The organism is Pseudomonas entomophila, from assembly GCF_018417595.1.
In the GTDB taxonomy this organism is placed as follows: domain Bacteria; phylum Pseudomonadota; class Gammaproteobacteria; order Pseudomonadales; family Pseudomonadaceae; genus Aquipseudomonas; species Aquipseudomonas entomophila_C.
On sequence record NZ_CP070982.1, the window covers coordinates 822844 to 880514 of the forward strand.

Consider the following 57671-nt stretch of genomic DNA (forward strand, 5'->3'; position numbering starts at 1 on the left):
GCAAGGCGCCGGCACCGGCGCAACCTTCTATCGATGAGAAGGCTTGAAATCCGTCGGGGCATCCCCATCTAGGTGTCAAGCATTCAAGTATTACCGCAGTTGGCCAATGTAGCCGCTGCCACCTAATTCAAGTTTCGGGAGAGTAAACATGGGTAAAATCATCGGTATCGACCTGGGGACCACCAACTCCTGCGTCTCCGTGCTGGAAAACGGCACCGCCAAAGTTATCGAGAACGCCGAAGGCGCGCGTACCACCCCTTCGATCATCGCCTACGCCAACGACGGCGAGATCCTGGTCGGCCAGTCGGCCAAGCGCCAGGCGGTCACCAACCCGCACAACACCCTGTTCGCGGTGAAGCGCCTGATCGGCCGCCGCTTCGACGAAGAAGTCGTGCAGAAAGACATCAAGCTGGTGCCTTACAAGATCGTCAAGGCCAGCAACGGTGACGCCTGGGTACAAGCCAGCGGCAAGGACATGGCGCCGCCGCAGATCAGCGCCGAAGTGCTGAAAAAGATGAAGAAGACCGCCGAAGACTACCTCGGTGAGCCCGTCACCGAAGCGGTCATCACCGTGCCGGCCTACTTCAACGACAGCCAGCGCCAGGCGACCAAAGACGCCGGCCGCATCGCTGGACTGGACGTGAAACGCATCATCAACGAACCGACCGCCGCCGCGCTGGCCTACGGCATGGACAAGGCCAAGGGCGACCACACCGTCATCGTCTATGACCTGGGTGGTGGTACCTTCGACGTGTCGGTCATCGAAATCGCCGAAGTCGACGGTGAGCACCAGTTCGAAGTACTGGCCACCAACGGCGACACCTTCCTGGGTGGCGAAGACTTCGACATGCGCCTGATCGACTACCTCGTCGACGAGTTCAAGAAAGAGTCCGGCATGGACCTGAAGAACGATCCTCTGGCTCTGCAGCGCCTGAAAGAAGCCGCTGAAAAAGCCAAGATCGAGCTGTCCTCGGCTCAGTCGACCGACGTCAACCTGCCGTACATCACTGCAGACGCGACCGGCCCCAAGCACCTGAACGTGAAGATCTCCCGCGCCAAGCTGGAAGCGCTGGTCGAAGACCTGGTCACCCGTACCATCGAGCCTTGCCGCATCGCCCTGAAAGACGCCGGCATCGACGCCAGCAAGATCGACGACGTGATCCTGGTCGGTGGCCAGACCCGTATGCCGATGGTGCAGAAAGCCGTTGCCGACTTCTTCGGTAAAGAAGCGCGCAAGGACGTCAACCCGGACGAAGCCGTCGCCATGGGTGCCGCCATCCAGGGCGCCGTTCTGGCCGGTGACGTGAAGGACGTGCTGCTGCTGGACGTCAGCCCGCTCACTCTCGGTATCGAAACCATGGGTGGCGTGATGACCGCGCTGATCGAGAAGAACACCACCATCCCGACCAAGAAGTCGCAGGTGTTCTCGACCGCCGACGACAACCAGGGCGCCGTGACCATCCACGTGCTGCAGGGTGAGCGCAAGCAAGCTTCGCAGAACAAGTCGCTGGGCAAGTTCGACCTGGCCGATATTCCGCCAGCGCCACGCGGCGTACCGCAAATCGAAGTGACCTTCGACATCGACGCCAACGGCATCCTGCACGTCGGCGCGAAAGACAAGGCCACCGGCAAGGCTCAGTCGATCGTGATCAAGGCCAACTCCGGCCTGTCCGACGAAGAAGTCGAGCGCATGGTGCGTGACGCCGAGGCCAACGCCGAGGAAGACCGCAAGTTCGAAGAACTGGCCGCTGCCCGCAACCAGGGTGACGCGCTGGTGCACTCGACTCGCAAGATGGTCGCTGACGCCGGTGACAAGGTCACCGCTGAAGAGAAAACCGCCATCGAGGCGGCCGTGGTCGCCCTGGAAGCCGCCGTCAAGGGCGACGACAAGGCTGCCATCGACGCCAAGGTCGAGGAGCTGTCCAAGGTCTCGGCTCCTGTCGCTCAGAAGATGTACGCCGAGCAGCAGGCCGAGCAGCCACAGGGCGGCGCCCAGCAGGCCGAGCCGGAAGCCAAGCACGATGACGTGGTTGACGCCGAGTTCGAAGAAGTGAAAGACAACAACAAGCAGTAATTCCTGCATGTTGTCGGCCGGTTCACCGCCGTTTGGCGGTGAGCTGGTAGGATGTCGCCGCGCGGGGGCTTGCTCCCGCGTTGGCGTGTCTGGAACACGAGAATTATTTACAGCATCTGCCTGGGCGCATTCGCGTATGGCGGCAGGTGCTGGCGGCATGGCGCACAGATGCGCAGAGGTATGCCGAACGCCCCCAAGAGTGCATATGACCTATGGCAAAGCGTGATTTTTATGAGGTCCTGGGTGTCGAACGCGGCGCCAGCGAAGGCGATCTCAAGAAGGCCTACCGCCGTCTGGCGATGAAATACCACCCGGACCGCAACCCGGGTGACAAGGAGTCGGAAGACAAGTTCAAGGAGGCCAACGAGGCCTACGAAGTGCTGTCCGACACCAGCAAGCGCGCGGCCTACGACCAGTACGGCCATGCCGGCGTCGACCCGAGCATGGGTGGCGGCGGTGCCGGTTTCGGCGGCGCCAATTTCTCCGACATCTTCGGTGATGTCTTCAGTGATTTCTTCGGTGGCGGCCGTGGCGGTTCGCGCAGCGGTGGCGCCCAGCGTGGCAGCGACCTGCGCTACACCCTCGAGCTGAACCTCGAAGAAGCGGTGCGTGGCACGACTGTCAGCATCCGCGTCCCCACACTGGTCAACTGCAAACCATGCGACGGCTCCGGCGCGAAGAAGGGCTCGACCCCGTCGACCTGCCCGACCTGCGGCGGTATCGGCCAGGTGCGCATGCAGCAAGGCTTCTTCGCCGTGCAGCAGACCTGCCCGCGCTGCCATGGCCAGGGCAAGATCATCACCGACCCGTGCACTTCGTGCCATGGCGAAGGCCGTGTCGAAGAGTACAAGACCCTGTCGGTCAAGGTGCCGGCCGGTGTCGACACCGGTGATCGCATCCGCCTGTCCGGCGAGGGCGAGGCGGGCACCCACGGTGGCCCTACCGGCGACCTCTATGTGGTCATCAACGTGCGCGAGCACGACATCTTCCAGCGCGACGGCAAGCACCTGTACTGCGAAGTGCCGATCAGCTACACCGACGCCGCCCTGGGTGGCGAGCTGGAAGTGCCGACCCTCGACGGCCGCGTGAAGCTGAAGATCCCCGAAGGCACCCAGACCGGCAAGCAGTTCCGTCTGCGTGGCAAGGGCGTGGCGCCGGTGCGCGGTGGCGCGGCGGGCGACCTGCTGTGCCGCGTGGCGGTGGAAACCCCGGTCAACCTCAGCCGTCGCCAGCGTGAGCTGCTCGAAGAGCTGCGTGACTCGCTCGAGGGCGACAGCTCCCATTCGCCCAAGGCCAGTGGCTGGTTCGAGGGTGTGAAGCGCTTCTTCGGCGATCTCTGAGAAGGAACAGGCTATGCGACGTATTGCGGTAATGGGCGCGGCTGGGCGGATGGGCAAGACCCTGATCGAAGCCGTGCAGCAAACCCCGGGTGCCGGGCTGACCGCGGCGATCGATCGCCCGGACAGCTCCCTGGTCGGGGCGGATGCCGGTGAGCTGGCGGCGCTGGGGCGGATCGGCGTGCTGCTGTGCGACGACCTGCACAAGGTTGTCGACGAGTTCGACGTGCTGATCGACTTCACCCACCCGTCGGTGACGTTGAAGAACCTGGCGTTCTGCCGCAAGGCGGGCAAGGCGATGATCATCGGCACCACCGGTTTCAGCGTCGAGGAGAAGCAGTTGCTGGCCGAGGCGGGCAAGGAGATCCCGATCGTCTTCGCCGCCAACTTCAGCGTGGGCGTCAACCTCAGCCTCAAGCTGCTGGACATGGCGGCCCGCGTGCTGGGTGACGACGTGGATATCGAGATCATCGAGGCCCACCACCGGCACAAGGTCGACGCGCCGTCGGGTACCGCGCTGCGCATGGGCGAAGTGGTCGCCAATGCGCTGGGGCGTGACCTGCAGGAAGTGGCCGTTTACGGTCGCGAGGGTCAGACCGGCGCCCGTGATCGCAAGACCATCGGCTTCGCCACTGTGCGTGCGGGTGATGTGGTCGGTGATCATACCGTGTTGTTCGCCGCCGAAGGCGAGCGCCTGGAGATCACTCACAAGGCCTCGAGCCGCATGACCTTCGCCAAGGGCGCGGTGCGTGCCGCGTTGTGGCTGGACGGGCGCGAGCCTGGCCTGTACGACATGCAGGACGTGCTCGAGCTGCGCTGATGGCTCGGGCCCTCGCGTAGGGGTAATGGTAGGAGCGGCTTCAGCCGCGATGCAGGCGACGCAGTGCCTGGCACCCGCTTCGCGGGTGATCGCGGCTGAAGCCGCTCCTACAACGGATTGCGCAATTTCCCTCTGTCGCAATCCTGTGTTTCAGAGACACATTCCAGGTAGACCCAAAACGCATTTTTCTGTAAGCTACAGCTTTAGTGTGTCCACTAAAAGCGCGCAGACTAATTCAGCATAAAAGCGGGGTGACGTGTCCATACGTCATTCCGCTTTTTTGCAACCTGCGATCGCCCTTTCAGGCTTGATTTACGGGAGGTCTTCTTGACTAAGCCAGCCATACTCGCCCTTGCCGATGGCAGCATTTTTCGCGGTGAAGCCATTGGAGCCGACGGTCAGACCGTTGGTGAGGTCGTGTTCAATACTGCAATGACCGGCTACCAGGAAATCCTCACAGACCCTTCCTACGCCCAGCAAATCGTTACCCTGACCTACCCGCACATCGGCAACACCGGCACCACCCCGGAAGACGCCGAATCCAACCGCGTCTGGTCCGCCGGCCTGGTCATTCGCGACCTGCCGCTGCTGGCAAGCAACTGGCGTAACACCCAGTCCCTGCCCGACTACCTGAAAGAACACAACGTCGTCGCCATCGCCGGCATCGACACCCGCCGCCTGACCCGCATCCTGCGTGAGAAGGGCGCCCAGAACGGCTGCATCCTGGCCGGCGACAACATCAGCGAAGAAGCCGCCATCGCCGCCGCCCGCGCTTTCCCGGGCCTGAAGGGCATGGACCTGGCCAAGGTCGTCTCCACCAAGGAGCGCTACGAGTGGCGCTCCAGCGTGTGGGAACTGAAGACCGACAGCCATCCGACCATCGAAGCCGCCGACCTGCCGTACCACGTCGTGGCCTTCGACTACGGCGTCAAGCTGAACATCCTGCGCATGCTGGTCGCCCGTGGCTGCCGCGTTACCGTGGTGCCCGCGCAGACCCCGGCCAGCGAAGTGCTGGCGCTCAACCCTGACGGCGTGTTCCTGTCCAACGGCCCAGGCGATCCCGAGCCGTGCGACTACGCGATCCAGGCGATCAAAGAGATTCTCGACACCGAGATCCCGGTATTCGGCATCTGCCTCGGCCACCAACTGCTGGCCCTGGCCTCCGGCGCCAAGACCGTGAAGATGGGCCATGGCCACCACGGTGCCAACCACCCGGTCCAGGACCTGGACACCGGCGTGGTCATGATCACCAGCCAGAACCACGGTTTCGCCGTCGACGAAGCCACCCTGCCGGGCAACGTGCGCGCCATCCACAAGTCGCTGTTCGACGGCACCCTGCAGGGCATCGAGCGCACCGACAAGAGCGCGTTCAGCTTCCAGGGCCACCCTGAAGCGAGCCCAGGCCCGACCGACGTCGCGCCACTGTTCGATCGTTTCATCGATGCCATGGCCAAGCGCCGCTGAGCATCCTGCAGCAAGGCCCCGGGCCGGCGATTGCCGCGCCCGGAAGCGCCTGACCCAGATTGTTCAAGACGGCTTGCCGACTGACCCGCGGATTTGAGTGACAACCATGCCAAAACGTACAGACATCAAAAGCATCCTGATTCTCGGCGCCGGCCCGATCGTGATCGGCCAGGCCTGCGAATTCGACTATTCCGGCGCCCAGGCCTGTAAAGCCCTGCGCGAGGAAGGTTTCCGCGTCATCCTGGTGAACTCCAACCCAGCCACCATCATGACCGACCCGGCCATGGCCGACGCCACCTACATCGAGCCGATCAAGTGGCAGTCGGTGGCCAAGATCATCGAGAAAGAGCGCCCTGACGCCGTCCTGCCGACCATGGGTGGCCAGACCGCGCTGAACTGCGCCCTGGACCTGGAGCGCCACGGCGTTCTGGAGAAGTTCGGCGTGGAGATGATCGGTGCCAACGCCGACACCATCGACAAGGCCGAAGACCGTTCGCGCTTCGACAAGGCGATGAAAGACATCGGCCTGGAGTGCCCGCGCTCCGGTATCGCCCACAGCATGGAAGAGGCCAACGCAGTCCTCGAGAAGCTCGGCTTCCCATGCATCATCCGCCCGTCGTTCACCATGGGCGGCACCGGTGGCGGTATCGCCTACAACCGTGAAGAATTCGAAGAAATCTGCACCCGTGGCCTGGACCTGTCGCCGACCAAGGAACTGCTGATCGACGAATCGCTGATCGGCTGGAAGGAATACGAGATGGAGGTGGTCCGCGACAAGAAGGACAACTGCATCATCGTCTGCTCGATCGAGAACTTCGACCCGATGGGCGTGCACACCGGCGACTCGATCACCGTCGCTCCGGCACAGACGCTCACCGACAAGGAATACCAGATCATGCGCAACGCCTCGCTGGCGGTGCTGCGTGAAATCGGTGTCGAGACCGGCGGCTCCAACGTGCAGTTCGGTATCTGCCCGAACACTGGCCGCATGGTCGTGATCGAGATGAACCCGCGCGTATCGCGTTCGTCGGCCCTGGCCTCGAAGGCCACCGGCTTCCCGATCGCCAAGATCGCCGCCAAGCTGGCCATCGGCTACACCCTCGACGAACTGCAGAACGACATCACCGGCGGCCGCACCCCGGCGTCCTTCGAACCGTCGATCGACTACGTCGTCACCAAGCTGCCACGCTTCGCCTTCGAGAAATTCCCGAAAGCCGACGCCCGCCTGACCACCCAGATGAAATCCGTGGGTGAAGTCATGGCCATCGGCCGTACCTTCCAGGAGTCCCTGCAGAAAGCCCTGCGCGGCCTGGAAGTCGGCGCCTGCGGCCTCGACCCGAAAGTCGACCTGGCCAGCCCTGAAGCCGCCGGCATCCTCAAGCGCGAACTGACCGTGCCGGGCGCCGAGCGCATCTGGTACGTCGCCGACGCCATGCGTTCGGGCATGACCTGCGAAGAAATCTTCGCCCTGACCGGCATCGACATGTGGTTCCTGGTTCAGATGGAAGATCTGATCAAGGAAGAAGAGAAGGTCAAGACCCTGGCCCTGTCGGCGATCGACAAGGACTACATGCTGCGCCTCAAGCGCAAGGGCTTCTCGGACCAGCGCCTGGCCAAGCTGCTGGGTATCACCGACAAGAACCTGCGTCGCCACCGCCACAAGCTGGAAGTGTTCCCGGTGTACAAGCGCGTCGACACCTGCGCCGCCGAGTTCGCCACCGACACCGCCTACCTGTACTCCACCTACGAGGAAGAGTGCGAGGCCAACCCGTCGACCCGCGACAAGATCATGATCCTGGGTGGCGGCCCGAACCGTATCGGCCAAGGCATCGAGTTCGACTACTGCTGTGTGCACGCCGCCCTGGCGCTGCGTGAAGACGGTTACGAGACCATCATGGTCAACTGCAACCCGGAAACCGTCTCCACCGACTACGACACCTCCGACCGCCTGTACTTCGAGCCGCTGACCCTGGAAGACGTGCTGGAAGTCTGCCGCGTCGAGAAGCCGAAAGGCGTCATCGTCCACTACGGCGGCCAGACCCCGCTGAAGCTGGCCCGCGCCCTGGAAGAAGCCGGCGTGCCGATCATCGGTACCAGCCCGGACGCCATCGACCGCGCTGAAGACCGCGAGCGTTTCCAGCAGATGGTTCAGCGCCTGAACCTGCTGCAGCCGCCAAACGCCACCGTACGCAGCGAAGAAGAAGCCATCAGCGCCGCTGGCGGTATCGGCTACCCGCTGGTGGTGCGCCCTTCCTACGTACTGGGCGGCCGTGCCATGGAGATCGTCTACGAACTGGACGAACTCAAGCGCTACCTGCGTGAGGCCGTACAGGTCTCGAACGACAGCCCGGTGCTGCTCGACCACTTCCTCAACTGCGCCATCGAGATGGACGTGGATGCGGTCTGCGACGGCACCGACGTGGTGATCGGCGCGATCATGCAGCACATCGAGCAGGCCGGTGTTCACTCCGGTGACTCCGCGTGCTCGCTGCCACCTTACTCGCTGAGCCAGGAAGTGCAGGACGAAGTCCGCGTCCAGGTCAAGAAAATGGCCCTGGAGCTGGGCGTGGTCGGCCTGATGAACGTGCAGCTGGCGCTGCAGGGCGACAAGATCTACGTGATCGAAGTCAACCCGCGCGCCTCGCGTACCGTGCCGTTCGTCTCCAAGTGCATCGGCACTTCGCTGGCGATGATCGCGGCCCGCGTCATGGCCGGCAAGTCGCTGAAAGAGCTGGGCTTCACCCAGGAAATCATCCCGAACTTCTACAGCGTCAAGGAAGCCGTCTTCCCGTTCGCCAAGTTCCCAGGGGTTGACCCGATCCTCGGCCCTGAGATGAAATCCACCGGTGAAGTCATGGGTGTCGGTGACAGCTTCGGTGAAGCCTTCGCCAAGGCCCAGATGGGTGCCAGCGAAGTGCTGCCGACCGGCGGTACCGCGTTCATCAGCGTGCGCGACGACGACAAGCCGCAAGTGGCTGGCGTTGCCCGCGACCTGATCGCCCTGGGCTTCGAAGTGGTCGCCACTGCCGGTACCGCCAAGGTTATCGAAGCGGCTGGCCTGAAAGTGCGCCGTGTGAACAAGGTGACCGAAGGTCGTCCGCACGTGGTCGACATGATCAAGAACGACGAAGTGTCGCTGATCATCAACACCACCGAAGGCCGCCAGTCGATCGCCGACTCCTACTCGATTCGTCGCAATGCGCTGCAGCACAAGATCTACTGCACGACCACCATTGCGGCTGGTGAAGCCATCTGCGAGGCGTTGAAATTCGGTCCGGAAAAGACCGTTCGTCGCCTGCAGGATCTGCATGCAGGACTCAAAGCATGAGCATTACCAAGTACCCGATGACCGTCCAGGGCGCTCGCGCCCTGGAAGAAGAGCATCTGTTCCTGAGCAAGACCGAGCGCCCGCGCCTGAGCCAGGCGATCGGTGAGGCTCGCGAGCTGGGTGACCTCAAGGAAAACGCCGAGTACCACGCCGCCCGCGAAGAGCAGGGCATGGTCGAGGCGCGTATCCGCGATATCGAAGGCCGTCTGCAGAACTCGGTGGTGATCGACGTCACCACCATCGCTCACACCGGCAAGGTGATTTTCGGCACCACCGTGGTGCTGGCCAACACCGAAACCGATGAAGAGGTGACCTACCAGATCGTTGGTGAAGACGAAGCCGACGTGAAGCAGGGCAAACTCTCGAGCGGTGCGCCGATTGCCCGTGCCATCATCGGCAAGGAAGAAGGTGATACGGTCGTCGTCAAGACGCCAAGCGGCACGGTCGAGTACGAGATTGTCGAAGTCAAGCACATCTGACCGGCGTCTGCGGGCGCCATCCCTCGAGGGGATCCTCTGGCAGCTGGCCCAGGTGTTCTGGGTCGGTGGCCTTTGGGTGTTCCACGTGGGGCTGGTGCCGGCGCTCAAGGTGAGCGGCCTTGCGCCGCTGCTGGTGCATGATGTGGCCGCGCAGATCGACCGTTGGTTGATCGGCGTGGCAATGCTCGGGTTGTTGACCCAGCTGGCGGTGCTGGCGAGGGTGGACGGCCTGGCGGCCTGGTGGCGGCAATTCCGCGGCCAGATGCTGCTGCTCGGCTTTGGTGCCTGCGTCAGCTACTACACGCTGCGCTACGGGATTTCCGTGGGCGAGCGTTGGCAGATGTTCTGTTTCCTGGTGCTGGGCTTTTCCGGCATCGTGCTGGTGGCCCAGCCGGTCCCAGTCAGGGCGCGGCGGTAGGCGACTCAAGATCGCTGGGGCCGCTTTGCGGCCCTTTCGCGACACAAGGCCGCTCCCACATGGATCGCGCTGCGCCGTAGGTCGGTGCAATCCCTGTGGGAGCGGCCTTGTGTCGCGATGGGCTGCGCAGCAGCCCTGCTACCGTTACTTGTAACGGTGGATGTTGGACAGCTGCTTGTTCGGCTGCGGGTTCTTGCGGTAGATCAGCGCTTTCTTGCCGATGGTCTGCACCAGCTCGGCGCGGCCGGCCTTGCACAGTTCGGCGATGGTCTCGGCGCGTTCTTCGCGATCTTCCGAACGAATCTCGACCTTGATCAGCTCGTGGTCGACCAGGGCGCGTTCCAGCTCGGCGATCACGCCTTCATTCAAACCGTTGCCAGCAACGATCAGGACCGGCTTCAGGTCATGACCAATGGACTTGTATTGCTTCTTCTGCTCGTTATTGAGCGGCATAATCTGACCCTTTTCGTCTGATTCTGTAAAATTGACGGGCATTTTACCCGAGGGCCTGTGGCTCCGCCCAGTCAAACACGACGCATATCATCGAGGTGCCCCGTGGTACAACGTTCCAAAAGCAGCGCAAACTGGCTGCGAGAACATTTCAACGATCCTTTCGTCAAGCAGGCGCAGAAGGATGGCTACCGCTCGCGCGCGAGCTACAAGCTGCTGGAGATCCAGGAAAAAGACCGCCTGATCCGTCCCGGCATGAGCGTGATCGACCTCGGTGCGGCCCCTGGTGGCTGGTCGCAGGTGACCAGTCGTCTGATTGGTGGCCAGGGGCGGCTGATCGCCTCGGACATCCTGGAGATGGACTCGATTCCGGATGTTACCTTCATCCAGGGCGACTTCACCCAGGACGAAGTGCTCCAGCAGATCCTGCAGGCGGTCGGCGATTCACATGTAGACCTTGTGATTTCCGACATGGCCCCCAATATGAGTGGTACGCCCGCGGTGGACATGCCGCGTGCCATGTTCCTCTGTGAGCTGGCCCTGGATCTGGCGACCCGCGTGCTCAAGCCTGGCGGGGATTTCCTGATCAAGATTTTCCAGGGCGAAGGTTTCGACATGTACCTGAAGGACGTGCGCAGCAAGTTCGACAAGGTGCAGATGCGCAAGCCCTCGTCCTCGCGGGACCGTTCCCGTGAACAGTACCTGTTGGGCAAGGGTTTCAAAGGCGCGTGAGCGGCGTTATGCGGGGGCTCCGATAGTTAAAACCAATCGGTCACCCCGTCTGGATCGTCCGAACTTCGTGTAGTCTAGCTTTCACAAAGGGTTACAGACGGTGCCTGCGGATGCGTGGGTAATGTAGTAAGTTAGGGCGATGAATATCATGCGAGGCACGGCTGCGTCGTGCGCCGGCCTCAGAGGGTAGCGAATTGAACGACATGGCAAAGAATCTGATCCTCTGGTTGATCATCGCCGCCGTCCTGGTGACGGTGATGAACAACTTCTCCAGCCCTAACGAGCCGCAGACCCTCAACTATTCCGACTTCATCCAGCAGGTCAAGGATGGCAAGGTCGAGCGCGTGACCGTCGACGGCTACATCATTACCGGCAAGCGCACCGACGGCGACAACTTCAAGACCGTCCGTCCTGCCATCACCGACAATGGCCTGATCGGCGACCTGGTCGACAACCACGTTACCGTCGAGGGCAAGCAGCCTGAGCAGCAGAGCATCTGGACTCAACTGCTGGTGGCCAGCTTCCCGATCCTCGTGATCATCGCCGTGTTCATGTTCTTCATGCGCCAGATGCAGGGCGGTGCCGGCGGCAAGGGCGGCCCGATGAGCTTTGGCAAAAGCAAGGCGCGCCTGCTCTCCGAAGACCAGGTCAAGACCACCCTGGCCGACGTCGCGGGTTGCGACGAAGCCAAGGAAGAAGTTGGCGAGCTGGTCGAATTCCTGCGCGACCCAGGCAAGTTCCAGCGCCTGGGTGGCCGTATCCCGCGTGGCGTGTTGATGGTCGGCCCGCCCGGTACCGGTAAAACCTTGTTGGCCAAAGCCATCGCTGGTGAAGCCAAGGTGCCGTTCTTCACCATTTCCGGTTCGGACTTCGTCGAGATGTTCGTCGGCGTGGGTGCCAGCCGTGTCCGTGACATGTTCGAGCAGGCCAAGAAACACGCCCCCTGCATCATCTTCATCGACGAGATCGACGCCGTGGGTCGCCACCGCGGTGCCGGCATGGGCGGTGGTCACGATGAGCGCGAGCAGACGCTGAACCAATTGCTGGTCGAGATGGATGGTTTCGAGATGAATGACGGCATCATCGTCATCGCCGCCACCAACCGTCCCGACGTGCTCGACCCGGCGCTGCTGCGTCCTGGTCGCTTCGACCGCCAGGTGGTGGTCGGCCTGCCGGACATTCGCGGTCGCGAGCAGATTCTCAAGGTACACATGCGCAAGGTGCCAGTTGGCGAGAACGTCAATGCGGCGGTCATTGCCCGTGGTACGCCGGGCTTCTCCGGTGCCGACCTGGCCAACCTGGTCAACGAGGCCTCGCTGTTCGCTGCCCGCGCCAGCAAGCGCCTGGTCGAGATGAAGGAGTTCGAGCTGGCCAAGGACAAGATCATGATGGGCGCCGAGCGCAAGACCATGGTCATGTCCGAGAAAGAGAAGCAGAACACCGCTTATCATGAAGCCGGCCACGCCATCGTTGGTCGTGTGGTACCCGAGCATGACCCGGTGTACAAGGTTTCGATCATTCCGCGTGGCCGTGCCCTGGGTGTGACCATGTTCCTGCCGGAAGAGGACCGTTACAGCCTCTCCAAGCGCGCGCTGATCAGCCAGATCTGCTCGCTGTATGGTGGCCGTATCGCCGAAGAAATGACGCTGGGCTTCGACGGTGTGACCACCGGTGCCTCCAACGACATCATGCGTGCCAGCCAGATTGCCCGGAACATGGTCACCAAGTGGGGCCTGTCCGAGAAGCTCGGCCCGCTGATGTACGCCGAAGAAGAGGGCGAGGTGTTCCTCGGTCGCAGCGCGGGTAGCCAGCATGCCAGCGTCTCGGGCGAGACCGCCAAGCTGATCGACTCGGAAGTGCGCAGCATCATCGACCAGTGCTATGCGACCGCCAAGCAGATCCTGACGGAAAACCGCGACAAGCTCGATGCAATGGCCGAGGCCTTGATGAAGTACGAAACCATCGATGCCGACCAGATCGACGACATCATGGCAGGTCGCACGCCACGCGAGCCGCGTGACTGGGACAACGATGCCGGTACTTCCGGTAATCAGGCATCCCAGGGTGACCGTCCGGAATCGCCGATCGGCGGTCCAGCGGCTCAACACTAAGGGTTTCTATGACCTCACAGCAGTACCCGACCCGGTTGCCTTGCGGCAACCGGGTTCTTGATTTGTCCCGTACCCATGTCATGGGTATTCTCAATATCACCCCTGATTCCTTCTCTGATGGCGGGCGCTTCAGTCAGCGCGATGAAGCGTTGCGCCATGCCGAAGCGATGGTGGCGGCTGGTGCGACACTGATTGATGTTGGTGGTGAGTCCACCCGCCCAGGTGCGCGAGCGGTGTCGCCTACTGAAGAACTAGAGCGTGTCGCGCCCATTGTCGAGGCCATCAATAGCCGGTTGGACGCAATCATTTCCGTCGATACCTCGACACCGGCGGTCATGCGCGAATCTGCCCGTCTAGGTGCGGGGCTGATCAATGACGTGCGTGCCCTGGAGCGTGATGGCGCCCTCGACGCAGCGGCCGACACCGGCCTGCCCGTTTGCCTGATGCATATGCGCGGTGAGCCGGGTAACATGCAGGACAACCCGCATTACGAAAACGTGACCGCCGATGTGGGGCGCTACCTCGAACAGCGCATGGCTGCCTGCGCGGCGGCTGGCATCGGCGCTGAACGCATCATCCTTGATCCGGGCTTCGGTTTTGCCAAGACACTTGAGCATAACCTCAGTCTGTTCAAGCACATGGAGGCGCTTTACCGCCTCGGGCGCCCGCTATTGGTAGGGGTGTCGCGCAAGAGCATGATCGGCCTCACGCTGGATCGGCCAGTGGACGAGCGGCTTTACGGCAGCCTCGCGCTGGCAGCCTTGGCGATGACCAAGGGCGCGAGCATCCTGCGCGTGCACGATGTGGCCGAAACCGTCGATGTGGTGCGTATGATCGCCGCCGTGCAGGGCGCCGAATAAGAACATTGGAGTTCCCATGAGCAGAAAATACTTTGGTACCGACGGTATCCGTGGCCGTGTTGGCCAGTTCCCGATCACCCCGGACTTCATGCTGAAACTTGGCTGGGCGGCGGGCATGGCCTTCCGCAAGCAAGGGCATTGCCGTGTGCTGGTGGGCAAGGACACTCGCATTTCCGGTTACATGTTCGAGTCCGCGCTTGAGGCCGGGCTGTCCGCCGCCGGTGCCGACGTCATGCTGCTCGGGCCGATGCCAACGCCGGCTATCGCCTACCTGACCCGTACTTTTCATGCCGAAGCCGGGATCGTCATCAGTGCATCGCACAACCCGCATGACGACAACGGCATCAAGTTTTTCTCCGGTAGTGGCACAAAACTGCCCGATGAAGTCGAGCTGATGATCGAGGAGCTGCTCGATCAGCCGATGACGGTCGTCGAGTCCGGCAAGCTGGGCAAGGTGTCGCGGATCAACGACGCCGCAGGTCGCTATATCGAGTTCTGCAAGAGCAGCGTACCGACCAGTACCAGCTTCGAAGGGCTCAAGATCGTCGTGGATTGCGCCCATGGCGCCACCTACAAGGTCGCGCCCAGCGTGTTCCGTGAGCTGGGTGCCGAGGTGACGGTACTGCACGCAGCGCCTGATGGTCTGAACATCAATGAAAATTGCGGCTCGACCCACATCGAGTCGCTGCAAGCCGCAGTGCTGGTGGGGCATGCCGACCTGGGTATCGCTTTCGATGGCGACGGTGACCGGGTACTGATGGTCGACCATACCGGTGCCATCGTCGACGGTGACGAGTTGCTGTACATCATCGGTCGCGACTTGCATGACCGCGGCAAGCTGCAGGGTGGTGTGGTCGGCACGCTCATGAGCAACTTGGGCCTGGAGCTAGCCTTCAAGGAGCTGGACATCCCATTCGTGCGTGCCAAGGTCGGCGACCGTTATGTCATGGCCGAGCTGCTCGAGCGCGAGTGGCTGCTCGGTGGCGAGAACTCCGGGCATGTGGTGTGCTGCAACCACACCACTACCGGCGATGCCATCATTGCCGCGCTGCAGGTGCTGATGGCCCTCAAGCGCAAAGGCGAGACCCTTGCCCAGGCGCGCCAGGGCGTGCGCAAGTGCCCGCAGGTATTGATCAACGTGCGCTTCGAGGCGGGCAAGAGCGACCCGTTGAAAAACCCGTTGGTGAAAGAGGCGAGCGACAAGGCGACCGAGGCCATGGCCGGGCGCGGGCGCGTGCTGCTGCGCAAGTCCGGCACCGAGCCGCTGGTGCGTGTGATGGTCGAAGGCGACGACGAAAACCAGGTGCGCGGCCATGCCGAAGCCCTGGCAAAACTCGTTGCTGAAGTTTGTGCCTGAAATAGGCTTGCCAGCGCAGATCGGGTTGGGTAAGATCTGCGCCCACTTTGACCGACGAGGTAAAGCATGCGTCGCCCCATGGTAGCTGGTAACTGGAAGATGCACGGTACCCGCGCCAGCGTCGTAGAGCTGACTCAGGGCTTGGGCAATATGCCTCTGCCCAGCGGTGTGGAAGTCGCGGTGTTTCCGCCTTCGCTGTTTATCACTCAGGTGATTAATGGTCTGGAAGGCAAGGGGATCAACGTAGGCGCACAGAATTCTGCTGTACAGCCTGAACAAGGCGCGCTGACCGGTGAAGTTGCTCCGAGTCAGCTGGCTGAAGTCGGTTGCAAGTATGTTCTGGTCGGGCACTCCGAGCGTCGCCAGATTATTGGTGAAAGCGACGAAGTGCTGAACCAGAAGTTTGCAGCGGCTCAGCAAAGTGGTTTGACGCCGGTGCTCTGTATAGGGGAAACTCTCGCAGAGCGCGAGGCGGGCGAGACGCTCGAAGTTGTAGGGCGTCAACTAAGCAGTGTTATCGACGCGTTCGGTATCAAGGCTTTTGCCAATGCAGTAATTGCCTATGAGCCTGTTTGGGCCATCGGTACTGGTTTGACGGCCTCGCCACAGCAAGCCCAGGATGTGCATGCAGCCATCCGCAGGCAGTTGGCGGCGATGGACGCCGAAGTTGCAGCTAACGTGCAACTTCTCTACGGCGGCAGCGTGAAGGCGGCCAATGCGGCTGAACTGTTCGGCATGCCGGATATCGATGGGGGGCTCATTGGTGGAGCGTCCCTGAACGCAGACGAATTCGGTGCAATTTGTCGCGCCGCAGGAAACTGAACAAATGCTGGAAACAGTCGTAGTTGTTTTTCATCTGTTGGCAGCGTTGGCACTGGTTGTAATGGTGTTGCTGCAACAGGGTAAAGGTGCGGAAGCAGGTGCATCTTTCGGCGCAGGTGCTTCAAATACTGTGTTCGGAAGCCAAGGTTCCGCTACCTTTTTGAGTAAAGTTACTGCTATACTTGCTGCCACTTTCTTTTTGACTGCTCTTGGGTTAGGATACTTCGCCAAGCAGCAAGCTCACCAGCTGACTCAAGCTGGTCTGCCAGATCCAGCAGTGCTGGAAGTCAAAGAGCCAAAGCCGGCAGTCAATGATGATGTACCGGTGCTCCAGCAGCAGAAGAGTGAAACCACCAACTCCGGTGACGTACCTCCTCCTGCGAAAGAGCAGCAGTAACGGGTTTCAAGAAGTAGTATTGCCGAGGTGGTGGAATTGGTAGACACGCAACCTTGAGGTGGTTGTGCCCATAGGGTGTAGGGGTTCGAGTCCCCTTCTCGGTACCATTTGAAGCATGAGAGCCCGCTTTGAGCGGGCTTTCTTGCAGGTGGAGGTCGGATTGACCCAGCAAAGGGTTCAGTCTTATACTTTCGCCCCAGCTTTGTCGCGGGGTGGAGCAGCTTGGTAGCTCGTCGGGCTCATAACCCGAAGGTCGTTGGTTCAAATCCAGCCCCCGCAACCAGCTTCAGCAGAGCCCCTTTTCAGGGGCTTTTTGCTAGCCGAACAGTTTTGGCGCCGTTGTCCAACGGCGCTTTCAGGGATGGGCGCTTCGCCCATTTTTTATTTGCACAGCATGCACGAGGGGGTTCAGGTGTCGAGCAAGCTAGAACAGTTGCAGGCCTTGTTGGCCCCGGTTGTCGAGGGTCTGGGCTACCAATGCTGGGGGATCGAATACGTCTCCCAGGGCAAACATTCGGTACTGCGTATCTACATCGACAAGGAAGGCGGCATCCTGGTGGACGACTGCGAAGCTGTCAGCCGTCAGGCCAGCGCCATTCTTGATGTAGAAGATCCGATCAGCTCTGAATATACCCTCGAGGTGTCCTCTCCAGGCATGGATCGCCCGCTGTTCACCCTTGAACAGTTTGCTTCGCATGCCGGCGAGCAGGTGAAGATCAAGCTGCGTACGCCCTTCGAAGGTCGTCGTAACTTCCAGGGCCTTCTCCGTGGTGTGGAGGAGCAGGATGTGGTGGTCCAGGTGGACAATCACGAATTCCTGTTGCCGATCGACTCGATCGACAAGGCCAATATTATTCCCAGTTTTGACTGAGACGTGCCGGGCCCGGAGGACTTTCCGGGGCCAATGGCTTGCGCAAGGCGAGGCGTACGATGAGCAAAGAAGTACTGCTGGTTGTTGAATCGGTATCCAACGAAAAGGGTGTACCACCCGGCGTCATTTTCGAAGCGCTGGAAGTGGCCCTGGCCACTGCAACCAAAAAACGTTTTGAGGACGAAGTCGACCTGCGTGTGGAAATCAACCGCCACACCGGTAGCTACGAGACGTTCCGTCGCTGGACCGTGGTCGACGAGAACGACCTGGACGATCCGGCCATCGAGACCTGGCTGAGCAAGATCCAGGACACGCACCCGGACGCGAAGATCGGTGACGTGATCGAAGAGAAGATCGAGTCGATCGAGTTCGGTCGTATCGCCGCTCAGACCGCCAAGCAGGTCATCGTGCAGAAAGTCCGCGAGGCCGAGCGTGCACAAGTAGTCGACGCCTACCGCGAGCGCGTGGGCGAGATCATCTCCGGTACCGTGAAGAAGGTCACCCGCGACAACGTCATCGTCGACCTTGGCAACAACGCCGAGGCGCTGCTGGCGCGTGAAGACATCATCCCCCGTGAGACCTTCCGGGTCGGCGTGCGCCTGCGCGCGCTGCTCAAGGAAATCCGCACCGAGAACCGCGGCCCGCAGCTGGTCCTGTCGCGCACCGCGCCGCAGATGCTGATCGAGCTGTTCCGTATCGAAGTGCCGGAAATCGCCGAAGGCCTCATCGAAGTCATGGCCGCCTCCCGTGATCCGGGATCGCGTGCCAAGATCGCCGTCCGCTCCAAGGACAAGCGCATCGACCCGCAAGGCGCCTGCATCGGCATGCGTGGTTCGCGCGTCCAGGCCGTATCCGGCGAGCTGGGTGGCGAGCGTGTGGATATCGTCCTGTGGGACGAGAACCCGGCGCAGTTCGTCATCAACGCCATGTCGCCAGCAGAGGTTGCTGCGATCATCGTTGATGAGGACGCCCATGCGATGGATATCGCGGTAGCCGAGGATAACCTGGCCCAGGCCATCGGACGTGGCGGCCAGAACGTCCGTCTGGCCAGCCAGCTGACTGCCTGGACCCTGAACGTGATGACCGAGAAGGACATCCAGGCCAAGCAACAAGCGGAAACCGGCGACATCCTGCGTAATTTCATTGAAGAACTGGAAGTCGACGAAGAGCTGGCACAGGTGCTGGTCGACGAAGGCTTCACCAGCCTCGAAGAAATTGCCTACGTACCGTTGGAAGAAATGCTCAACATCGATGGCTTTGACGAGGACATCGTCAACGAGCTGCGTGCTCGTGCCAAGGACCGTTTGTTGACCAAGGCCATCGCTACCGAAGAAAAACTGGCAGACGCCCATCCGGCCGACGACCTGCTCTCCCTCGAGGGCATGGACAAGGACCTGGCGGCCGAACTGGCGGTGCGCGGCGTGGTTAACCGCGAAGACCTGGCCGAGCAGTCGATTGACGATCTGCTCGACATCGACGGCATCGACGAAGAGCGTGCCGGCAAGTTGATCATGGCCGCCCGAGCCCACTGGTTCGAGTAATTAGGCGCGGCCTGAGGAGAGAAGTGCATGACGCAAGTCACGGTGAAAGAACTGGCCCAAGAGGTCGAGGCACCGGTAGAGCGCCTGCTGCAGCAGATGCGTGAGGCAGGTCTGCCGCACACCGACGCCGGTCAGGTAGTGACCGACAATGAGAAGCAGACCCTGCTGACTCATTTGAAGAGCAGCCACAAGAGCAAGGCGGAAGAGCCGCGCAAGATCACCTTGCAGCGCAAGACCACCAGCACTCTGCGTGTCGCCGGTAGCAAAAGCATCAGCGTAGAAGTACGCAAGAAGAAAGTGTTCGTGCAGCGCAGCCCGGAAGAGATCCAGGCCGAGCAGAAGCGCGAGCAGGAAGAGCGCCGCGCCGCTGAGAACGCCGCGCGCGAGAAGGCTGACGCCGACGCTCGCCAGCGTAACGAAGAACAGGCTCGTCGCCAGGCCGCGCAAGCGCCTGCCGCCGCCCCTGTGGCCAAGGCTGAGCCAGCTCCGGCTGTCGCCGCGCCTGCGGCTCCCGCAGTGCCTGACGCGCCGGTGTCCGAAGATGCCGCTGCCCGCGCCGCCGAGCGCAAGAAGGACGAAGCCCGTCGCAATGAAAGCCGCACCCGTGACGATGATCGTCGTGGCGGTGGTGTTGCCGGCGAGCGCCGTGGCGAAGCGCCGCGTGTGTCCATCAAGGTCAAGGTCAAGGAGAAGGAAAAAGCGCCGACTCCACGTGCCGCGCCACGTACCACCGACGAAGAGAGCGATGGTTTCCGTCGCGGTCGCGGTGGCAAGGGCAAGCCGAAGAAACGCAACCAGCACGGTTTCCAGAACCCGACCGGTCCAGTCATCCGTGACGTGACCATCGGCGAGACCATCACCGTTTCGGACCTGGCACAGCAGATGTCGGTCAAAGGCGCTGAAGTCGTCAAGTTCATGTTCAAGCTGGGTACCCCGGTCACCATCAACCAGGTGCTCGACCAGGAAACCGCTCAGCTGGTCGCCGAAGAGCTGGGCCACAAGGTCACCCTGGTCAGCGACACCGCCCTGGAAGACTCCCTGGCCGAATCGCTGAAGTTCGAAGGTGAGAGCGAGTCCCGCGCACCGGTCGTGACCGTCATGGGTCACGTCGACCACGGCAAGACCTCGCTGCTCGACTACATCCGTCGTGCCAAGGTTGCCGCTGGCGAGGCCGGTGGTATCACCCAGCACATCGGTGCCTACCACGTGGAAACCGACCGCGGCATGGTCACCTTCCTCGATACCCCTGGCCACGCAGCGTTCACTCAGATGCGTGCCCGTGGTGCCAAGGCGACCGACATCGTCATCCTGGTGGTGGCGGCGGACGACGGCGTGATGCCGCAGACCCGCGAAGCCGTCCAGCACGCGAAAGCCGCTGGCGTTCCGCTGGTTGTCGCGGTGAACAAGATCGACAAGCCGGGTGCCGACCTCGATCGCATCCGCAACGAGCTGGCCGTCGAAGGCGTGACCTCCGAGGACTGGGGTGGTGACACTCCGTTCGTCAAGGTCTCGGCGAAGATGGGTACCGGTGTCGACGAACTGCTCGAAGCCGTCCTGCTGCAGGCCGAGATCCTCGAACTCAAGGCCACCCCGACCGCACCTGGTCGTGGTGTCGTGGTCGAGTCGCGCCTGGACAAGGGCCGCGGCCCGGTGGCTACCATCCTGGTCCAGGACGGTACCCTGCGTCAGGGCGACATGGTCCTGGTCGGTTCCAACTATGGCCGCGTGCGCGCCATGCTCGACGAGAACGGCAAGCCTGTGAAGGAAGCCGGCCCGTCGATCCCGGTCGAGATCCTCGGCCTGGACGGCACACCCGATGCGGGTGACGAGATGTCCGTGGTCGCCGACGAGAAGAAGGCGCGCGAAGTTGCCCTGTTCCGTCAAGGCAAGTACCGCGAGGTCAAGCTGGCCCGTGCTCACGCCGGCAAGCTGGAAAACATCTTCGAGACCATGGGTCAGGAAGAGAAGAAGACCCTCAACATCGTCCTCAAGACCGATGTGCGTGGTTCGCTCGAGGCGCTGCAGGGTTCGCTCAGCAGCCTGGGCAACGACGAAGTTCAGGTGCGCGTGATCGGTGGCGGTGTCGGTGGTATCACCGAAAGCGACGCCAACCTGGCACTGGCTTCGAACGCAGTTCTGTTCGGCTTCAACGTGCGTGCCGATGCCGGCGCGCGCAAGATCGTCGAGCAGGAAGGCCTGGACATGCGTTACTACAACGTGATCTACGACATCATCGAAGACGTCAAGAAAGCGTTGACCGGCATGCTCGGCAGCGATGTTCGCGAGAACATCCTGGGCGTCGCCGAAGTGCGTGACGTGTTCCGTTCGCCGAAGTTCGGCGCCATCGCCGGCTGTATGGTCATCGAGGGTACCGTGTATCGCAACCGTCCGATCCGCGTACTGCGCGAGGACGTGGTGATCTTCGAAGGCGAACTGGAATCGCTGCGTCGCTTCAAGGACGATGCCTCCGAAGTGCGTAACGGCATGGAGTGCGGTATTGGCGTCAAGAGCTACAACGACGTCAAGGTCGGCGACAAGATCGAAGTCTTCGAGAAAGTCCAGGTGGCTCGTACCCTGTAAGGGGCGAGCATGGTGCAGGCCCCGTCGCAAGGCGGTTGGCGGCGCCTCACAAGGTAGCGCCCGGTCAGGCTTCAGCCTGACCGGGCGTTTGCCGCTTTACGTTACAGGTAGCAAGAATGGCAAAAGAATATAGCCGTACCCAACGCATCGGCGATCAGATGCAGCGCGAGCTGGCCGAACTGATCCGCCGTGAAGTCAAAGATCCGCGCGTCGGCCTGGTGACCATCACCGCCGTCGACGTCAGCCGTGACCTTGGCCACGCCAAGGTCTTCATCACGGTCATGGGCCAGGACGGCACCGATGCCGTGCCGCAGACCCTCAAGGCCCTCACCAGCGCCGCGAGCTTCCTGCGCCTGCACCTGGGGCGCGTCATGCAACTGCGCAGCGTGCCGCAACTGCACTTCCACTTCGATGAAAGCGTCAGCCGTGGTGTCCATCTGTCGGCGCTGATCGAACGTGCGGTGGCCGAAGACCGTCTGCACCAGGATGCCGGCGAGCCGGACACCAAGGAGTAAGCGGTGGCCCAGGTCAAACGTATCCGCCGCAACGTCAGCGGCATCATCCTGCTCGACAAGCCGTTGGGGTTCACCTCCAACGCTGCCCTGCAGAAGGTTCGCTGGTTGCTCAATGCGGAAAAGGCCGGCCACACCGGCAGCCTCGATCCGCTGGCCACCGGCGTGCTGCCGTTGTGCTTTGGCGAGGCGACCAAGTTCTCCCAATACCTGCTCGATTCCGACAAGGGCTACGAGACGGTCATGCAGATGGGGCAGACCACCAGCACCGCGGACGCCGAGGGCGAAGTCCTGCAGACCCGCGAAGTGACCGTTGGTCGCGCCGATATCGAGGCTGTGATCCCGCGTTTCCGGGGTGACATCCTGCAGGTACCGCCGATGTACTCGGCCCTCAAGCGTGATGGCCAGCCGCTGTACAAGCTGGCGCGTGCAGGAGAGGTAGTGGAGCGCGAGGCGCGTTCTGTTACTATTGGCCGCTTGGAGTTGCTCGAGTGCGAAGGCACCCGTGCGCGGCTGTCGGTTGGATGCAGCAAAGGCACCTATATCCGCACCCTGGTCGAGGATATCGGTGAGGCGCTGGGCTGCGGAGCCTACGTCGCCGAACTGCGCCGCACCCAGGCCGGCCCTTTCGCGCTGGCACAGACCGTGACGCTCGAGGAACTCGAACAGGCCCACGCAGAGGGTGGCAATGAAGCGCTCGATCGCTTCCTGATGCCGTCCGACAGCGGGCTGCAGGACTGGCCACTGGTGCTGTTGTCCGAACACAGCGCGTTCTACTGGCTGCACGGCCAGGCGGTACGCGCGCCGGACGCACCGCAGTTTGGCATGGTCCGCGTACAGGATCACAATGGTCGCTTCATCGGTATCGGTGAAGTGAGCGAAGACGGGCGCATTGCGCCGCGTCGGCTGATTCGGTCGGAATGACCGAAACCGTGGGGCGAGGCTTCGGCCGGAGCCCGCGGTATCAAGGGTGGCTGTTAGTAGGCGCGGTCACACCTTCTTTATCAATACAGGGATTTGTCCCTGGCCTATTGGACCCCGCTTGCGGGATCCGTTTATCAGGAGAAGCCACATGGCCCTCAGCGTTGAAGAAAAAGCTCAGATCGTTGCCGAATACCAGCAAGCCGCCGGCGATACCGGTAGCCCGGAAGTGCAGGTTGCTCTGCTGACCGCCAACATCAACAAGCTGCAAGGCCACTTCAAGGCCAACGAAAAAGACCACCACTCCCGTCGTGGTCTGATCCGTATGGTCAACCAGCGTCGTAAGCTGCTGGACTACCTGAAGGGCAAGGACACCACTCGTTACAGCGCCCTGATCGGTCGCCTGGGCCTGCGTCGCTAATAGCGGCCTGGCCAGTGGTGTTGCATGGTGTGTCGCATTCTTCGGCAACGCTGCCTGTCAGCGTTGTCGTTGGGCACACTACGCGATCTGCGAGGTTGGCAGCCTGGTTCGCCGTGCGGTTTTTCCGCCCGGCACCCGGCTCCCAGCCTCGTGTTGTATCTGGACGGTCAATGGGGCCGATTCCCCGTTCTGCCCAAGAATTCGCAAGAACCAGTTCCCCCAAGAGCCACTGAAAAAGGTAGGAAACCGTGAACCCGGTAATCAAGACATTCCAGTTCGGTCAATCGACCGTTACGCTCGAAACGGGCCGCATTGCCCGTCAGGCCACCGGCGCTGTGCTGGTCACCGTCGACAACGACGTCACCGTGCTGGTGACCGTGGTTGGCGCCAAGCAAGCCGACCCGGGCAAGGGCTTCTTCCCGCTGTCCGTGCACTACCAGGAAAAGACCTACGCCGCCGGCAAGATCCCAGGTGGTTTCTTCAAGCGTGAAGGCCGCCCTTCTGAGAAAGAAACCCTGACCTCGCGCCTGATCGACCGTCCGATCCGCCCGCTGTTCCCAGAAGGCTTCATGAATGAAGTCCAGGTCGTCTGCACCGTGGTTTCGACCAGCAAGAAGACCGACCCGGACATCGCTGCGATGATCGGTACCTCGGCTGCCCTGGCCATCTCGGGCATCCCGTTCGAAGGCCCGATCGGCGCCGCCCGCGTTGCCTTCCACGAAAGCACCGGCTACCTGCTGAACCCGACCTACGAGCAACTGGCTGCCTCCAGCCTGGACATGGTCGTTGCCGGTACCGAGTCCGCCGTGCTGATGGTTGAATCGGAAGCCCAAGAGCTGACCGAAGACCAGATGCTGGGCGCCGTGCTGTTCGCCCACGACGAATTCCAGGCCGTGATCAAAGCGGTCAAAGAGCTGGCCGCCGAAGCTGCCAAGCCGACCTGGGACTGGAAACCGGCCGACAAGAACACCGAACTGTTCAACGCCATCCGCGCCGAATTCGGCGAGGCTGTTTCCCAGGGCTACACCATCACCGTCAAGGCCGACCGCTACGCGCGCCTGGGCGAGCTGCGCGACCAGGCGGTCGCCAAGTTCTCCGGTGAAGAAGGCCAGCCTTCGGCTGGTGAAGTCAAAGACATCTTCGGCGAGATCGAATACCGCACCGTTCGCGAAAACATCGTCAACGGCAAGCCCCGTATCGACGGCCGCGACACCAAGACCGTGCGTCCGCTGAACATCGAAGTCGGCGTTCTGCCGAAGACCCACGGTTCGGCCCTGTTCACCCGTGGCGAGACTCAAGCCCTGGTCGTCGCGACCCTGGGTACTGCCCGTGACGCCCAGCTGCTGGACACCCTCGAAGGCGAGAAGAAAGACCCCTTCATGCTGCACTACAACTTCCCGCCGTTCTCGGTGGGCGAGTGTGGCCGCATGGGTGGTGCCGGCCGTCGCGAAATCGGCCACGGCCGTCTGGCCCGTCGCTCGGTCCAGGCCATGCTGCCGGCCGCCGACGTGTTCCCGTACACCATCCGCGTGGTATCGGAAATCACCGAATCCAACGGTTCCAGCTCCATGGCTTCGGTCTGTGGTGCCTCGCTGGCCCTGATGGACGCCGGTGTCCCGATGAAGGCACCGGTTGCCGGTATCGCCATGGGCCTGGTCAAGGAAGGCGAGAAGTTCGCGGTCCTGACCGACATCCTGGGTGACGAAGACCACCTGGGCGACATGGACTTCAAGGTAGCCGGTACCGCCAAGGGCGTCACCGCGCTGCAGATGGACATCAAGATCAACGGCATCACCGAAGAGATCATGGAAATCGCCCTGGGCCAGGCCCTGGAAGCGCGCCTGAACATCCTCGGCCAGATGAACCAGATCATCGGAGAGTCGCGTACCGAGCTGTCGGCCAACGCGCCGACCATGATCGCGATGAAGATCGACACCGACAAGATCCGTGACGTCATCGGTAAAGGCGGCGCCACCATCCGCGCCATCTGCGAAGAAACCAAGGCCTCGATCGACATCGAAGACGACGGTTCGATCAAGATCTTCGGCGAGACCAAGGAAGCCGCGGACGCTGCCAAGCAACGCATCCTGGGCATCACTGCCGAGGCCGAGATCGGCAAGATCTACGTCGGCAAGGTCGAGCGTATCGTCGACTTCGGCGCCTTCGTCAACATCCTGCCGGGCAAGGACGGCCTGGTGCACATCTCCATGCTGAGCGATGCTCGCGTCGAGAAGGTCACCGACGTGCTGAAGGAAGGTCAGGAAGTCGAAGTACTGGTACTGGACGTGGACAACCGCGGCCGTATCAAGCTGTCGATCAAGGACGTTGCCGCTGCCAAGGCATCGGGCGTCTGAGCGTCTGACGCGTAACAGGAAAGGGCCCTTCGGGGCCCTTTTTTGTTGCCTGGATGAGCCCCATGGGATTGATCTGATACGACCTGTGTAGGAGCGGCTTTAGCCGCGATCACCCGCGAAGCGGGTGCCCAGAGACCGCGACGTCTGTATCGCGGCTGAAGCCGCTCCTACAGGGTTCCGAAACCTGCCGGTGAACATGCATCTTGCACATCGGTTTTTCCGCGGTATTGCAGATTGCACGATCATGCATGACTGGGTCTGATGCTAACTTATTGAATTTTAAGGAATTATAAGTAATCCAAAAGCTGGCACAGCGCGTGCAACTACCTTCATACCTGTCGCCAGGCTTCACGGCGCAGACCTTTCGAAAAACAGGAGTGACTCACATGAAGAAGTTCGCCATTGCTGCCGCTACTGCTACCGCTCTGACCCTGACCCTGGCTAATGCGGCGTTCGCCCAGCAGTCCACCCAGGCCCCGATGACGCTGGCGGCCGGTGAGGTGACCAAAGCCAAGGAAGCTACCTCCGATACCTGGATCACTACCAAGGTGAAGGCTGACCTGATGACCGAGAAAGGCATTCCAGGCAGCGACATCAAGGTTGAAACCAACAAAGGCGTGGTGTCGCTGTCGTCGACCACCGCAGTGACCGATTCGCAGAAGGAGATGGCGGTTGCCATCGCCAAGAAAATCAAAGGCGTGAAGGCCGTTGCAGCTGATGGCCTGAAAGCCGAGTAAGGGATGTCCCGTCGGCCAAAGGGACTTGGCCACCTTTCAAGCAAAAGCCCCGGCGTGCGCCGGGGCTTTTCATTGCTCGCCTGTTCAGTGCTCGGTGGCCGTTTCCCGTCGCCGGACCGGCTCGCCTTCGCTGTTCACTTCCATTACCGGGACTTCGTTGCCTTCGGCGTCGAACAGCTTGCCATCCTTGAAGTAGTCGCCATCGCGCAGCGCGGAGATATCCGCGTAGTTGATGGTACGTTCGTAGGCGGCGGCGAACACCGACTGCTGATCGGAGTTACCGGTGGTGAAGTGGTTGAAGATCAAGTTCAGCAGGATCGCCATGATCGCTGCCGAGCTGATACCCGAGTGGAAGATGGTTTCGAACCAGTTCGGGAAGTTGTGGTAGAAGGTCGGCGCCGCGATCGGGATCATGCCGAAGCCCAGCGAGGCGGCAACGATGATCAGGTTGACGTTGTTCTTGTAGCTGACCTTGGACAGGGTGCGGATGCCGCTGGCGGCCACGGTACCGAACAGCACGATGCCGGCGCCGCCCAGCACTGGGGTCGGTACCGCGGCGATGACCCGGCCCATGACCGGTAGCAGGCCCAGCACTACCAGGATCACGCCACCGGTGGCCACCACATAGCGGCTCTTCACGCCGGTCACGGCCACCAGGCCGACGTTCTGGGCGAAGGCGCTCTGGGTGAACGAGCCGAAGATCGGCGCCAGGATGCTCGATGCCATGTCGGCACGCAGGCCATTGCCCAGGCGCTTGGAGTCGACCTTGGTGTCGATGATCTCACCGACCGCGAGGATGTCCGCCGAGGTTTCCACCAGGGTCACCATGATCACGATGCACATCGACAGGATGGCGGCGATGTGGAAGGTCGGCATACCAAAATGGAACGGGCTGGGGAAGGCGAACATCGGGCCTTCGCTGACCTTGCTGAAGTCGGTCATGCCCAGTGCCCAGGCGATCAGGGTACCGACCACCATCGCCAGCAGGATCGACAGCCGCGAGATGGTCGCGTTACCCAACTTGCTCAGCAGCAGGACGATGCCGAAGGTCAGTGCGGCCAGGCCGATGTTGGCCACGCTGCCGAACTCGGGCGAGGCGCTGTTGCCGCCCATCACCCAGCGTGCGGCCACGGGCATGAGGGTCAGGCCGATGGTGGTGATGACGATGCCGGTCACCAGGGGCGGGAAGAACTTGGTGATGCGCGAGAACACCGGGGTGATCAGGAAGCCGATCAGCGACGCCGCCATGACTGCGCCCAGCACGCCCTGCAGACCACCGCCGCCCTCACTGCTGATGATGGCGCCCATGGTTGCCACACCGGCGAATGACACCCCTTGCACCAGCGGCAGCTGGCAGCCGAAGAACGGCAGGCCAAGGGTTTGCAGCAGTGTCGCCAGGCCGCCAGCGAACAGCGAGGCGGCGATCAGCAGGCCGATCTCCGCAGGGCCCAGGCCGGCAGCCTGGCCCAGGATCAGCGGGACGGCGACGATCCCTCCGTACATGGTCAGGACATGTTGCAGCCCGTAGGCCAGGTTGGCGCCTAGGCCGAGGTTTTCGTCCTCGGGGCGCGGGGCGGGAGACGTGCTGGGGGACGTGGTCATTGGAGCAGGCTCTCTGTTTATTGTTGTGCCGCTACTGTAGACAAGTCTGACAAAACATTGCCACATAAATTGTATACAAAGTTTTGATCGTAGCGTCGGCAAAGGTGCTTCCAGGGTGCGCATAGCCTGGATGCACGTTGCGTTCCAACATGCACGGAGCTGTTCTAGAGGGGTGTGTACAAACGTGTGCGGCGGGGGAGAGAAGCTGTCTGGCTGGACAGGAAAGCTGTCACAGCCAGATTGTTAGCAGGCTAAGAGATTTCAATCTTCGATGAGTTCGCGCAGCTCACGCATCATTTCAGGGCGGTCTGCCAGATTCAGTTCCACAAGACGGTGCAGGTGAGTGGCCGAGTTGATATCGATCTTGAGGCAAATGAAGCCAAGCTTGGTCGCTTCTTCGTGGCGCAGCTCGATCAGCATTTCCAGCGTGACATCGGGCGCGAGATGGATGATGGCTTCGAAATCCTGGGAGAGGTCCGGCTCCCAGAGTTCGGGGCGCTCTATGAGCAACCCCTTGAGCGACAAGTCGAGGAGCTTCGCTTGCCAATGGCGTTCGCCTTGGCGCAACTCGGTGGGGGCATCGAAGGCGATGCGCTGGAAACGGCGGCGTTCGTCGTGATCGCTCATGGGAAAGGCCCTCGGGGGTTCAACCTGACTATAGTTAATTCTGACGCTGTATCAGGTACCGCAATCTGGCCGCAGAGGCTCTAGACCAAAGCAAGTGTGGCAATGCGCATTGACTCGCCCTAGACTCGATGGGCGGTCTTTTCCAATCCACCAGCTGGAAGTAAACCATGAACAACAATAATAGCCTGCTACGCCACATTCCGTGGCTGGCGCTGGCAGTCATAGGGGCCTGCGCGCTGGGTGTGGTTGCCCTGCGTCGCGGTGAGGCCATCAACGCCTTGTGGATCGTGGTTGCGGCAGTGGCCATCTACCTGGTCGCCTACCGTTACTACAGCCTGTTCATCGCCACCAAGGTGATGCAGCTCGACCCCCGCCGGGCCACGCCCGCGGTACTCAACAACGATGGCCTGGACTACGTCCCGACCAACAAGCACATCCTCTTCGGCCATCACTTCGCCGCCATTGCCGGCGCCGGCCCGCTCGTGGGCCCGGTGCTCGCGGCGCAGATGGGCTACCTGCCCGGCACGCTGTGGCTGATCGCCGGCGTGGTGCTGGCCGGTGCGGTTCAGGATTTCATGGTCCTGTTCCTGTCCACCCGCCGCAACGGCCGCTCGCTGGGCGACATGGTCCGTGAGGAGATGGGCCGCATCCCCGGCACCATCGCCCTGTTCGGCTGCTTCCTGATCATGATCATCATCCTCGCGGTGCTGGCACTGATCGTGGTCAAGGCCCTGGCCGAGAGCCCATGGGGCATGTTCACGGTGATGGCGACCATCCCGATCGCGATGTTCATGGGCATCTACATGCGCTACATCCGCCCGGGCCGCATCGGCGAGATCTCGGTGGTCGGTGTGGTCCTGCTGCTGCTGTCGATCTGGCTGGGGGGCCAGATCGCCGCAGATCCGGTGTGGGGCCCGGCGTTCACCTTCACTGGCGTACAGATCACCTGGATGCTCGTGGGCTATGGTTTCGTCGCCGCCGTGCTGCCGGTGTGGCTGGTGCTGGCGCCGCGTGACTACCTGTCGACCTTCCTCAAGATCGGCACCATCGTCGGCCTGGCCATCGGCATCCTGGTCATTGCGCCCGAGCTGAAAATGCCCGCGCTGACGCAGTTCACCGACGGTACCGGCCCGGTATGGAAGGGTACCCTGTTCCCATTCCTGTTCATCACCATCGCCTGCGGCGCGGTGTCCGGCTTCCACGCGCTGATCTCCTCGGGCACCACGCCCAAGCTGCTGGACAACGAAGCCAATGCCCGTTACATCGGCTACGGCGGCATGCTGATGGAGTCGTTCGTCGCGATCATGGCCATGGTCGCCGCCTCGGTGATCGAGCCGGGCGTGTATTTCGCCATGAACAGCCCGGCCGCGGTGGTCGGTGCCGACGTCGCTTCTGTAGCGCAGACGGTCAGCAGTTGGGGCTTCATGATCACCCCCGAGCAGCTCGAGGCCACCGCCCGTGACATCGGTGAGCACACCATCCTGGCCCGTGCCGGTGGTGCACCTACGCTGGCGGTCGGTATCGCGCAGATCCTGCACCAGGTGCTGCCGGGTGAGAACACCATGGCGTTCTGGTACCACTTCGCGATTCTGTTCGAGGCGCTGTTCATCCTCACCGCGGTGGACGCCGGTACCCGTGCCGGTCGCTTCATGTTGCAGGACCTGCTGGGCAGCTTCGTGCCGGCCCTGAAACGCACCGAGTCGTGGACCGCCAACTTGATCGGCACCGCCGGTTGCGTGGCGCTGTGGGGCTACCTGCTGTACCAGGGCGTGATCGACCCGCTGGGCGGTATCAATACGCTCTGGCCACTGTTCGGCATCTCCAACCAGATGCTCGCCGGTATCGCCTTGATGCTGGGTACCGTGGTGCTGATCAAGATGAAGCGCCAGCGCTATGTCTGGGTCACCCTGCTGCCTGCTGTGTGGCTGCTGATCTGCACCACCACCGCGGGCCTGATCAAGCTGTTCGACCCGAACCCGGCCGTAGGCTTCCTGGCCCTGGCCAAGAAGTACAGCACCGCGCTGGACGCCGGCCAGGTACTGGCCCCGGCCAAGGATATCGGGCAGATGCAGCACGTGATCTTCAACGCCTACACCAACGCCGGCCTGACCGTGCTGTTCCTGGTGGTGGTGTTCAGTGTGCTGTTCTTCGCCGTCAAGGTCGGCCTGGCCGCCCTGGGCCGCAAGGAGCGCACCGACAAGGAAACCCCGTTCCAGGCCCTGCCTGACGCTTGAGAGGACCGCAGTGATGTTCAACGACCTGGGTCGACTGGGTAAGTACCTGGGGCAGGCAGCCCGCCTGATGGTCGGCATGCCCGACTACGACAACTATGTCGAGCACATGCGCAGCAAGCACCCGGACAAGCCGGTGATGAGCTACGAGGCGTTCTTTCGCGAACGCCAGGAAGCGCGTTATGGTGGCAAGTCCGGGCCCAAGTGCTGTTGAACCCGCGACATGCGTGATTCAGTGGGAGCCCGGGCAACCGGGCTCCCACTGTCATTTTCAGCCCAAGGAGATTTCTGCGTGCAAACGCCCATTCCCGTTACCGTGCTGACCGGCTTCCTTGGCGCCGGCAAGACCACATTGCTCAAGTACATGCTCAAGGCCGAGCACGGCCTGAAGATCGCCGTGATCGAGAACGAGTTCAGCGAGGCCGGCATCGACAGCCAGTTGCTCGGTGACGAACCGGTGCAGGTGATGACCCTGGCCAACGGCTGCGTATGCTGCAGCATCCATGGCGACCTGACCCGCGCGCTGTACCTGCTGCTCGAACGCCTCGACGCCGGCGAGATCGCCTTCGATCGCCTGGTGATCGAATGCACCGGCCTGGCTGACCCGGCGCCGGTGGCGCAGACCTTCTTCATCGAGGAGGACCTGCGCGATCGCTACCTCCTCGACGGCATCGTCACCTTGGTCGACGCGGCCCACGCCGAACTGCACCTGACCCAGGCCATCGCCCAGGCCCAGGTGGGCTTTGCCGACCGACTGCTGCTGAGCAAGACCGACCTGGTCGAGCCGCAGGCGGTCGATGCCCTGCGCGAGCGTCTGGCCCGTATCAACGGCCGCGCGGCGATCCGTGTGGTCGAACATGGCCGTATCGACCTTGCCGAGCTGCTCGATGTGCGTGGCTTCAACCTCAACCCGGACCTGGGTATCAGTCTCAAACCGGCATTGCGCCCTATACTCAAGCCGACCACTGCGGATCGCATATCGACGTTGGTATTGCGCACCGAGACGCCATTGGACATCGACCGTCTCAGCGACTTCATGAACGAATTGCTGGAGGCGCATGGCAAGCAGCTGCTGCGCTACAAGGGCGTGCTGAACATCGCCGGCGAGGACCGCCGCCTGGTGTTCCAGGGGGTGCTCAAGCTCTATGGCTTTGATTGGGACGCCGAATGGAAGGATGGCGAAGCGCGGGAAAGCGTGATGGTGTTCATTGCCGATGAGCTGCCGGAGGACAAGATCCGGGCGGGGTTTGAGGCGCTGAGCCACGGGTGAGTCAGAAGCCACCCGAGCGCCGCATCGCGGATAAATCCGCTCCTACACAACGTACCGAACCCTGTCAGCCCAGGGCTTGAGGTCGGGTGGGGCGTACAACCAAGGCCTTTCAGGTATGGTCACGTTGCAATAAATGTAGGAGCGGATTTATCCGCGATGCGCCGCGTGGGCGACGCTCGATCTGGAGAGCGCTACCAGACAATCGCCCAGCATCGGGCGCACAAAAAAGCCCGGCACATGGCCGGGCTTTTTCACATCAGGCGTCTGCCAATCAGTTGCCGTATACCGGCAGCTTCTTGCAGATGGCCTTGACCTTCTCACGCACGGCGTCGATCACCGCTTCGTTGTTCAGGTCGGCCAGGATGTCGCAGATCCAGCCGGCCAGCTCGCGGCACTCAGCCTCTTTGAAGCCACGAGTGGTGACGGCCGGGGTGCCGAAACGCAGGCCCGAGGTGACGAACGGCGAACGTGGGTCGTTCGGGACCGAGTTCTTGTTGACGGTGATGAACGCCTTGCCCAGGGCGGCGTCGGCGTCCTTACCGGAGATTTCCTGCTTGATCAGCGACAGCAGGAACAGGTGGTTCTGGGTGCCGCCGGAAACGACGTCGAAACCACGCTCGATGAACACTTCGGCCATGGCCTGGGCGTTCTTCACCACTTGCTGCTGGTAGGCCTTGAATTCAGGCTGCAGGGCTTCCTTGAAGCAGATCGCCTTGGCGGCGATGACGTGCTCCAGCGGGCCGCCCTGGGCGCCTGGGAAGACGGCGGAGTTCAGCTTCTTCTCGATGTCGGCGTTGGCACGGGCCAGGATCAGGCCACCACGCGGACCGCGCAGGGTCTTGTGGGTGGTGGTGGTGACGACGTCGGCGAACGGAACCGGGTTCGGGTATACGCCCGCGGCAACCAGGCCAGCTACGTGGGCCATGTCGACGAACAGATAGGCACCGACCTTGTCGGCGATTTCGCGGAAGCGTGGGAAGTCCAGAACCTGCGAGTAGGCGGAGAAGCCGGCGACGATCATCTTCGGCTTGTGCTCCAGGGCCAGCGCTTCGACTTCGTCGTAGTTGATCAGGCCGTTGGCGTCGATGCCGTACTGGATGGCGTTGTACAGCTTGCCCGACGAGCTCACGGAAGCACCGTGGGTCAGGTGGCCGCCGTGGGCCAGGCTCATGCCCAGGATGGTGTCACCGGCCGACAACAGTGCCAGGTAGACAGCAGCGTTGGCTTGCGAGCCTGCGTGCGGCTGGACGTTGGCGTAGTCGGCGCCGAACAGCTCCTTGGCGCGGTCGATGGCCAGTTGCTCGACCACGTCGACGTACTCGCAACCACCGTAGTAGCGCTTGCCTGGGTAGCCTTCGGCGTACTTGTTGGTCAGAACCGAACCCTGGGCCTCCATGACCGCCGGGCTGGTGTAGTTTTCCGAAGCGATCAGCTCGATATGCTCTTCCTGGCGCAGGGCTTCTTGCTGCATGGCTTCGAAGAGCTCGGCGTCGTACTTGGCAATGGTCAAATCACGGCTGAACATGGCGGTCCTCAAGGATCGGGCTGAATTGGGGGGGCATTCTAACCGATTGATTCGCCGCTGGCATATGAAGTGGCATCAAGTCGCGGACCAATGGCCCTCATGTTGCAACCCGCGCCGTGTCTGGGCTCGAGTTGACTTCTGGGTCCGTTTTTTGCGGTTCGGCACCGACCCTGTAGGACCGGCCTTGAGCCGCGAAAGGGCCGCAAAGCGGCCCCGGCGATCTTCGCGTCAACACTGAACCCTGGGGCTGCTGCGCAGCCCTTTCGCGGCTCAAGGCCGCTCCTACAGGGATCGTGTGATACCAGGCGGTCACTGGAACATGAACAGCGTTTCGTTGCTGAACTGCGCCTCGAACTGGTTGGCCGGCATCGGTCGGCCGAACAAGTAACCTTGCACCTCGTCGCAACCGTGCTCGCGCAGGAACTCCAGCTGTTCGTGAGTCTCCACGCCCTCGGCGATCACCGCCAGGTTCAGGCTGTGGGCCATGGCGATGATCGCCCGGGCGATCTGTGCGTCCTGCTCGCCCTCGGGCAGGCCGTCGACGAAGGTGCGGTCGATCTTCAGCACGTCGATGGGGAACTGCTTGAGGTAGTTGAGCGATGAGTAGCCGGTACCAAAGTCGTCGACCGCAATGCTCAGGCCGAGGTTTTTCAGGCTGTCGAGGATCTGCATGGCTTCGTTGACCTCGCGCATCAGGATGCTTTCGGTCAGCTCCAGCTCCAGGCACGCCGGGGGCAGGCCGGTCTCCTCCAGGATGGTGGCGATCCGTGTGCCCAGTTGACCGTCGGAGAACTGCCGAGCCGAGATGTTCACCGACACCTTCGGCACCCGCACCTTATCCTTGTGCCAGGCCTTGAGCTGGCGGCAGGCCTCGTGCAGCACCCAGTCGCCGACATCCACCACCAGGCCCAGCTCCTCGATCACCGGGATGAAGTCGCCAGGCGGCACCAGGCCTCGGGTCGGGTGGCGCCAGCGCAGCAGGGCTTCGGCGCCGGTCAGGCGCTTGCCGTCGCCGCTGAACTGCGGCTGGTAGTAGAGGATGAACTCGTTCTGCTCCAGGGCGTGGCGCAGGTCGCTCTCCAGCTCCAGGCGCTCCAGGGCGCTGGCGTTCATGTCGGCCTGGTAGAACTGGAAGTTGTTCTTGCCGCGCTCCTTGGCGTGGTACATGGCGGTGTCGGCGTTCTTCATCAGCTGGCTCAGCTCGCTGCCGTCCTGCGGGCTGAGGGCGATGCCGATGCTGGCGGTGACGAAGAACTCGCGGTTCTCCAGCACGAAGGGGGTCACCAGGCTGTCGAGGATGTGCTCGGCCACGTGGATGGCGCGGTTGAGCGCCAGTTCGCGGGTAGCTTTCGGCTGCAGCAGCAGGGTGAATTCGTCGCCGCCCATGCGCGCCACGGTGTCGTCGTTGTCGACACAGGCCAGCAGGCGCTCGGCCATGTCCTTGAGCATGCGATCGCCCGCGGCGTGGCCGAGGGAGTCGTTGATCGGCTTGAAGCGGTCGAGGTCGAGGAACATCAGCACCACCCAGGCCTTCTGCCGCTCGGCCTGCTGCAGGGCGGTGTACAGGCGGTCCTGGAACAGCGTGCGGTTGGGCAGGTGGGTCAGGGCGTCGTAGTAGGCCAGGCGGTGGATGCGTTGTTCGCTGGCCTTGCGTTCGCTGATGTCGGTGAAGAAGCACACGTAGCTGGCCAGGTCGCCTTCGTCGTCGAGCACCGCGGTGATGCCCACCCATGCCGGGTAGTGCTCGCCGTTGCGGCGCTTGAGGAACACCTCGCCCTCCCAGCTGCCGCGCTGGTTGAGCTGCTTGAGCACATAGCCCAGGTGCGCGTCCTGCTGGTGCTCGACGGTGAGCATGCCCGGCAGTTGGTCGAGCACTTCGGCGACGGCGTAACCGCTGACCCGGCTGAACGCTTCGTTGGCCTGGACGATGTAGCCGGCCGGGTCGGTGATCAGGATGGCCGAGGTCGAGTGCTCGAACACCGTGGCCGCCATGCGCAGGTCTTTCTCGGCCCGGCGTTGCTGGCTGATATCACGGCCCACGCCCAGCACGCCCTCGAAGCGTTCGTGCTCGTCCCACACCAGCACCAGGCGCAGTTCGATGGGGATCTTGCGGCCGTCGGCGCGCAGGCAGTCGAACAGGAACAGTTGCGTGGGCAGGGTGGTGCGCAACTGGGCCAATTGTTCGGCGTCACCCTGTGCCTTGCTGACCCGTTCGATCAGCTCATAGGCGCCGGTGAGCTGGGCGGGGTTGGCGATGATCGACTGCCAGCCATTGGCGAAGATCCAGTCGGCCTGGTAGCCCAGCACCGCCAGCACCGACGGGCTGACATAGTTGAGCCGCAACTGGTTGTCGGTGGAGAAGATCACGTCGCTGATGCTCTCGGCGAGCATGCGGTAGCGTTGCTCGCTGTCACGCAGCGACTCGCTGGCCTCGATCTGCACCGTGACGTCCTTGCCCACGCCGATGATGCGGGTGACCAGGTCGTCGCTGTCGCGGGTCAGCACCTGTTCACGGATGTCGTAGCAGCGCCAGCCGCCATCACGGTGGCGGAAGCGCAACTGGCAATGCAGCGACTGGCCGTAGCTGGTGTCCAGCTGTTGCTGGCGCAGGGCGCGGTAGTGCACGGCGTCCTCGGGGTGCAGCAGCAACTCCCAGAAGCGTTCGCCCATCTGTGCCAGCTCGGCGCGGTCGTAGCCCAAGGTCTGGCCGAGGTGGCGGTTGCTGAAGATCATCCGCTGGCTTTGCACATCTTGTACGTACAGCTGATCGGGCACGGTACGTACCACGTCCGACCAGAAACTTTCGCGCTCGAGCAGGGACAGTTCCACCTGCTTGCGGCTGGTGATGTCGCTGATGCTCAGGATTACTGCCTGGAAGTCGCGACGTTGCCGGGGCATGCGCACCATCAGCCACAGGTGCAGCTCGCCGCCCAGCGGTGCGGGGAGGCGCACTTCCAGCTCAAGCTGCTCACGTGCCTCGATCAACGCGTCGATCAGTTGCATGCCGACACTGTCACGGCCATCGCCACTGCCTTCGATCAGGCGCTGCCAGGCGCCCTGGTGGCAATCGACGTTGAGCAACTGGCGGGCAACCTGGTTGATCTCGGTGATCTTCAGTTCCGCCAGCAGCGAGCGCCGCAGATTGGCGTCCAGGGCCAGGCTGTGGCGCAGGGCCGCGTGATTGCGCAGGTGATAGCGGTCGAGCTGACCGGGCAGGCTGGACAGGTCGAGCACGCACAAGGCCACACCCGTGCCTTCGAAGATCTCCTGGTAGCGGCGCCGGTCTTCCTGCAAGGCGCGCTGGCGGCGGCGCATGTTGATCAGGGCGAGCACCGGCAGCAGGGCGCAGAACAGCACCAGCACACACTTGCCGATCAATGCCGGGAGCAGCTTGTCGCGGGCCAGGCCCGCGTCGAACAGGCCGCGCAGTTGCCAGGTGCTGTTGTCGATGAAGGCCAGCATCACGCTCTGCAACGGCTCGTTGCTGGCCGGTTGCGTGCCGTGGCGTTCGATGACTTCGCCATTGCGACTGTTTTCCAGCAGCCATGAAGGGTGGCCCGAGGCGTCCAGGTGCTGGGTCAGTTCCTTGTAATAGGCAGGGCTCAGCCGCAACAGCCAGTAGCCGCGATCCTGCTCGGCGCTTTGGCGCAACAACAGGTAGACCAATTGGTTGTCGGGCGCATTGCTGTAGAAATAGACGCGCCCCTGGTTCAGCTGCAGGATCTCGTCAATCATCTGGCGGTCGGGGCTGCCGTCGAGGGTGTCGCTGCGCACCTGCCCGGTGCTGTCCAGCCAGGCCATGTGGCGCAGCGCAGGGAGGCGCGCGTGCAGTGTCGCGAAGAGGCTGGGCAGGGCGGCGGGCGCCGGAGGTTTGACGTAGGGCTGGACCAGATTCAGCGCCTGCTGGGCCTTGAGCGCCATGTTCAGGCCCAGATGGTCGGCCAGTTCGGCGCTGGTTGCCAGGCTCTGCTGGCGCAGGTCGGCCTGGGTGTGACGGAACTGGGTGAACAGTTGCCACAGCAGCAACCCCAGCAAAACCAGGGCCAACAGGGCCAGTGCCCCCTTGAGCGAGCCACGCAGGTGTGTGCCGGCCGATGAATTGGCAGGGCGCAGGGGTGACGAGTGCGTGAGATTGGTCAAGCGTTGGGTCCTGCGATTTGGCTGGCGATGGCAGGGGGCTGTTTCACGGTGCATGCATGGCGCGTGCCGCGCGCGTCGGGCGCACTATAAGCCGCACAGGTGAAGCCGCCTAGCATGCCTTCAAATATGGCAAAGTGCCAGTCCGTGTGTCTCCTGCCAGGAACGCAGCCTGTCACGCCGGTTCGGCAAGACCCTGCGACCTGTGCGAGAATGCCGCCCGCTTCAATAGTCAACGCATCGGAGAAGTACGGTTTTGGTTACCCACTATTCCACCAATGGCCTCGATTCCGCCTGTGGGCGTAGCAGTGAGACGCTGGTCAGCACTGCCGTGGCCGAGGACGTGTCCTGCAAGACCTGCCAGCGCTCGCTGGCCAAGCCGGAGGCGGCCGCCTCGAAGAACAAGACGCCGTCGCTGGCCGAACTGCGCAAGACCGCCAAGGCGGCCGCGCAACCGGCTGAAGTCGTGGCCAAACCGGCGACCAAGGTGACCGGCGCACCTGCCGCCAAGCCGGCCAAGGCCGTCGAGAAGGCTGCCCGTAGCGGCGGCTTCAGCGTCAAGGCCGCCTGGGCCGCGCGCCTGGCCGAGCAATCGGACCGTTGCCGCCTGCCGCGTGGCAAGGCCAAACAGTCCCACGTCTGATTCCTGCAAGGCCGTTGTCGGCCCTTTTCGCGGGCAAGCCCGCTCCCACAGGTATTGTGCTGTCCTGCAGCCCCTGTGGGCGCGGGCTTGCCCGCGAAAGGGCCCAGAAAGATCAATGTTCTCGGGCCGATATACAAGGGCGTGCCACACGCTCCGGCACACCCTGTGCAATAACGCAGGTTGGCGTAGAATGGCCCACTTTGTTCAATGACACCCCGTAAACACATCCCCCTGGTCACCTGGCCGGGGCGATCGTCGATGTCTTTACCTATCTGATAGAGGGCTTGGTTTTGGCTCAATACGTCTACACCATGCATCGGCTGAGCAAGGTCGTGCCGCCGAAGCGGGAAATTCTCAAGAACATTTCCCTGTCGTTCTTCCCCGGCGCCAAGATCGGCGTGCTGGGCCTGAACGGCGCGGGTAAATCGACCCTGCTGCGGATCATGGCGGGCGTCGACAAGGAATTCGATGGCGAAGCCCGTCCGATGCCCGACATCAACGTCGGCTACCTGCCCCAGGAGCCGCAGCTGGACCCGAGCAAGACCGTGCGTGAAGTGGTCGAGGAAGCGGTCAGCGTGATCAAGGACGCCCAGGCACGCCTGGACGAGGTCTACGCCGCCTACGCCGAGCCTGATGCCGACTTCGACAAGCTGGCCGCCGAGCAGGCCAAGCTCGAGGCTATCCTGCAGGCTGCCGATGGCCACAACCTGGAGCGCCAGCTGGACGTCGCCGCCGACGCCCTGCGCCTGCCGGCCTGGGAGGCGAAGATCGAGCACCTGTCCGGTGGCGAGAAGCGCCGCGTGGCCCTGTGCCGCCTGCTGCTGTCGGCTCCCGACATGCTGCTGCTGGACGAACCGACCAACCACCTGGACGCCGACTCGGTGGCCTGGCTGGAGCGCTTCCTCCATGACTTCCCCGGCACCGTGGTGGCGATCACCCACGACCGTTACTTCCTCGACAACGTCGCCGGCTGGATCCTCGAACTGGACCGCGGCGCGGGCATCCCGTACGAAGGCAACTACTCGGGCTGGCTGGAAGCCAAGTCGGAGCGCCTGGCGCAGGAATCCAAGCAACAAAGCGCCCACGAGAAAGCCATGAAAGAGGAACTGGAGTGGGTGCGCAAAGGCGCCAAGGCCCGCCAGTCCAAGTCCAAGGCCCGTCTGCAACGCTTCGAAGAGATGCAGTCGCAGGAATTCCAGAAGCGCAGCGAGACCAACGAGATCTACATCCCGGCCGGCCCACGCCTGGGCGACAAGGTCATCGAGTTCAAGAACGTCTCCAAGGGCTATGGCGACCGCGTGCTGATCGACAACCTGTCGTTCGCCATGCCCAAGGGCGCGATCGTTGGTGTGATCGGCGGTAACGGTGCCGGTAAGTCGACCCTGTTCCGCATGCTGATGGGCAAGGAGCAGCCGGATTCGGGCAGCATCGAGATCGGCGAGACCGTGCAACTGGCCTGCGTCGACCAGAGCCGCGAGGACCTGGACGGCAGCAAGACCGTGTTCCAGCAGATCTCCGACGGTTCCGACCAGATCCGCATCGGCAACTACGAGATCCCGTCGCGCACCTACGTCGGCCGCTTCAACTTCAAGGGCGGCGACCAGCAGAAGTTCGTCAAGGACCTCTCCGGTGGTGAGCGTGGCCGTCTGCACCTGGCCCTGACGCTGAAAGAGGGCGGCAACGTCCTGCTGCTCGACGAACCGTCCAACGACCTCGACGTCGAAACCCTGCGTTCGCTGGAGGAAGCCCTGCTGGACTTCCCGGGCGCCGCCATCGTGATCTCCCACGACCGTTGGTTCCTGGACCGCGTGGCGACCCACATCCTGGCGTACGAAGACGATTCGAACGTGGTGTTCTTCGAAGGCAACTACACCGAGTACGAAGCCGATCGCAAGAAGCGCCTGGGCGATGCCGCTGCCCAGCCGCACCGAGTGCGTCACAAGAAACTGGCCCAGTAAGCTGGTTTTCGCTGCGCAAAAATGGGGCCCTTCGGGGCCCCATTTTTGTGCCTGGCTTTCGGCCTGTTCGCCGGCAAGCCGGCTCCTGCAGGTGCCGTATTACCGGCCTTTCCTGTAGGAGCGGATTTATCCGCGAAGCAAACGACGCGACTCTTAACCTGTATACAGTTATAGAAAATGCACCAAATAATTTCATAAAAACGACATCTCGCCCTGTTCCAGTGCGATTGGTTCTTGGTACATTCCTGAAAAAACCAAAAACAATCCCTCTTGGTGAGATGTCTACCATGATCGAATCCGTCGACCATTTCCTGGCGCGCCTGCAACAGCGCGACCCGGCCCAGCCCGAATTCCACCAGGCCGTGGAGGAGGTGCTGCGCAGCCTGTGGCCCTTCCTCGAGCAGAACCCCCACTACCTCGAAGCCGGTATTCTCGAACGCATGGTCGAGCCCGAGCGCGCCGTGCTGTTCCGCGTGTCGTGGGTCGATGACCAGGGCAAGGTCCAGGTCAACCGCGGCTACCGCATCCAGATGAGCAGTGCCATCGGCCCGTACAAGGGCGGCCTGCGCTTCCACCCGTCGGTGAACCTGGGTGTGCTCAAGTTCCTGGCCTTCGAGCAGGTGTTCAAGAACTCGCTGACCTCGCTGCCCATGGGCGGTGGCAAGGGCGGCTCGGACTTCGACCCCAAGGGCAAGAGCGACGCAGAAGTCATGCGCTTCTGCCAGGCGTTCATGAGCGAGCTGTACCGCCACATCGGTGCCGACCTGGACGTGCCGGCCGGTGATATCGGTGTCGGTGCCCGTGAGATCGGCTTCCTGTTCGGCCAGTACAAGCGCCTGGCCAACCAGTTCACCTCGGTGCTGACCGGCAAGGGCATGACCTACGGCGGCAGCCTGATCCGCCCGGAAGCCACCGGCTACGGTTGCGTGTACTTCGCCGAAGAGATGCTCAAGCGCCGGGACCTGCGCATCGATGGTCGCCGCGTGGCGATCTCAGGTTCGGGCAACGTCGCCCAATATGCCGCGCGCAAGGTGATGGACCTGGGCGGCAAGGTGATCTCGCTGTCCGACTCCGAAGGCACCCTGTTCTGCGAAGCGGGGCTGAGCGATGAGCAGTGGGATGCGCTGATGGAGCTGAAGAACGTCAAGCGAGGCCGCATCAGCGAGCTAGCCGGGCGTTACGGGCTGGAGTTCCGCAAGGGCCAGACGCCGTGGAGCCTGGCGTGCGATATCGCGCTGCCGTGCGCCACCCAGAACGAACTGAACGCCGAAGACGCCCGCACCCTGCTGCGCAATGGCTGCATCTGCGTGGCCGAGGGCGCCAACATGCCGACTACCCTCGAGGCTGTGGATATCTTTATCGAGGCCGGCATTCTCTATGCGCCGGGCAAGGCTTCCAACGCCGGTGGCGTGGCGGTGTCGGGCCTGGAGATGTCGCAGAACGCCATGCGCCTGCTATGGACCGCCGGTGAAGTGGACAGCAAGCTGCACCACATCATGCAGTCGATCCACCATGCCTGCGTGCATTACGGCGAAGAGGCCGATGGCCGCATCAATTATGTGAAAGGCGCCAACATCGCGGGCTTCGTGAAGGTCGCCGATGCCATGCTGGCGCAGGGCGTGGTCTGATCTCGGATCGCAGGGGGCCGCTCTGCGGCCCTTTCGCGACACAAGGCCGCTCCCACAGGTACAACGCAGGGTCCAATATTTGCGCAATAACTGTGGGAGCGGCCTTGTGTCGCGAAAGGGCTGCAAAGCAGCCCCTCAACCCTCAACCTCTACCCCAATAATCTCGATCATCTGATCCCCCACCGGCCTTCGCCATAGCACTTCATCTCCAAGTCCGGCCCCCAGCAGTGCCTTCCCCAACGGCGAGCCCCAATTGATCAGCCCATGCAAGGCATCGGCCTGATCCTCACCGACCAGCTGCACCTGGTGCTCCTGGCCATCCTCATCGACAAACCGCACCCGGCTGCCAATCTGTACCTTCTGCGTGGATGTGGCCGTAGGTACCTGCTGTGCGCTCTGCACGCGGGACGTGAAATAACGCAGGTCACGCTCGGTGTCGGCCAGGCGCTGCTGATCGGCGCGATCGCCTTCGGCCAGCAGTTCGCCGTGCAGCGCTTTCAGCGCGGCCACACGCTGCTGCAACTGGGCCAGGCCGCTGGCGGTCACATAGTTGGGCTGGTCGCTGACGCGCCGCTCCACCGGCTGGCTGGCCTGGGCGGCGGCCTGGTCCTCGTTGACGAATGCTCGGCTCATGCGGGGCCTCCTTGTGCTGGAGACCATGGTGGCAGGTCGTGGGGGGCAACGGTTATCCGTTTGCGACATCTAGTTGCGACGGTAGGCGCGGGCGGCGTCGCGGTCCTTTTCCTGCTGCCACTCGCGGTCGCGCTCGTCCCAGTAGCGCTCGCGGTATTCGCGCAGGTCTTCGTTGGACTGCATGGCGTGGCACTGGCGAAAACCATCGTCCCAGCCGCTTTCGTACTGGCGGTTGTGCAGGTAGCGCGGGACGTCCTTGCGAAAGTCGCCGGCCATCAGCCCGGCGGCCTGGCGACCGCTGCTGCAGCCGTCCTGGAAGCCGTCGGCGTAGGCGGGGGGGTAGCCTTGATTGACCATCTGATCGTGGGTGGTTTCACAACCGGCCAGCAGCAACGCGACACACAGGCCCAACCAGTACCGCGACATATCCACAAGACCTTTGACGTGATGGTGCAAAGTCTAGGGGGTGAATTGTTGCCGGGATGTCAAAACGCTGTCGAAGGATCGCGGCGCAGTCGTGGGGGCGGGCCACGTTGATCAGTATTGGTACCACTTGAGCTCCAGCATCACCTCGTTCTGCGCCGTGGCCAACTGGCTGAACTGCCGCGAAGCGCTCAACCTCAGCCCCAGGTCCCGACTGATTTCCCACTGCTGGTTCAGGCTGACGCTACGTCTTACCTCGCCATTGGTGAAGTAGTCGCCCTTGGCCTCCAGGGTCAGGTTGCCCAGCCCGTTGCGCCACAGCAGCCCACCATTGAACCCGGCCGCCGGCGAGATGAACTCGGCGAAGTCGTTGTGGTGCTCCACCCGTGCCGTCCCCAAGGCGAAACCAAGCATGTCGTCGGTCAGCTGCCAGGTTCCACCGGCACCGCCATTGACGTGGCTGACCAGCACCTCGTCGCCATGCTTGCCCGGCACCCGTTCAAGCCCCCCGGCGACCTGCCACGACCACGGCTTGAGCAGCGCGTTGCGCGGCGTCAGCGAGCGGATGGTGGCCAGGTCCAGGCGCTGCACCTGCCAGTCGTTGCCCTCGTACTGGCGCAGCTTGAGCTGGAGGATCTCGATCTGTGCGCCGAGCGGGAAACCGTACAGGTTGTCGTTGAGGTCGTGATAGGCCATGCGCAGGCCATATTCGGCAAAGGCACGGTCTTCGCGGGTACCCACGCCCAGTTGCCAGGTGCGCGACTGGTGGCCGTCCTCCGGCAGCCCCGGGCGTTCTATCTGCAGAGGCGGCGGCGGGTTGCGGTTGATCGCCTTGAGCAGCTCGAAACTGCGCGTGGCCTGGCCGGCGTCGCGCTCCTGGCCATTGGCCCGGTAGCGCTCCAGGCGGTAGGCGGCGTCCTGCACCAGGGCCTGGCGGTCGCGGGGCAGGGCGGTGAACGCGGTGCTCTGTAGATGGCGGGTGTCATTGCTGATGGCCAGCACCTGCTGTTGTTCCGCGTGCTCAAGTGGTTCGGCGCGGGCCAGCAGCTCGCGTTCGCGTGACGGGCGGTAGCGCACGTCGGTGACCAGCCCGGATTGCTTGACCGCCTTGACGGTGTCGGTGGGGATGGCGGTCAGCGGGAACTGCGAGGTCAGGTCCAGGCTCGGGCGCGCCACCTGCAGCAGTTCCAGCAGGCGGTAGGAGCAGTTCTCGTCGAAGAAGAAGTAGTCGAACTTGATCTGCTTGAGCTCCCACACGTGCTCGACCATGCGCCCGGTCTCTTCCGGGGTCAGGTCCAGCTGGTACTCCCACAGGTCGCGGTTCTCCAGGCTGCGGTACTCGGAGAGTTTCTCCTGGTAGGGCATCATCGCGAACAGCCCGGGGTAGCCGCCCATCAGGCCTTTCCAGGCATAGAGAATGCTGTTGTCGCTGCCCTCGATGTAGGCGCCGAAGTTGATCGCGTAGCTCAGCAGCGTCGTGTCGTCGCGGCGGGTGTTGGACTGGTCGATGCGCAGCAGCGTGTGGCCGAACATCGACGACGGGCTGTTGAGGTAGGCGGCCGGGAAGATCAGTGCCGCGCTGTGCGGGTCGATGGACGTGTACCAGGTGTTGAATTCCTGGCAGTCCGGGCGTGGCAGGTCGTTCAGCGCCAATTGCTCGCGCAGCCAGCGGGTGCGGGCCGGAAATACGCACTGGGGGTGCTTGTCGCCGAGGCTTGCCGGGGCGTACAGCGCCGCCACCGTGGCCGCGAGCTCCTGGTCGGGATGATGGGCGCCGTCTTCGGCGAGGAAGAAGCGCGGGTCATCCACGTAGCTGCGCCAGCCACCGAGCTTGGCGGTTTCGTAATGGCCAAGGGCGATCCAGTAAGGCGTGGCGGCCAGCTGCTGCGTGCGGGCCGGGTCGAGCTGTGGTGCGGCGTGAAGCGGGGCGCTGACCAGTAGCGCCAGGGATGCGAGGCGTTTGAGCATGTCGGGCAACTACTTCCTGATGATGCCGAAAGATGAATCGCCAAGCCCGCCCCGGTGCCGGGGCGGGAGGCGCGGGACTCAAGCCTCGGTGGCGTACTTGGCCAGTTGCGGGTCGCGCTTGAGCACGGCCAGGGTGTTGCTGTGGACCGCTTGCGCCGTCACGTTGGCACTGCTGAAGATCTGCTGGAAGTGCTCGTGGGTGACGGCGGCGAAGTGCGCGCGGTCTTCAGGTGCCACGCCCAGGACCACGGCGTAGGTGGTCAGGGCTTCGCCCTGGCCCTTGGCCATGTCCTCGGACAGCTCGTTCATCATGCCGTTCATGGCGAACCAGGACTTGCCGCCATAGGTGAGGGAGGCCTTGGTCGAGCAGCCGTTGGTGCCCGAGGTCATGCCGAAGGTTGCGTTGCCGGAGGTGCCGTTGGTGGTGGAGGCGAGGAAGTGGGCCGGTGTACCGCGCTGGCCCTCGAACAGCATGTTGCCCCAGCCGCAGTTCGGGCCGCCCGGCGCTTCGGCCATGGCGTTGATCGAGACTGCGGCGAACAGGGTACCCAGAAGAATCCGTTTCATAGCGTTGTTCTCATTCTCAAGTGGCATACCAATGGTCAGGGTTCTGGCAACGCGGTTGCCAGGTCGGAAAGGCCCTACAGCCCCCCGCGCAGTTTGGAGTTTAGGCACGATCCAAAGGTTGCGTTGTTTATTGCGAAAAATTGCTTGCGTGACTGGCATTGTTGGACTGCGACATAAAGTCTCGCGCAGCCTTGCCGCTGCGCGCTGGCAGCGCCAGAATGCCTGTCATCCGCCCCGCCGAAGTAAGGAAACCCAATGCCCGATCCTGTCGCCTCGCGCCTGCGTCTCGCGCCCGAAGCCCTGACCCGGCGTTTCTCCGCTGAACAGTTTGCCTTCTCCAACACAGATGATCTGGAGCCGTTTCGTGGTGTCCTGGGCCAGGAGCGTGCCGTCGAGGCCCTGCAGTTCGGCGTGGCCATGCCGCGCCCGGGTTACAACGTGTATGTGATGGGCGAGCCCGGCACTGGCCGGTTCTCGTTCGTGAAGCGTTATCTCAAAGCCGAAGGCAAGCGCCAGCACACGCCCGCCGACTGGCTCTACGTGAACAATTTCGAGGAGTCTCGCGAGCCTCGCGCGCTGGAGTTGCCGGCCGGCAGCGCCAATGCGTTCATCAGCGACATGAACGGGCTGATCGACAACCTGCTGGCGACGTTCCCGGCGGTGTTCGAGCACCCCTCCTACCAGCAGAAGAAAAGCGCCATCGACCGCGCCTTCAACCAGCGCTACGACCGTGCCCTGGATGTCATCGAGCGCGCCTCGCTGGAAAAGGACGTGGCCCTGTATCGCGACAGCAGCAACGTCGCCTTCACACCGATGGGCGACGGCAAGGCGCTGGACGAAGCCGAGTTCGCCCAATTGCCGGAAGAGGTGCGTGAACGCTTCCACGAGGACATCGCCGAGCTCGAGGAGCGCTTGAACGAAGAGTTGTCGAGCCTGCCTCAATGGAAGCGCGAGTCGAACAACCAGCTGCGCCAGCTCAATGAAGAGACCATCACCCTGGCCTTGCAGCCGCTGCTGGCGCCGCTGTCGCAGAAATACGCGGAAAACGCCGCGGTCTGCGCCTACCTGCAGTCCGTCCAGATGAACCTGCTGCGTACCGTGGTCGAGCAACTGGTCGACGACAGCAAGACCGACGCGGTGGCGCGCAAGATGCTCGAGGAGCAGTACGCCCCCAATCTGGTCGTCGGGCACCCTCACAAGGGCGGAGCGCCGGTGGTGTTCGAACCGCACCCGACCTACGACAACCTGTTCGGGCGGATCGAATACAGCACCGACCAGGGCGCGTTGTACACCTCCTATCGCCAGCTGCGCGCGGGGGCCTTGCACCGCGCCAACGGCGGCTTCCTGATTCTCGAAGCCGAGAAGATGCTCGGTGAGCCGTTCGTCTGGGACGCCCTCAAGCGCGCCCTGCAGTCGCGCAAGCTGAAGATGGAGTCGCCGTTGGGCGAACTGGGGCGGGTCGCCACGGTCAGCCTCACGCCGCAGATGATCCCGCTCAACGTCAAGCTGGTGATCATCGGTTCGCGTCAGCTGTACTACGCGCTGCAGGATCACGACTCGGACTTCCAGGAAATGTTCCGGGTGCTGGTCGACTTCGACGAAGACATGCCCATGGTCGACGAGAACCTGGAGCAGTTCGCCCAGCTGTTGCGCACCCGCACCAATGAAGAAGGCATGGCGCCGCTGACCAGCGACGCGGTGGCGCGCCTGGCCACCTACAGCGCACGCCTGGCGGAGAACCAGTCGCGGCTTTCGGCGCGCATCGGCGACCTGTTCCAGCTGGTCAGCGAGGCGGACTTCATCCGCCAGCTGGCCAATGAAAGCATGACCGACGCCGGGCACATCGAGCGGGCGCTCAAGGCCAAGGCCACGCGCACCGGGCGCGTGTCGCAGCGGGTGCTCGACGATATGCTCGCCGGCATCATCCTGATCGATACCGAAGGCGCGGCTATCGGCAAGTGCAATGGCCTGACCGTGCTCGAAGTCGGCGACTCGGCGTTCGGCATGCCGGCGCGGATCTCCGCCACCGTCTACCCGGGCGGCAGCGGCATCGTCGACATTGAGCGCGAGGTCAACCTGGGGCAGCCGATCCACTCCAAGGGCGTGATGATCCTGACCGGGTACCTGGGCAGCCGCTATGCCCAGGAGTTCCCGCTGGCGATCTCGGCGAGCATCGCCCTGGAGCAATCGTACGGCTACGTCGACGGTGACAGCGCTTCGCTGGGCGAGGCCTGCACCTTGATCTCGGCGTTGTCGCGCACGCCGCTCAAGCAGTGCTTCGCCATCACCGGCTCGATCAACCAGTTCGGTGAGGTGCAGGCAGTGGGGGGGGTGAACGAGAAGATCGAAGGCTTCTTCCGCCTCTGCGAGGCCCGTGGCCTGACCGGTGAGCAAGGGGTGATCATCCCGCGGGCCAACGTCGCCACGCTGATGCTGGACGAGCGTGTGCTGCAGGCGGTCGAGGCCGGTCAGTTCCATGTCTACGCCGTAAGCCAGGCCGACGAAGCCCTGAGCCTGCTGGTGGGCGAGGAGGCCGGTGCCCTGGACGACAAGGGCGAGTTCGCCGAAGGCAGTGTCAACGCGCGGGTGGTGGAGCGCCTGCGGGTGATTGCCGAGATGATCAGCGAGGAAGAGATCAAGGAAGCCGAGAAGGAGCGGCTGGAGGAGGTCATCGCACAGGCCAAGCCTGCCTGAGTCAATAAATCGGCGCTGGCGGCCATGTGCTACCGTTCAGCGCCGGTTTTCTAACTTTTCCGCAGGTCGGCTAAAGTGGAACTTAGGGACAGTATCAGGGTTCAGGATGGAAACAGCCCGATGGTTTCGGGCTGAACAGGGCTTCACAGAGGGGACGCCGCCATGCGCAACCTCAGCCTCACCCGCCAGTGCCTGGGCCTGGTGACCCGCATCGAATGCTGCATTCGTCCATTGGCCGGCGACAACGGCATGTGGACCTTGCTCTTCGCCGCCGGCATGGCCGGCGAACAACCCTCGGCGATCAAGGCCCAGGGGCCGTTTCATGGTCCGCTGGTGGCCGAGTCGGTGATGAATGCCATCGTCGACAGCCTCACCCTCCATGGTTACCAGGTCGCGCAAGACCCGCAGATCTGGTGCCTGCACCTGCAGGCGCAGCTGCGCAAGATCAACGGCGAGCGCTGCCGGAATCTGGGGGACTACCAGTTCCACCCGGAAACCTGACCACACCGCATTCTTTGCAGGAGCCAGCAAGCTGGCTCCTGCAGGCATATCGCGAAACGACCGCAGGCTTTTGCTGTCACAGGTGGCTGGCTATACTCGCGCCCGCTTTTCCAGTCACCTCAAGAGTCCCTAACTGTCCATGGAACGTATCCTCGAAAATGCGATGTACGCCTCGCGCTGGCTGCTCGCCCCCATCTACTTCGGCCTCTCGCTTGGCCTGCTGGCACTGGCGCTGAAGTTCTTCCAGGAAATCATCCATGTCCTGCCCAACGTCTTCACCCTGGCCGAGGCAGACCTGGTCCTGGTGATCCTGTCGTTGATCGACATGTCGCTGGTCGGCGGCCTGCTGGTGATGGTGATGATCTCGGGCTACGAAAACTTCGTTTCGCAGCTGGACATCGACGACAGCAAGGAGAAACTGAGCTGGCTCGGCAAGATGGACTCCTCGTCGCTGAAGATGAAGGTTGCCGCCTCCATCGTCGCCATCTCCTCGATCCACCTGCTGCGGGTGTTCATGGATGCCCAGAACATCTCCACCGACTACCTGATGTGGTACGTGATCATCCACATGACCTTCGTTGTCTCGGCGTTTGTCATGGGTTACCTGGATCGCATTACCAAGCATTGATCTCCTGAGGCCTCTTCGCGGGTGTACCCGCGAAAAGGGGCCGAAACAGACAGGCGGGCTTGTGCTTTGCGGTGTTCTGTACAAAAAATGAGCACTCATGCGTGGTTCCCGCAGCGAGGTACGCCCATGAACCTGCATCAGCTCAACACAGAGGCCAGGGCCGGCCATGTCGACGAACTCAACCTGATCGCCATCGAAGGCGGTGACTACCTGCTCGAAGCCCGGGTCAAGGGCCGCGCCCACCCCCTGGACGATACCCGTGGCAAGCGCCTGCGCGTGCACTCGGTCGAAGATGCACGGCAACTCCTGCAATCGCTTCCCCTGCTGTCGATGAACCTGGTGCACTGGTCCGTGCAGGACGAGATGTGCGGCTTGGGCACGCATCCGGAAGAAGACCTCAAGGTCCCGATTTCCCAGCGTTCGGCCTGGTAGCTGCTTCACGCCGCGCCAGTGTGCTAGGCTGCTCGCCCTTTTCATCAAGGGCGCGGATGCAGTGCGCCCTTAAGTGGAGCAAGCCCATGTCCGAACTCAACCTGTCCACCGACGAAACCCGCGTCAGCTACGGCATTGGCCGCCAGCTGGGCGGCCAGCTGCGTGACAACCCGCCACCGGGTGTCAACCTGGAGGCCATCGTGGCCGGCCTGACCGACGCCTTCAACGGCGCCGACAGCCGAGTCAGTGAAGCCGACCTGTCGGCTGCTTTCAAAGTCATCCGTGAAGTGATGCAAGCCGAAGCCGCAGCCAAGGCTGAAGCTGCCGCTGCCGTTGGCAAGGAATTCCTGGCCGATAACGCCAAGCGTGAAGGCATCGTCACCCTGGCCTCGGGCCTGCAGTACGAAGTGCTGACCGCAGGCGAGGGCGCCAAGCCTTCGCGCGAAGACAACGTGCGTACCCACTACCACGGCACCCTGATCGACGGCACCGTGTTCGACAGCTCCTACGAGCGTGGCCAGCCGGCTGAATTCCCGGTCGGTGGCGTGATCGCCGGCTGGACCGAAGCCCTGCAACTGATGAACGCCGGTAGCAAATGGCGCCTGTACGTGCCAAGCGAGCTGGCCTACGGTGCCCAAGGCGTTGGTAGCATTCCGCCGCACAGCGTGCTGGTGTTCGACGTCGAGCTGCTCGACGTTCTGTAATGCCCGTTCGCCGGCAAGCCGGCTCCTACAGGCAGCGAATGCGTAGGGGCCGGCTTGTCGGCGAAGCTTTTCAGTTCCAATCCGTTCCCCCCGGGCGCAACGCCCGCGCATAGCAGAACAGGAACAGGTTGCGCACCACCTCCTTGAGCACCCCCGGTTCACTTGAGTTCAACCCGCTAAGATCCAGGTCGCCCTGGTCGCGCAGTTCGTCGAGCGCGTCTTCTTCAAGCACGGCACAGACTTCGCCAGTCTCGCGATGCAGGATGCGCAGGTAGGGGTGGGGGCGGTCGAGCCAGGCGTCGATCAGATAGGTCATGGCTATTCTCCTTGGATAGCGGTTCCAATGAGAATAATTCTTATTACCAAAATAGCAAGAGACTATTGGAAGATTTCTGCCCAATGGTGCGCACGATCCCGTTGCGGGATCTGTCAGGGCCGCCCGGCGGGCAGCCCTGAAGAATGTGTCAGACCTTGCGGACGAACTCGGACTTCAGCTTCATCGCGCCGATGCCGTCGATCTTGCAGTCGATGTCGTGGTCGCCGTCGCACAGGCGGATGTTCTTGACCTTGGTGCCGACCTTGACCACGAGCGATGAGCCCTTGACCTTGAGGTCCTTGATCACGGTGACGGTGTCACCGTCCTGCAGGACGTTGCCGACCGAATCCTTTTTCACCACGTCATCGCTGACGGCGTCGGCTTCACCGTTCTGCGACCACTCATGGGCGCATTCGGGGCAGATCAGCTGGGTGCCATCCTCGTAGGTGTATTCGGAGTTGCATTTAGGGCAGGGTGGCAGAGTGCTCACGGCGTTTCCTTTCAAGTACAGACGAACAAAGGCGCACATTGTATAAGGTTTTGCCTGGGAAATGTGCTTTGCCTGTGCAAAAGCATTCGCGGGTAAACCCGCCCCTACAGGTAAGTGGTGGACCTGTAGGAGCGGGTTTACCCGCGAAAAGGGCGATGCGATGTGTTTAGTGCGTACGTGCTACGGCGAACTCGCTCAGCTCGACCAGTGCATCCCGGTACTCGCTGGCCGGCAACACTTCCAGGCAGGCGATGGCGCGGGCGACGTAGTCACGGGCCATCTGCGCGGTGTAGGCCAGGGCGCCGGAGGCTTCGACAGCGATGCGAATCTGCTCCAGGTCCTCGAGGCCACCCTTCTGGATCGCCTGGCGCACCAGCGCCGCTTGTTCGGGGGTGCCTTCGCGCATGGCGTAGATCAGTGGCAGGGTCGGCTTGCCTTCGGCCAGGTCGTCGCCGACGTTCTTGCCGAGGGTTTCCGAGTCGCCCTTGTAGTCCAGCAGGTCGTCGACCAGCTGGAAGGCCACGCCCAGGTGGTCACCGAAGGTGCGCAGGGCTTCGCGCTGCTCGTCGCTGGCGCCGGCCAGCGCGGCGGCGCTGTGGGTCGAGGCTTCGAACAGCATCGCGGTCTTGCCGCGGATGACGTCCATGTAGATTTCCTCGGTGGTGCTGGCGTCGCGCACGCGCGACAGCTGCAGCACTTCACCCTCGGCGATCACCCGGGTGGCCTTGGAGAGGATCTGCATGACCGGCATCGAGCCCAGCTCGACCATCATCTCGAACGAGCGCGAATAGAGGAAGTCGCCCACCAGCACGCTCGGGGCGTTGCCCCACAGGGCGTTGGCGGTGGAACGGCCACGGCGCATGCCGGACATGTCGACCACGTCGTCGTGCAGCAGCGTGGCGGTGTGCAGGAACTCGATGGTCGCCGCCAGCAGGCGCAGGTCATCGCCTTCACGGCCCAGGGCCTTGCCGCACAGCAGCACCAGCAGCGGGCGCAGGCGCTTGCCGCCGGCGGACGTGATATAGTCGCCGATCTTCGATACCAGCGGCACGCGCGAGGTCAGCTGCTTCTTGATGATCTCGTCGACGGCGCTGAAATCATCAGCTACCGCGCGGTAGAAGGTTTGGGGTTGCATCGGCTGCTCCATTGAGGTTGCGCGGCATGCTAGGTCGCGGGTACCAGTGTGTCAAGGCGCGGTGGCCGTGGCCCCGGGCCGGTACTTGCAAGCATTTATAGGGTTGCGTACAATCGCGCACCCTAACTTTCCTGGGCAGCACCTGCCTTACGCAATTGCGCCGGGCCTTTCCAGCCTTGTGCAGCCATGCCAGCCAATACTCATCATATAAAGCGCTGGGTGAGCAGGATTATCGGAGAAATACCATGTCTTACGCAGTAATCGTTACCGGCGGCAAGCAGTACAAAGTCGCTGAAGGTGAATTCCTCAAGATCGAGAAGCTGGAAGTCGCCACCGGCGAATCCGTGACTTTCGATCGCGTCCTGCTGGTCGCCAACGGTGACGACGTCACCATCGGTGCTCCAGTTGTTGCTGGCGCTAAAGTAGTGGCCGAAGTCGTTTCCCAAGGCCGCCACGACAAGGTTCGCATCATCAAGTTCCGTCGTCGTAAGCACCACATGAAGCGCATGGGCCACCGCCAGTGGTTCACCGAGATCAAAATCACCGGTATCCAGGCTTAATCGCCCCGATCCCCTGAATTTATTGGAGAATTGAACCATGGCTCACAAGAAGGCTGGTGGTAGTACTCGTAACGGTCGCGACTCAGAATCTAAACGCCTTGGCGTGAAGATGTATGGCGGCCAGGTTATCAAGCCGGGCAACATCATCGTCCGTCAGCGCGGCACCGAATTCCACGCTGGCTACGGCGTTGGCATGGGCAAGGACCACACCTTGTTCGCCAAGATCGAAGGCGTGATCAAGTTCGAGAAAAAAGGCGAGTTCATGCGCCGTTACGTGAGCATCGTCGCCGCTTAATCGCGACGTCGCTCCAGAAGCCCCGTCATGCGACGGGGCTTTTTCGTTTGTGGTGAGCCTCTTGCAAAGCTGTTTGTATGGGCTGCCGGCGTGGGTTTCTACGGTCGTACGGGGCCGCCGCGCTCATTTTTGCAAGAGCCTCAGGTTTTCAGTATTCAGCTCGCCAACCGGCGAGAGGCGGTTTTGAATGAAGTTTGTAGACGAAGTATCGATCCGGGTAAAAGCCGGTGACGGCGGCAACGGTTGCATGAGCTTCCGCCGCGAGAAATTCATCGAGAACGGTGGCCCCAACGGTGGTGACGGCGGCGACGGCGGCTCGGTGTACATGGTGGCCGACGAGAACCTCAACACCCTCGTCGACTATCGCTATACCCGCCATCATGAAGCCCAGCGCGGCTCCAACGGCGGCAGCACCGACTGCACCGGCAAGAAGGGCGACGACCTGTTCCTGCGCGTGCCGGTCGGTACCACCGTGATCGACGCCTCCACGCAGGAGGTCATCGGTGACCTGATCACCCCCGGCCAGAAGCTGATGGTCGCCCAGGGCGGCTGGCACGGCCTGGGCAACACCCGCTTCAAGTCCAGCACCAACCGTGCGCCGCGCCAGACCACGCCAGGCAAACCAGGCGACCAGCGCGACCTGAAGATGGAAATGAAAGTGCTGGCCGACGTCGGTCTGCTGGGCTTGCCGAACGCCGGCAAGAGCACCTTCATCCGTTCGGTGTCGGCCGCCAAGCCGAAAGTCGCCGACTACCCGTTCACCACCCTGGTGCCCAACCTGGGCGTGGTCAGCGTCGACCGCTGGAAGAGCTTCGTCATCGCCGACATCCCCGGCTTGATCGAAGGCGCCTCCGAAGGCGCAGGCCTGGGTATCCGCTTCCTCAAGCACCTGGCCCGTACCCGCGTATTGCTGCACCTGGTCGACCTGGCGCCGCTGGACGGCAGCAGCCCGGCCGATGCCGCCGAAGTGATCATCAACGAGCTGGCGCAGTTCAGCCCGGCGCTGGTCGACCGTGAGCGTTGGCTGGTGCTGAACAAAGCCGACATGATCATGGACGACGAGCGCGACGAGCGCGTCAAGGAAGTGGTCGAGCGCCTGAACTGGGAGGGCCCGGTCTACGTGATCTCGGCCATCGCCAAGCAGGGCACCGAGAAACTCAGCCACGACCTGATGCGTTATCTCGAAGACCGCGCCGACCGCCTGGCCAACGACCCGGCCTACGCCGAAGAGCTGGCCGAGCTCGACCAGCGCATCGAGGACGAGGCCCGCGCCCAGCTGCAGGCCCTGGACGACGCCCGCACCTTGCGCCGCACCGGCGTCAAGAGCGTGCACGACATCGGCGACGATGACGACTGGGATGATTTCGAGGACGACGAAGACGGCCCGGAAATCATTTACGTGCGCGACTGATCGGTTGCAGTACACTAAACGCCGCTCTCTGGAGCGGCGTTTTTGTATCCACGGTATCTACAGATTCGACATAGGTTGGAAGAGAAGATGCGAAGCAAGGTGACTGGCGCCCAGCGCTGGGTCGTGAAGATCGGCAGCGCGCTGCTGACCGCCGATGGCAAGGGGCTGGACCGCGGCGCCATGGCGGTGTGGGTCGAGCAGATGGTGGCCCTGCGCGAGGCGGGCGTGGAACTGGTGCTGGTCTCCTCCGGGGCCGTGGCCGCTGGCATGAGCCAGCTGGGCTGGACTTCGCGACCGAGTGCGATGAACGAGCTGCAGGCTGCGGCCTCGATCGGCCAGATGCGCCTGGTGCAGGCCTGGGAGTCGAGCTTCGGCGAGCACGGCAAGCACACCGCGCAGATCCTGCTGACCCACGACGACCTCTCTGACCGCAAGCGCTACCTCAATGCGCGCAGTACCCTGCGCACGCTGGTCGACCTGGGCGTGGTGCCGGTGATCAACGAGAACGACACCGTGGTCACCGACGAAATCCGCTTCGGCGACAACGACACCCTGGCTGCCCTGGTGGCCAACCTGGTCGAGGCCGACCTGCTGGTGATCCTCACTGACCGCGACGGCATGTTCGATGCCGACCCGCGCAACAACCCCGAAGCCCAGCTCATCCATGAAGCCCGCGCCGACGATCCGGCGCTGGATGCCGTGGCCGGTGGTACCGGTGGCGCCCTGGGCCGTGGCGGCATGCAGACCAAGCTGCGCGCCGCGCGCCTGGCTGCGCGTTCCGGTGCCCACACCATCATCATCGGTGGCCGTATCGAGCGCGTGCTGGACCGCCTGAAGGCCGGCGAGCGCCTGGGCACCCTGCTGTCGCCCGAGCGCGGCATGCTTGCCGCGCGCAAGCAGTGGCTGGCTGGCCACCTGCAGACCCGCGGCACCCTGGTGCTCGACGACGGCGCCGTGCAGGCGCTGCGCCAGGCCAACAAGAGTCTGTTGCCGGTGGGGGTGAAGACCGTGCAGGGCAGCTTCCGCCGTGGCGAGATGGTGGTTTGCGTCGGTCCGGATGGCCAGGAGATCGCCCGTGGCCTGGCCAACTACAGCGCCCTGGAGGCGCAGAAGATCATCGGCCAGCCGTCCGACGCCATCGAGAGCCTGCTGGGCTACAGCGCGGAGCCGGAACTGGTGCACCGCGACAACCTGGTCCTGGTCTGAAGGAGATCACCGTGCTGAAAAGGATGTTTGCCGTGGCGGCGCTGATGCTGCCGATGCTGGCCGGGGCCGAGGAGATCGGCCAGGTGTCCACCGTGTTCAAGTTCGTCGGGCCGAACGACCGTATCGTGGTCGAGGCATTCGATGACCCGAAGGTCGATGGCGTGACCTGCTACCTGTCGCGGGCCAAGACTGGCGGCATCAAGGGTGGGTTGGGGCTGGCCGAAGATCGAGCCGAAGCATCGATCGCCTGTCGCCAGGTGGGGCCGATCCACTTCAAGGGTGAGTTGAAAGATGGCGAGGAGGTGTTCAAGGAGCGCACCTCGCTGGTGTTCAAGACCATGCAGGTGGTGCGGTTCCTCGACAAGAAGCGCAATACGCTGGTGTACCTGGTGTATAGCGACCGCGTGATCGAAGGTAGCCCGCAGAATGCGGTGACGGCGATTCCGATTGTGCCGTGGGCTCAGCAATAACTTATAGATAGCGGGGAGGCCTTCGGCCTCCTTTCGCGGATAAATCCGCTCCTACAGAGGTGCGCATAACCCTGTAGGAGCGGATTCATCCGCGATGGGCCGCAAAGCGGCCCCAATACACCTGATCAGGCCAGTTCCTCGGCCTCATCCTCGCGCACGATGGCCTTCACTTCGTCGCGACGGCTGATGTACTTCCAGTCTGCCTCGTCGATGTAGATGCCGTTCGGCCCGCTGCCACCTTCCAGGTCGATCGCCACCCGCGCCGACACTTGCGGCTTCACGCTCGCCAGAATCGGTACGAAGCCCAGCTGCTGGCTGGTCTCCAGCAGCGCCGCCTGGTTGCGTTCGTCGATGTCCGCCGCCTCGTCGAGGTAGTACGGCAGGCGAATGCGCCCGGCCAGGTCGCGGTCCATCAGGTGCAGCAACAGGTACATGTTGGTCAGCGCCTTGATGGTCATGGTGGTGCCGTTGGAGGCGGCGCCGTCGATGTCGGCGTGGATCACCGGCTGGCTGTTGATCTTGGTGATCTCGAAGGCCAGTTCGAACAGGTCCTTCAGGCCCAGCTGGTTGTGGTTGGCCGCCACCAGCCGCGCCAGGTACTCCTTGGCCTCTTCGTTCTTGTGATCCTGCTCGGCGCTTTGCGTCAGGTCGAACACCGACAGCGTTTCGCCTTCCTCGTACTGGCCGGCGCTATGGATGATCTGGTCGATGTGCTTGAGCGCTTCCTTGTTTGGTGCCAGCACCACGCGGAAGCTCTCCAGGTTCGATACCTGGCGCTTGTTGATCTCGCGGTTGAACAGCGCCAGCTGGTGCTCGAGGCTGTCGTAGTCGCTGCGGATGTTGCGCAGGGTCCGGGCGATGTCGGTGACCGCGGCGCGGCGGGCCTTGGCCAGGGTCAGCGCTTCCTCGGTGCGGTGCGAGTAGGCGTTGATCAGCAGCTGCAGGCGGCGCTCCATGTCGTCTTCGCTGTCGAACTTGGCCACGCCCTTCAGGCGCACCTGGGCGTACAGCGCCTCGATCTGGTTGTCCAC

The 57671-nt window shown here is 62.8% G+C and carries 51 protein-coding genes and 2 tRNA genes (2 of these 53 only partly in view); 40 read left to right on the forward strand and 13 right to left on the reverse strand.

What is annotated here, in order from left to right:
• The 8 genes from grpE to JYG34_RS03645 form a co-directional block, all read left to right on the forward strand.
• On the forward strand, positions 1-47 hold the 3' end of the coding sequence (gene grpE, locus JYG34_RS03610; RefSeq protein ID WP_213659519.1) for a nucleotide exchange factor GrpE. 508 nt of this gene lie to the left of the window's left edge; only the last 47 of its 555 coding nucleotides appear in the window; its start codon lies beyond the left edge, outside the window; it ends in the stop codon at positions 45-47.
• A 101-nt stretch (positions 48-148) separates the two neighbouring features.
• On the forward strand, positions 149-2074 hold the full coding sequence (gene dnaK, locus JYG34_RS03615; RefSeq protein ID WP_011532126.1) for a molecular chaperone DnaK: 1926 nt from the start codon (positions 149-151) through the stop codon (positions 2072-2074).
• Positions 2075-2286: 212 nt separating this feature from the next.
• Entirely contained in the window at positions 2287-3414 is a 1128-nt protein-coding gene (gene dnaJ, locus JYG34_RS03620; protein WP_213659520.1) for a molecular chaperone DnaJ, read from the forward strand.
• 13 nt (positions 3415-3427) lie between these two features.
• On the forward strand, positions 3428-4231 hold the full coding sequence (gene dapB, locus JYG34_RS03625) for a 4-hydroxy-tetrahydrodipicolinate reductase (RefSeq protein ID WP_213659521.1): 804 nt from the start codon (positions 3428-3430) through the stop codon (positions 4229-4231).
• 327 nt (positions 4232-4558) lie between these two features.
• The gene (gene carA, locus JYG34_RS03630; RefSeq protein ID WP_011532129.1) at positions 4559-5695 is read left to right on the forward strand and encodes a glutamine-hydrolyzing carbamoyl-phosphate synthase small subunit; all 1137 of its coding nucleotides are present in this window, start codon (positions 4559-4561) and stop codon (positions 5693-5695) included.
• A 106-nt stretch (positions 5696-5801) separates the two neighbouring features.
• Positions 5802-9023 carry a carbamoyl-phosphate synthase large subunit gene (gene carB / locus JYG34_RS03635; protein WP_213659522.1) on the forward strand — a complete coding sequence of 1074 codons (3222 nt, stop codon included), beginning with the start codon at positions 5802-5804 and terminating at the stop codon, positions 9021-9023.
• Positions 9020-9502, forward strand: coding sequence for a transcription elongation factor GreA (gene greA, locus JYG34_RS03640; RefSeq protein ID WP_011532131.1), 483 nt, complete (start codon positions 9020-9022; stop codon positions 9500-9502). Before carB ends, greA begins: the two co-directional genes overlap by 4 nt.
• Positions 9480-9920 carry a hypothetical protein gene (locus JYG34_RS03645; RefSeq protein ID WP_011532132.1) on the forward strand — a complete coding sequence of 147 codons (441 nt, stop codon included), beginning with the start codon at positions 9480-9482 and terminating at the stop codon, positions 9918-9920. Before greA ends, JYG34_RS03645 begins: the two co-directional genes overlap by 23 nt.
• Before the next feature lie 144 nt (positions 9921-10064).
• Here the strand turns inward: JYG34_RS03645 and yhbY are convergent, their stop codons facing one another.
• Positions 10065-10373 (reverse strand): ribosome assembly RNA-binding protein YhbY, encoded by a 309-nt coding sequence (gene yhbY, locus JYG34_RS03650; protein WP_003249945.1) that lies wholly within the window; start codon positions 10371-10373, stop codon positions 10065-10067.
• A 102-nt stretch (positions 10374-10475) separates the two neighbouring features.
• Here yhbY and rlmE point away from each other — a divergent pair, with 102 nt between their 5' ends.
• The 16 genes from rlmE to JYG34_RS03730 all read left to right on the forward strand — a co-directional run bounded on the left by rlmE (position 10476) and on the right by JYG34_RS03730 (position 26586).
• On the forward strand, positions 10476-11102 hold the full coding sequence (gene rlmE / locus JYG34_RS03655) for a 23S rRNA (uridine(2552)-2'-O)-methyltransferase RlmE (protein WP_011532133.1): 627 nt from the start codon (positions 10476-10478) through the stop codon (positions 11100-11102).
• A 203-nt stretch (positions 11103-11305) separates the two neighbouring features.
• Positions 11306-13213, forward strand: coding sequence for an ATP-dependent zinc metalloprotease FtsH (ftsH, locus tag JYG34_RS03660; protein ID WP_011532134.1), 1908 nt, complete (start codon positions 11306-11308; stop codon positions 13211-13213).
• Positions 13214-13221: 8 nt separating this feature from the next.
• On the forward strand, positions 13222-14073 hold the full coding sequence (folP, locus tag JYG34_RS03665; protein ID WP_213659523.1) for a dihydropteroate synthase: 852 nt from the start codon (positions 13222-13224) through the stop codon (positions 14071-14073).
• A gap of 16 nt (positions 14074-14089) precedes the next feature.
• On the forward strand, positions 14090-15430 hold the full coding sequence (gene glmM / locus JYG34_RS03670) for a phosphoglucosamine mutase (protein ID WP_213659524.1): 1341 nt from the start codon (positions 14090-14092) through the stop codon (positions 15428-15430).
• A gap of 66 nt (positions 15431-15496) precedes the next feature.
• A complete protein-coding gene (tpiA, locus tag JYG34_RS03675) occupies positions 15497-16252 on the forward strand; it encodes a triose-phosphate isomerase (RefSeq protein ID WP_213659525.1) in 756 nt (251 codons plus the stop codon).
• Positions 16253-16256: 4 nt separating this feature from the next.
• Positions 16257-16649: a preprotein translocase subunit SecG gene (gene secG, locus JYG34_RS03680; RefSeq protein WP_028691255.1), complete on the forward strand. Its 393-nt coding sequence runs from the start codon at positions 16257-16259 to the stop codon at positions 16647-16649.
• A 21-nt stretch (positions 16650-16670) separates the two neighbouring features.
• Positions 16671-16756: transfer RNA gene (locus tag JYG34_RS03685), tRNA-Leu, on the forward strand.
• Positions 16757-16855: 99 nt separating this feature from the next.
• Positions 16856-16932 (forward strand) — tRNA-Met (locus JYG34_RS03690).
• Between the two features lie 129 nt (positions 16933-17061).
• Positions 17062-17520, forward strand: coding sequence for a ribosome maturation factor RimP (rimP, locus tag JYG34_RS03695; RefSeq protein ID WP_044488659.1), 459 nt, complete (start codon positions 17062-17064; stop codon positions 17518-17520).
• Positions 17521-17579: 59 nt separating this feature from the next.
• Positions 17580-19061: a transcription termination factor NusA gene (nusA, locus tag JYG34_RS03700; RefSeq protein ID WP_213659526.1), complete on the forward strand. Its 1482-nt coding sequence runs from the start codon at positions 17580-17582 to the stop codon at positions 19059-19061.
• A gap of 27 nt (positions 19062-19088) precedes the next feature.
• The gene (gene infB, locus JYG34_RS03705) at positions 19089-21641 is read left to right on the forward strand and encodes a translation initiation factor IF-2 (RefSeq protein WP_213659527.1); all 2553 of its coding nucleotides are present in this window, start codon (positions 19089-19091) and stop codon (positions 21639-21641) included.
• Between the two features lie 116 nt (positions 21642-21757).
• Positions 21758-22156: a 30S ribosome-binding factor RbfA gene (rbfA, locus tag JYG34_RS03710; protein WP_011532142.1), complete on the forward strand. Its 399-nt coding sequence runs from the start codon at positions 21758-21760 to the stop codon at positions 22154-22156.
• A 3-nt stretch (positions 22157-22159) separates the two neighbouring features.
• Positions 22160-23077, forward strand: a complete 918-nt coding sequence (gene truB / locus JYG34_RS03715) for a tRNA pseudouridine(55) synthase TruB (protein WP_011532143.1) — start codon at positions 22160-22162, stop codon at positions 23075-23077.
• Positions 23078-23225: 148 nt separating this feature from the next.
• Complete coding sequence (gene rpsO / locus JYG34_RS03720; protein ID WP_011532144.1) at positions 23226-23495, forward strand: 30S ribosomal protein S15; 270 nt, start codon at positions 23226-23228, stop codon at positions 23493-23495.
• A 248-nt stretch (positions 23496-23743) separates the two neighbouring features.
• Positions 23744-25849: a polyribonucleotide nucleotidyltransferase gene (gene pnp / locus JYG34_RS03725; RefSeq protein ID WP_213659528.1), complete on the forward strand. Its 2106-nt coding sequence runs from the start codon at positions 23744-23746 to the stop codon at positions 25847-25849.
• A 386-nt stretch (positions 25850-26235) separates the two neighbouring features.
• Positions 26236-26586 carry a BON domain-containing protein gene (locus tag JYG34_RS03730; protein WP_213659529.1) on the forward strand — a complete coding sequence of 117 codons (351 nt, stop codon included), beginning with the start codon at positions 26236-26238 and terminating at the stop codon, positions 26584-26586.
• A gap of 84 nt (positions 26587-26670) precedes the next feature.
• On the opposite strand, the gene JYG34_RS03735 is transcribed toward JYG34_RS03730, so the two are convergent.
• Together JYG34_RS03735 and JYG34_RS03740 are read right to left on the reverse strand one after the other, a co-directional pair.
• Entirely contained in the window at positions 26671-28188 is a 1518-nt protein-coding gene (locus JYG34_RS03735; protein WP_213659530.1) for a nucleobase:cation symporter-2 family protein, read from the reverse strand.
• 261 nt (positions 28189-28449) lie between these two features.
• On the reverse strand, positions 28450-28815 hold the full coding sequence (locus JYG34_RS03740) for a PilZ domain-containing protein (RefSeq protein WP_213659531.1): 366 nt from the start codon (positions 28813-28815) through the stop codon (positions 28450-28452).
• A gap of 167 nt (positions 28816-28982) precedes the next feature.
• Between JYG34_RS03740 and JYG34_RS03745 the strand changes: the two genes are divergently transcribed.
• The 3 genes from JYG34_RS03745 (at position 28983) to yjiA (ending at position 32316) form a co-directional block, all read left to right on the forward strand.
• A complete protein-coding gene (locus tag JYG34_RS03745; protein WP_213659532.1) occupies positions 28983-31049 on the forward strand; it encodes a carbon starvation CstA family protein in 2067 nt (688 codons plus the stop codon).
• Positions 31050-31062: 13 nt separating this feature from the next.
• On the forward strand, positions 31063-31260 hold the full coding sequence (locus JYG34_RS03750; RefSeq protein WP_011532150.1) for a YbdD/YjiX family protein: 198 nt from the start codon (positions 31063-31065) through the stop codon (positions 31258-31260).
• 78 nt (positions 31261-31338) lie between these two features.
• Positions 31339-32316, forward strand: coding sequence for a GTPase (yjiA, locus tag JYG34_RS03755; protein WP_213659533.1), 978 nt, complete (start codon positions 31339-31341; stop codon positions 32314-32316).
• A 271-nt stretch (positions 32317-32587) separates the two neighbouring features.
• Here yjiA and glyA read toward each other — a convergent pair whose 3' ends face one another.
• Positions 32588-33841, reverse strand: a complete 1254-nt coding sequence (gene glyA / locus JYG34_RS03760; RefSeq protein WP_028691350.1) for a serine hydroxymethyltransferase — start codon at positions 33839-33841, stop codon at positions 32588-32590.
• Between the two features lie 309 nt (positions 33842-34150).
• A complete protein-coding gene (locus tag JYG34_RS03765; protein ID WP_213659534.1) occupies positions 34151-37981 on the reverse strand; it encodes a sensor domain-containing protein in 3831 nt (1276 codons plus the stop codon).
• Between the two features lie 253 nt (positions 37982-38234).
• Here JYG34_RS03765 and JYG34_RS03770 point away from each other — a divergent pair, with 253 nt between their 5' ends.
• From JYG34_RS03770 to gdhA, 3 genes are all read left to right on the forward strand, one after another.
• A complete protein-coding gene (locus JYG34_RS03770; RefSeq protein ID WP_213659535.1) occupies positions 38235-38621 on the forward strand; it encodes a hypothetical protein in 387 nt (128 codons plus the stop codon).
• Between the two features lie 290 nt (positions 38622-38911).
• Positions 38912-40579: an energy-dependent translational throttle protein EttA gene (gene ettA / locus JYG34_RS03775; RefSeq protein ID WP_213659536.1), complete on the forward strand. Its 1668-nt coding sequence runs from the start codon at positions 38912-38914 to the stop codon at positions 40577-40579.
• A 287-nt stretch (positions 40580-40866) separates the two neighbouring features.
• Complete coding sequence (gene gdhA / locus JYG34_RS03780; RefSeq protein ID WP_213659537.1) at positions 40867-42207, forward strand: NADP-specific glutamate dehydrogenase; 1341 nt, start codon at positions 40867-40869, stop codon at positions 42205-42207.
• A gap of 135 nt (positions 42208-42342) precedes the next feature.
• Here gdhA and JYG34_RS03785 read toward each other — a convergent pair whose 3' ends face one another.
• The 4 genes from JYG34_RS03785 to JYG34_RS03800 form a co-directional block, all read right to left on the reverse strand.
• On the reverse strand, positions 42343-42840 hold the full coding sequence (locus tag JYG34_RS03785) for a GreA/GreB family elongation factor (protein ID WP_213659538.1): 498 nt from the start codon (positions 42838-42840) through the stop codon (positions 42343-42345).
• A 69-nt stretch (positions 42841-42909) separates the two neighbouring features.
• Complete coding sequence (locus JYG34_RS03790) at positions 42910-43266, reverse strand: hypothetical protein (RefSeq protein WP_213659539.1); 357 nt, start codon at positions 43264-43266, stop codon at positions 42910-42912.
• A gap of 111 nt (positions 43267-43377) precedes the next feature.
• Positions 43378-45231: an Lnb N-terminal periplasmic domain-containing protein gene (locus JYG34_RS03795; protein ID WP_213659540.1), complete on the reverse strand. Its 1854-nt coding sequence runs from the start codon at positions 45229-45231 to the stop codon at positions 43378-43380.
• 78 nt (positions 45232-45309) lie between these two features.
• The gene (locus JYG34_RS03800; RefSeq protein ID WP_213659541.1) at positions 45310-45798 is read right to left on the reverse strand and encodes a DUF3015 domain-containing protein; all 489 of its coding nucleotides are present in this window, start codon (positions 45796-45798) and stop codon (positions 45310-45312) included.
• 255 nt (positions 45799-46053) lie between these two features.
• On the opposite strand from JYG34_RS03800, the gene JYG34_RS03805 reads away from it, so the two are divergent.
• From JYG34_RS03805 to JYG34_RS03825, 5 genes are all read left to right on the forward strand, one after another.
• Positions 46054-48492 carry a Lon protease family protein gene (locus JYG34_RS03805; RefSeq protein WP_213659542.1) on the forward strand — a complete coding sequence of 813 codons (2439 nt, stop codon included), beginning with the start codon at positions 46054-46056 and terminating at the stop codon, positions 48490-48492.
• A gap of 162 nt (positions 48493-48654) precedes the next feature.
• Positions 48655-48993 (forward strand): hypothetical protein, encoded by a 339-nt coding sequence (locus JYG34_RS03810; protein WP_011532162.1) that lies wholly within the window; start codon positions 48655-48657, stop codon positions 48991-48993.
• A gap of 139 nt (positions 48994-49132) precedes the next feature.
• Positions 49133-49621 (forward strand): TIGR00645 family protein, encoded by a 489-nt coding sequence (locus JYG34_RS03815; protein ID WP_011532163.1) that lies wholly within the window; start codon positions 49133-49135, stop codon positions 49619-49621.
• A gap of 126 nt (positions 49622-49747) precedes the next feature.
• Positions 49748-50053: a DUF6482 family protein gene (locus JYG34_RS03820; protein ID WP_213659543.1), complete on the forward strand. Its 306-nt coding sequence runs from the start codon at positions 49748-49750 to the stop codon at positions 50051-50053.
• Positions 50054-50139: 86 nt separating this feature from the next.
• Positions 50140-50757 carry an FKBP-type peptidyl-prolyl cis-trans isomerase gene (locus tag JYG34_RS03825; protein ID WP_011532165.1) on the forward strand — a complete coding sequence of 206 codons (618 nt, stop codon included), beginning with the start codon at positions 50140-50142 and terminating at the stop codon, positions 50755-50757.
• A 70-nt stretch (positions 50758-50827) separates the two neighbouring features.
• Here the strand turns inward: JYG34_RS03825 and JYG34_RS03830 are convergent, their stop codons facing one another.
• The 3 genes from JYG34_RS03830 to JYG34_RS03840 all read right to left on the reverse strand — a co-directional run bounded on the left by JYG34_RS03830 (position 50828) and on the right by JYG34_RS03840 (position 52698).
• Positions 50828-51073 (reverse strand): PA4570 family protein, encoded by a 246-nt coding sequence (locus tag JYG34_RS03830; RefSeq protein ID WP_213659544.1) that lies wholly within the window; start codon positions 51071-51073, stop codon positions 50828-50830.
• 148 nt (positions 51074-51221) lie between these two features.
• A complete protein-coding gene (locus tag JYG34_RS03835; protein ID WP_213659545.1) occupies positions 51222-51563 on the reverse strand; it encodes a zinc ribbon domain-containing protein YjdM in 342 nt (113 codons plus the stop codon).
• Positions 51564-51729: 166 nt separating this feature from the next.
• Positions 51730-52698 carry a polyprenyl synthetase family protein gene (locus JYG34_RS03840; protein WP_213659546.1) on the reverse strand — a complete coding sequence of 323 codons (969 nt, stop codon included), beginning with the start codon at positions 52696-52698 and terminating at the stop codon, positions 51730-51732.
• A gap of 245 nt (positions 52699-52943) precedes the next feature.
• On the opposite strand from JYG34_RS03840, the gene rplU reads away from it, so the two are divergent.
• The 5 genes from rplU to JYG34_RS03865 all read left to right on the forward strand — a co-directional run bounded on the left by rplU (position 52944) and on the right by JYG34_RS03865 (position 56640).
• Positions 52944-53258 carry a 50S ribosomal protein L21 gene (rplU, locus tag JYG34_RS03845; protein WP_011532169.1) on the forward strand — a complete coding sequence of 105 codons (315 nt, stop codon included), beginning with the start codon at positions 52944-52946 and terminating at the stop codon, positions 53256-53258.
• 37 nt (positions 53259-53295) lie between these two features.
• Positions 53296-53553, forward strand: a complete 258-nt coding sequence (rpmA, locus tag JYG34_RS03850) for a 50S ribosomal protein L27 (RefSeq protein WP_003247464.1) — start codon at positions 53296-53298, stop codon at positions 53551-53553.
• A 187-nt stretch (positions 53554-53740) separates the two neighbouring features.
• The gene (gene cgtA, locus JYG34_RS03855) at positions 53741-54964 is read left to right on the forward strand and encodes an Obg family GTPase CgtA (protein ID WP_213659547.1); all 1224 of its coding nucleotides are present in this window, start codon (positions 53741-53743) and stop codon (positions 54962-54964) included.
• An 87-nt stretch (positions 54965-55051) separates the two neighbouring features.
• On the forward strand, positions 55052-56170 hold the full coding sequence (gene proB / locus JYG34_RS03860) for a glutamate 5-kinase (protein WP_213659548.1): 1119 nt from the start codon (positions 55052-55054) through the stop codon (positions 56168-56170).
• Between the two features lie 23 nt (positions 56171-56193).
• Positions 56194-56640 carry a CreA family protein gene (locus JYG34_RS03865; RefSeq protein WP_213661108.1) on the forward strand — a complete coding sequence of 149 codons (447 nt, stop codon included), beginning with the start codon at positions 56194-56196 and terminating at the stop codon, positions 56638-56640.
• Between the two features lie 125 nt (positions 56641-56765).
• Here JYG34_RS03865 and mksF read toward each other — a convergent pair whose 3' ends face one another.
• A protein-coding gene (gene mksF / locus JYG34_RS03870) for an Mks condensin complex protein MksF (protein ID WP_213659549.1) crosses the window boundary here: on the reverse strand, positions 56766-57671 show its final stretch. Its footprint extends 1926 nt past the window's final position; only the last 906 of its 2832 coding nucleotides appear in the window; the start codon falls outside the window, past its right edge; the stop codon is at positions 56766-56768.

Coding starts and splice junctions, on each gene's coding strand:
- dnaK (WP_011532126.1), top strand. CDS start 149: ATGGGTAAAATCATCGGTATCGACCTGGGGACCACCAACTCCTGCGTC.
- dnaJ (WP_213659520.1), top strand. CDS start 2,287: ATGGCAAAGCGTGATTTTTATGAGGTCCTGGGTGTCGAACGCGGCGCC.
- dapB (WP_213659521.1), top strand. CDS start 3,428: ATGCGACGTATTGCGGTAATGGGCGCGGCTGGGCGGATGGGCAAGACC.
- carB (WP_213659522.1), top strand. CDS start 5,802: ATGCCAAAACGTACAGACATCAAAAGCATCCTGATTCTCGGCGCCGGC.
- greA (WP_011532131.1), top strand. CDS start 9,020: ATGAGCATTACCAAGTACCCGATGACCGTCCAGGGCGCTCGCGCCCTG.
- yhbY (WP_003249945.1), bottom strand. CDS start 10,373: ATGCCGCTCAATAACGAGCAGAAGAAGCAATACAAGTCCATTGGTCAT.
- ftsH (WP_011532134.1), top strand. CDS start 11,306: ATGGCAAAGAATCTGATCCTCTGGTTGATCATCGCCGCCGTCCTGGTG.
- folP (WP_213659523.1), top strand. CDS start 13,222: ATGACCTCACAGCAGTACCCGACCCGGTTGCCTTGCGGCAACCGGGTT.
- glmM (WP_213659524.1), top strand. CDS start 14,090: ATGAGCAGAAAATACTTTGGTACCGACGGTATCCGTGGCCGTGTTGGC.
- tpiA (WP_213659525.1), top strand. CDS start 15,497: ATGCGTCGCCCCATGGTAGCTGGTAACTGGAAGATGCACGGTACCCGC.
- secG (WP_028691255.1), top strand. CDS start 16,257: ATGCTGGAAACAGTCGTAGTTGTTTTTCATCTGTTGGCAGCGTTGGCA.
- nusA (WP_213659526.1), top strand. CDS start 17,580: ATGAGCAAAGAAGTACTGCTGGTTGTTGAATCGGTATCCAACGAAAAG.
- infB (WP_213659527.1), top strand. CDS start 19,089: ATGACGCAAGTCACGGTGAAAGAACTGGCCCAAGAGGTCGAGGCACCG.
- rbfA (WP_011532142.1), top strand. CDS start 21,758: ATGGCAAAAGAATATAGCCGTACCCAACGCATCGGCGATCAGATGCAG.
- rpsO (WP_011532144.1), top strand. CDS start 23,226: ATGGCCCTCAGCGTTGAAGAAAAAGCTCAGATCGTTGCCGAATACCAG.
- JYG34_RS03730 (WP_213659529.1), top strand. CDS start 26,236: ATGAAGAAGTTCGCCATTGCTGCCGCTACTGCTACCGCTCTGACCCTG.
- JYG34_RS03735 (WP_213659530.1), bottom strand. CDS start 28,188: ATGACCACGTCCCCCAGCACGTCTCCCGCCCCGCGCCCCGAGGACGAA.
- JYG34_RS03740 (WP_213659531.1), bottom strand. CDS start 28,815: ATGAGCGATCACGACGAACGCCGCCGTTTCCAGCGCATCGCCTTCGAT.
- JYG34_RS03745 (WP_213659532.1), top strand. CDS start 28,983: ATGAACAACAATAATAGCCTGCTACGCCACATTCCGTGGCTGGCGCTG.
- JYG34_RS03750 (WP_011532150.1), top strand. CDS start 31,063: ATGTTCAACGACCTGGGTCGACTGGGTAAGTACCTGGGGCAGGCAGCC.
- glyA (WP_028691350.1), bottom strand. CDS start 33,841: ATGTTCAGCCGTGATTTGACCATTGCCAAGTACGACGCCGAGCTCTTC.
- gdhA (WP_213659537.1), top strand. CDS start 40,867: ATGATCGAATCCGTCGACCATTTCCTGGCGCGCCTGCAACAGCGCGAC.
- JYG34_RS03785 (WP_213659538.1), bottom strand. CDS start 42,840: ATGAGCCGAGCATTCGTCAACGAGGACCAGGCCGCCGCCCAGGCCAGC.
- JYG34_RS03790 (WP_213659539.1), bottom strand. CDS start 43,266: ATGTCGCGGTACTGGTTGGGCCTGTGTGTCGCGTTGCTGCTGGCCGGT.
- JYG34_RS03795 (WP_213659540.1), bottom strand. CDS start 45,231: ATGCTCAAACGCCTCGCATCCCTGGCGCTACTGGTCAGCGCCCCGCTT.
- JYG34_RS03800 (WP_213659541.1), bottom strand. CDS start 45,798: ATGAAACGGATTCTTCTGGGTACCCTGTTCGCCGCAGTCTCGATCAAC.
- JYG34_RS03805 (WP_213659542.1), top strand. CDS start 46,054: ATGCCCGATCCTGTCGCCTCGCGCCTGCGTCTCGCGCCCGAAGCCCTG.
- JYG34_RS03810 (WP_011532162.1), top strand. CDS start 48,655: ATGCGCAACCTCAGCCTCACCCGCCAGTGCCTGGGCCTGGTGACCCGC.
- JYG34_RS03815 (WP_011532163.1), top strand. CDS start 49,133: ATGGAACGTATCCTCGAAAATGCGATGTACGCCTCGCGCTGGCTGCTC.
- JYG34_RS03820 (WP_213659543.1), top strand. CDS start 49,748: ATGAACCTGCATCAGCTCAACACAGAGGCCAGGGCCGGCCATGTCGAC.
- JYG34_RS03825 (WP_011532165.1), top strand. CDS start 50,140: ATGTCCGAACTCAACCTGTCCACCGACGAAACCCGCGTCAGCTACGGC.
- JYG34_RS03830 (WP_213659544.1), bottom strand. CDS start 51,073: ATGACCTATCTGATCGACGCCTGGCTCGACCGCCCCCACCCCTACCTG.
- JYG34_RS03840 (WP_213659546.1), bottom strand. CDS start 52,698: ATGCAACCCCAAACCTTCTACCGCGCGGTAGCTGATGATTTCAGCGCC.
- rplU (WP_011532169.1), top strand. CDS start 52,944: ATGTCTTACGCAGTAATCGTTACCGGCGGCAAGCAGTACAAAGTCGCT.
- rpmA (WP_003247464.1), top strand. CDS start 53,296: ATGGCTCACAAGAAGGCTGGTGGTAGTACTCGTAACGGTCGCGACTCA.
- cgtA (WP_213659547.1), top strand. CDS start 53,741: ATGAAGTTTGTAGACGAAGTATCGATCCGGGTAAAAGCCGGTGACGGC.
- proB (WP_213659548.1), top strand. CDS start 55,052: ATGCGAAGCAAGGTGACTGGCGCCCAGCGCTGGGTCGTGAAGATCGGC.
- JYG34_RS03865 (WP_213661108.1), top strand. CDS start 56,194: ATGTTTGCCGTGGCGGCGCTGATGCTGCCGATGCTGGCCGGGGCCGAG.